Here is a 57,671-nt window from a genome sequence, read left to right as displayed (position 1 = left end):
ATACACTTCTTTACGTTGTTTACTATCGTTTGTCGAATTCACCAAATTTTTATTATCCTTCATTTCGGTATTTGGCTTGAATTCTCCCTTCTTTAACTGCTCTTCACTAAGTTTTTGATTAATTGGTACAAGTTTCGTATCTTGTTTTACAGTAGGATTCATGTTTGGAATTTCTGGTGTTGAAAAAATACTTTGAAAGAAAAAATAAAATACAACACCTACACTAACTATTGAGATACATAGAAACCAAATAAAGGCTATGTTTCTCCTTCCTTTCGGATCATAAAAAACAGGTTTTTCTTTATCTTTCTCTTGTTGAATGTTTTTCTCCATTATATTTTTCACATACTCCTTCTTAATAGAACTATAGAATAATAAAGTGAAACTTTAATTAGCCTCACCAATCTAACATTTATAAGCAGCCCAACTCCCATCTAACTTCTTTGCCTTAGCTGAATTTTGAGATGGGAGTTTTACTGCCCACAATAGCGAGATAAATCCTTTTAGCTTTAAATTGAATCTCTCACTTCCAAATTCTATTGATTCTTTTTTTCATTGCCTTGTTGGTGGCCCCTATTCTCTTGTTGAGATCCCCTTCCATTGTTCCCTTGCTCATTCTCATTATTTCCTTGTTGAGGTCCTCTTCCGTTGTACCCTTGCTCATTCCCATTATTTCCTTGTTGAGGTCCTCTTCCGTTGTTTCCTTGCTCATTCCCATTATTCCCTTGTTGAGGTCCTCTTCCGTTGTTTCCTTGCCCATTCCCATTATTCCCTTGTTGAGGACCTCTTCCGTTGTTTCCTTGCTCATTCCCATTATTCCCTTGTTGAGGACCTCTTCCGTTGTTTCCTTGCTCATTCCCATTATTTCCTTGTTGAGGTCCTCTTCCGTTGTATCCTTGCTCATTCCCATTATTTCCTTGTTGAGGTCCTCTTCCGTTGTTTCCTTGCTCATTCCCATTATTTCCTTGTTGAGCTTCTCTACTGTTATTCTCCTGTTGATTCCTTCTATTTTCTTGCTGAGATCCTCTTCCATTGTTTTCTTTTATTTGCTTCGATGGCTGTTCCTCTGTTTTCTTTTGTTCTTTATGCTCTTGCTTCTCATACTTTTTTTCTTGTACGGGAGACAAATCCATTGTTGCATCAGGAGATGACTCCGGTTGCGATTGCACCTCTTCTTCGTTTTCCACCGGATTAGACGGCGTGGCAGGAGGCGTAAGCGATTTGTTCTTCTCATTCTCTTGCTTTATATAGACACCTGTGCCAATTCCAGCTTTTCTAGCATTCTCTCGTACTTGCATTGTGCTACTTTGATATTCAACTGTAATATGTTTTAGCTCATATTCTTTCTTTAATTCTTTCATTGCCTTTTCCAAAAGTGGTTCTAGTGCCTTGTCCTTTGCAACAGCTGTTAGCATAACTTGCTTATCATTCGTTAAATACTTATCCTCTTGACTTTGCTTTATAATAGTACGTATTACTTCTTGCAATTGTTTATTTTCCCATTGCTTCAATTCTTTTAAAATACGCCTTCCATCATCATTACAAGCCTGCAAATCTATAACACGAAAATCCTTTGTTACGCTCACCTCTAAACTTGGATTTATATCAACTGAGACGTAAGCAAATACTTTTTCTTCTGGTTGGTTGTAGAAAAACAGCACTGCAAATAGAAAACAAGCAACAAGTATTGATGCAGGCTTTAAAAAGGAAGGGATTGAAAAATACGATGCTTTTTGTTCTTGCTCATCAAATGAGATTTCTTCCCCGATTATGCAAGAATCCCCTTTTCTTTTACACGTAATAAACTCTCCATTTGGTGTTAAAACAACTACGCTATGCTTTTTTATATCCATCACAATTCCTTTATTCATCATGCTTCCCTCCCTTTATATAATCAAGAATGTATGTATAGTTGTTTGCAAAGATAATACACATTGCAATGATATATTTTCTATGACGCTCCAATGTTTTGCGACTTACCCTAACACGTGGTTCAATATGTTTAAGCGGTAACTTTTTCTTTCGGAACAGCTCTTCCATCATTTCCTCTTCTTTTATAATAATTTTCACAATTTCTATTAAGTGCTCACGTGTATCACGATGCTTAGGAGATTCTTTAGCAAGCTCTGAGAATGTGATTTTAAACTCAGCTAGCACACTTTGAAAATGAAGAATTTCCTCCTTACGGTTACTATTTTCCATCTCTTTCATATACTCCGTAAGCGACACTTGCATTTCTAACATTTCCTCTTGCTCATCTTCTTTTAAAAAGACAAAGTTATGTTTAGACTCCTTACGTATATAGTCAATTACATCTCTTTTTATAAGAAGATCAGCAAACGCTAAAAAGGATTTTCCTTTTGTATATGAATACTGTTCAATTGCTTCGTTAAACGCAAACAATCCAATGCTATATTCATCATCCTGTTCTGTAATATATCGGCGGCAGACAGATGAAATTGATTTTCTAATAAAAGGCTGATACTGTACGATAAACGCTTCTTTATCTTCTTCGTTGTTTTGTATGTTACATACGATATCTTCTATTTTCGGTTTTCTTAAGATCTTCATTACTAAACTCAACACTTGTAATCTCCCAGCCTCCTTCAAATAGCAAAATGGCCACTGCACAAGTGACCATTTAACCAGATTTTCTTGGTACTTTTCTTCGGTCTTGTTTTCTTGCTGTTAATTATATTTTTCGAGTCTAACTTTTCCCAACGTTTTCTTAATGATTTTCCTTTTCTCTCAGCACTAAAGTTAAGTTTGTATTTTTATCTACTTTCTTATTTTCTACCGTTCGTTTTGCTTATTCTTTTTCTATTTTATCTGCAATTCTTGAATAACTCTCCTCTATATCATTGGTAATTTCATCCTTTTACTTTGGATGCCCACTTAATCTAGTAATTTTATTAATACTTCTATATTCTTTCATAGTCATTTTTCTTCTATTTATTTTCTTCACTATACATATTCGGAGGAATACATAGTTTTATGGGGGTCAAAAAATATTTTTATAAAAAATACATATTTATTTCAAAAATAAAAACCATCAATTTGAAAAAGGAGAATCAAATTGATGGTTTTCTTATAATATCTATTAAATTAAGTTGGATTCTCATCATATCTAAAAAAAGTACTAGCTATCATCTGCCGCTTTTCTCCACTTTTATCTTTCTTGGTTATCATAATATGTCTTATCTGCGTATTTTCTATCATTTCCTTTTAGATAAGCTAAAATTACTTTTGGATTTTTAAGTAAAGTCCAGTCTCCATATGTATCAAATCTTCTGCATGAAGTTATCATTCCATTTTTAATAGTACCGAATTTCTTATTATTTTTCTTTCCCCACTCTTTTAAACGTTTTGCGAAATCTGCATCTTCTGCCATAAGCATGTTTTCATTAAATCCATTGATTGCCATAAAGTCTTTTCTATAGCACCAAAAAATCCCTACAGATATAGCTCCGTACTTAAAAAGTAAAGGGATTATGATTAACATTGCGGAGAGAAATATTCCTAAAGATATTCTTTCAAACTTCCCATTCACCCCACCACCAATGTATTTACCTGAAGCTAAATATTTATCTACATTAGACAACATAGACTCTGTCATTATCGTATCAGCGTCTATAGTAACGATTATTTCTCCACTGGCTATTTTAGCCCCTGCATTTCGAATTTTAGATAAGTTTTTATCGTTATTTTTCAATGTAATACAATTATAAGATTTTGCTATTTCCTCTGTTTTATCTGTACAACGATTTAAAACAACTATAACTTCCGTTTGCTCTTTATATGCCTCTGATGCCTTTGCAATTGAATCTAAACATTTTCTAATGTACTTTTCTTCATTGTGTGCAGGAATTATAATAGAAAACTTCATATCTTTTTTCAAATTGACTCCTGAAGATTCATTTGTCTCAGTCATAATATTCCCCCCTTATTTTATAAGGTTAATATCTACTATACATAAATTATATTAATATTTATTAGGTTATATTATAGAAACTGAAGGTAAAGAGGCTCTTACTGTCGACGTTCAAAAGCAAGACGTACAGCAAGCACCGTTAAAACACTTGCCATAAGCCAACGCTGTACTCGTAGCCACGTCGGGCGTGTGCCAAACCATTTTGCAATTTTACTTGCTGTACATACAATTACAAGGTTAACTATAAAGCTAACAGTGATTTGCGTAAGCCCCAAAACTTCACCTTGAAAAAGCAGCAATCCCTTCTCTGGATCTTAAAATTGAGGTAGAAGTGATACACACAAAATGGAAATATTTGAATTCGAAAGTAACCTATCCGTAGAGCTACTAAAACTACTACGAATAAAGCAAAGCAACATGTAATATTTCGAATCCACTTTTGTATATCACCAAAATACCTTTCTATAAATATAGCGTTGATAGTAAGCATAAGAAATAAAACAAAGAAAGGCAGCGAGGTATAGGTCCATTTTTATCTTCATGGCTGGAATTATACTCCTTACCAAATTTCTAAATGAAATGTATAGCTGAGTAGTTACCTTATTTTTCAAAAAGACATTCTGATTATTTCTTTTTCACTTCTTCTACAAATTCCCATGTCTCTCCGTTATCTTTTGATTGATAAAGTGCACTACTATCGCCATTGTAGTCTCCATCTGCCCCTTGTCCAACTAACATATTAAAAACCCCATCTTTCTCATATGGCATACTAGGAGAATCAAAAGGACTTATTGTGGACTGTGTATGATCTAATTTCACTTCATGCGGCGGATATTCTACCTTTTTGAAAGATACTCCCCCATCATCTGTACGATATAACTCTCCTTCATTACCAGAAGGCCTGATTGCTCCTAAAAACCCAAGTTTATCATTTATAAAAGTGATTCCTGATACACTACCAATCCCCCCATTAAATGGGTCTGGATTGATAACCTCCCATGTTTTCCCTTCATCACTAGTCTTGCTTAATGAATAAAAGGCGCTCCCTAATGCTTTATCTGTCATATTTAGTTTATAACCAACTTCTTTCGATAGGAAAAACTGTTCTTTTTCATTCTTTAAATCTTGTTGTTCCTTCTCTTTAAGCCTATCTTCTTTTGGAGGCGTCTTTGATTTACTCCAACTTGCGTCACTTATTAAATTATATCTAGCAGGGACTAGCTCTTTCTCTTTTCCAGGGACAAATATAGATACAGTATATCCAATGATATCAGAAGCTGCTTCTTTAAGACTCTGCTCCTTACCATCCTCAGTAATATTAATAATTCCCTCTGTATTGGATCCCCAATTTCTTTTTCCATAATAAATCAACCCATACTTACTTTCATTCCATTTTTTGACCGTTTGCTTAACTGGGATCGCCTTAACCGTTTTAATTAAAGGTTCTACTAATTTATCATCATTATAATCAGGCTTTGCGTATCCATCTCGTATTATAGTAATATCTTCTGATTTCTTCTTATTATAAGAGATTAAATAAGTTTCTTCTTTCCCATCAACATTTTTCCCATAAACAAATGTATCAAACGCTGTGATTGTTCCATCTGAATGAAACGTAAGATCAAAATCAGTTGCCATATACAATTTCTTTGGCAAAGGATATTTTTTATTTATATCTTCAAAAATACCTTCTACTCCAGATTTATATATATTATTATGTTTAAGTTTAACTGACCTTTCATGTTTTAACTTTTCTATAAACCATGCCAATTTGCCATTGTAATTTATTGCACTTTTATAAATCTGCATCCCATAAAATGATGTAATTGCAACAATAACGATAATAGAAATGGATCTCCATGCTATTGAATTTGTTAATTTTTTAGATTTATATTCTCTATTTTTTATCACCCGCATTGTAGTAAATGTAGTTATGGATATAAAAAGTACTATACATAATAACAAAATGTAAATATTATAATTCATTCTTCCGTACTTACAGTATAAGGCCAACTCATAACAAAAAATCCCGTATACAATTATTAGTATTGGATTTGTTACTAATGACAGAAGTATCCTTTTTGTATTTTCTCTAAATATAGAAACCACTCCTAATTATATGAATTACTGATATTAAGTATACTTTATTGTAAAGTAACAAAAAAGCTATTTAATCTTGTCGCAAAAAATACAATAAACATATGAATATTATATTCATGTTAAAAAGGCCAACAATCCAAGATTGTTAGCCTCTACTTCCCATATTCGTATCTTTTATCACTTTACTTCCTTACAACTGGAATCCACATTTCACCAAACACTAAGCCGTTTCTTTTCCCCATCTCAACCGTCGTATTTGGTCCACCAACATAAGCAAACTCATTTGCATCTGGTAAAGCTTGACCGAAGGCGATGCCAGTCAACTTATTACTTAACTCTTCAGCTGTTTTGTCTTCCCCTTTTACTACTAAGTATTCTCCCCTCGGAAACTGAATCACTCTAGATTCTTCTTCTATTTGTGCTTCTGTCATGACACCCGCATAATACATCATTTTGTTATTCACCGCTTCGCTCACAGAAAAAATGTATTCATTTGTCGCTAAAGCTTTTAAAGTGTCCAGCCTTCCATCTTCTTTAACAGCCGACCAAAAGTCTTCCTTTTCTTTATTTATTCCAGCAAAGTCTGTGTACTCACTCTTAATTTCAGTTCCAATACCTAACACAATAAAGCTATCTTTTTCTTCTATAGTATAATTTTTCATATACAAAACCTGCCTCTTTTTTTATTAATCAAACGATTTATCTTTTCATCTGATACGTTTATAATATCTTTAAACCATGTCAAAAAATGATACTGTTTAGGAGACCAAAATGAAAAAAGTTGAACGGATTAATACAATTATGCGGTATATCAACAACCGCTCCCACTTTACAATTTCTGAAATCATACGAGAATTTAACATATCACGATCGACAGCTATTAGAGACATTAGAGAAATTGAAGCTATGGGAATGCCACTTGTCGCTGAAGTTGGGAGAACGGGTGGATATTTTGTTATGCATAATTCTATCCTGCCCGTTGTTCGCTTTACTGATAATGAAGTGAAAGCTCTTTTTATTGCCTTTATGGCTACGAGGAATCAACAACTTCCCTATCTAAAAAGTCGTCAATCTTTAGCTGAAAAACTACTAGGACTCATCTCAGAAACCCAGCAAGATGACCTCGTTCTTTTAAATCAACTCTTGCTGTTCCAAGGAACTAATCCTCATAATCCCGATCTACTTGAGCTTTCTGATCTCCCCCATCCTATGTTAGAAAAACTCATTCAAATCCTTCTTTTGGATAACCATTTATTGATTACCATTAAAGAAGATGAAGAAATTAAGTCTTATCCAATTTATCTATTACACCTTTATCAAGAAAAAAGCCATTGGATCATTGAAGGATTTGACTTAAAAGAAGAAAAGAAGTTAATGTTTCCTGTCGATGCTCTCATCAATATCGAACCGTACACGACGAATAAAAGGCTCAATAAGAAAAAGATTTTAGAAAAACTAAGTAAGAAGGCTGAAGCAATTAACCTTGTACTTGAACTTGGTCCAACAGCAATTGCCCAGTTCAAAAAATACCATCCTTTAAAAATTGCAATATCTTATACTAATCCTTACCAATCCACAGCCATTTTAAAAACTTTTATCAATGTTAACAATCCCGATGAAGTGACGGAAATAATAAATTGGCTGCTTTTTCTAGGGAAGGATATTAAAATCAAAGAAATACCCGATGAAGTATTAGCAGATTTACAAAAACGAGTGTGCTTATACATTCCATAAGCAGTGAGCCTCAAATATTAAGCTTTATCACTGGATAATTATCCTATTTTTAAATACCATTTCATTTACTACAATGAGAGCATGATAAATAATAAAAGCACGGAAAATCTCCCGTGCTTTTCTAAATATATATTATTCCTGAAGGTTTCGTTTATCTCGTTTCTTACCCTAACTGACGTTTAAATGCTTTACTGGCGAAAAAGTAAGAGATGACCATTATACCTACGCACCAAGCGAGTGCAATCCAAATATCGTTACCCACAGTTCCTTCATATAAAAGAGCACGAATCGCATTCACGATTGAAGTTACAGGCTGATTCTCTGCAAACGCACGAACAATTTTTGGCATCGTTTCGGTAGGCACAAAGGCCGAACTAATAAATGGAAGAAAAACTAGCGGGTACGAGTAAGCAGTCGCCCCTTCCATAGACTTCGCTTTCAATCCTGGAATGATAGCTAGCCATGTTAGCGCCAGCGTAAACATCCCAAGTATTCCAGCTACCGCGAGCCACTCTAGAATATTAGCACTGGAACGGAAACCCATTAATAATGCAACAAGAATAACCACCACGATAGTAAGTACATTAGCAACAAGAGAGGTTAAAACATGAGCCCACAATATCGATGAACGCTTAATAGGCATCGTAATGAAACGTGCCATCAGCCCACTCTTTACATCCGTAAAGAGTCGCACAGAAGTGTAAGCTACACCGGATGCGATAGCCATTAGCAAAATTCCTGGCAATAAATAATTGACGTAGTTATCTGTTCCTGTCTTTATAGCCCCGCCAAATACGTAAACAAATAATAGCATCATCATAATCGGCGTAATCGCTACTGTAATAATTGTATCCGGGCTGCGCATAATGTTACGCATTAAACGACCTAATAATACACCTGTTTTACTTTTCATTTACATCTCCTCCTTTTTGCCAATGATCGCAAGGAATATTTCTTCCAATGTCGGTTGCTTCTCGATATACTCCACTTTTGCCGGTGGGAACATCTCTTTCAGTTCAGTAAGAGTACCTGTCGTAATAATTTTTCCGCCATGCAAAATAGCGATACGGTCTGCTAGTTGTTCGGCTTCTTCCAAGTACTGGGTCGTAAGCAAGATCGTTGTGCCGCTACCGGCAAGTTCCTTGACTGTATCCCACACTTCAATTCGCGCTTCAGGATCAAGTCCAGTCGTTGGTTCGTCAAGAAAAATAACTGCTGGCGCCCCGATCAAACTCATCGCGATATCAAGCCGGCGCTTCATCCCGCCTGAATACTGATCTGCCCTTTGGTTTGCCGCATCAGTCAGGCTAAATCTTTCAAGCAAATTGTCAGCGACTTGAACGGGATTGGAAACACCACGTAACTTAGCGATCATTATCAAGTTTTCTTTCCCCGTCAACATGCCGTCTAAAGCTGCAAACTGTCCTGTCAAACTGATACTTTGACGAACTTGATCTGGTTGGCGCTGTACATCAAATCCACAAATGCTTACCTCACCGCCATCTTGCTTCATTAGCGTCGAAAGGATGTTGACCGTTGTTGTCTTTCCCGCTCCATTTGAGCCTAGCAGCGCGAAAATTTCGCCACGCTGTACATCAAAATCCACTCCCTTTAACACTTCTTTGTCTTTAAAAAATTTTTTTAATCCTTTTACAGAAATCGCTGCATTGCTCATGCTTTTTCCCCCTTACAAAAATAAATTACCTATACCCTCTATTTAGTACCACTGATATTCTGTAACACTTAGTACTGAGTTAAAAATATAACTGAATAGCGATGGCGGTGGTTCACATTTATGACCAGCTAATCAGTCGGTATTACGTATTGCATTTATTTTTTTCTCAATTTCTTCATAATACTTTCATTCAAATCTTCACGATATTTGGAGACATACGTTTTAGCGTTTGCCACTAGTTCGTCAGCAAAAGATGCCACATCTTCCCCAGTAATATCTAGCACTTGTCTACCTTCCGCTGCACCGGCTTCAAACAAATCGATTAATTCGTACTGAATGTGCAGCATATCCATCCCGTTTCCGGTCGAAAAATTCCACATATAGTTTTGAATTTTCTTAAACACAAACTGATAGTCCTCTGGCAGTGCTGCAACACGTGCCATCATCATTCTGTACTCTTTTTTATCACCGATTAATTTTTTGAATATTTCCAACATGTTATTTTCCTCCTTTTTATAAAGCAGAACAAGAAACTCTCCAAATATGAGCCGAAACATTTTATATTATGAGGCTAGTTTGACTTCAAGACGTTAATTTTTGACGATACAAAATCCCATTTTCTCCAAAATAGTTCAAGCTCCTGACGACCAGCTTCATTTAATGAATAAAACTTACGAGGCGGCCCCATATCTGATGGTTTCTTTTCAATATTCACAAGCTTTTTCTTCTCTAGTCGTACGAGAATGGTATACACCGTTCCTTCCACGACTTCGGTAAACCCAAGATCATTCAAGTGGCGAGTAATCTCATAACCATACGTTTCACGGCGGCTAATGATTTCCAACACACACCCTTCCAGTGAACCTTTCAACATTTCAGTTAAATTTTCCATGTTCTGATCCTCCTTTACCCCCTATTCTGTCTGACTTATATTCAGTATTACAGAGTACTAAGGCGAATTTTTCACTGAACAGTTTTTGTGAATTCGAACTATTCAGTATCACTTATTACATCTACATTGTATGACTAAGTAGCGATAGATGTCAACTGATTTTCAAATTTTTTCTAAAATCCGCTATTACCTATTGTCTGCTGAAAATATTTTGAGAAACAACACTACTCAGTATTGCTTATTACAAGTACATTGTATGACTGAGTAGCGATGAATGTTAACTCGATTTTTATATTTTTTTCTAAAATCAACTATTACCTATTCGATACAGTCTGTTTTCTTTTTTTAAATTTCCCCATACCTATCCCACTAAGAAAAGAAAATACCCCAAAATAAAAATTCTACATTTTTGTTTTGGGGCGCTATACTATACCAAAGTTAATGAATATGGCTAGCTCTTCTTATTTAATAAGACAGATCATTTTTTGTTACGATAACATCATAGCCATATCTTCTGCTGCATTTGTAATTAGTTTTAAACCAAATGTTTCTTGTAATACATCAAGCACGCCAGCTGAAATAAATTCAGGAGCCTTTGGACCGATGCGAATATCTTGAATCCCAAGACTAAATAGCCCTAGTAAAATGGCAACCGCTTTTTGTTCAAACCATGATAGGACAATACTTACTGGCAATTCATTCACTTCACATTGAAAAGCATCAGCTAAAGCAGCCGCTATTTTCACTGTAGAAATTGAATTATTGCACTGTCCTAAATCAATGTAACGCGGAATTTCCGTACCAGGTACAACACCGTAATCCACATCATTAAAGCGGAATTTCCCGCAAGAAGTTGTTAAAATAACCGTTTCTGGCGGAAGTGACGTTGCTAATTCACGATAATATTCTCCGCCTTTTCCCGGTGCATCACAACCGGCGATAACAAAGAAACGCTTTATTTTCCCTTTTTTTACTGCGTCAATAATTTCTGGAGCTAATGATAATACTGTATTATGATGAAACCCTGTCACTAACTGTTCATCCGACTCCATATGTACTTCTGGAAGTTCTAGCGTTTTTTGAATTAACGTTGTAAAATCATCATTTTCAATTTTTTGTACACCTTCTAAACCTGCAATGTCATATGAAAAGAATCGATCAGAGTACGAGCCTTTAATTGGCATAACACAGTTCGTTGTAGCTAATATGGCACCAGTAAATTTTTCAAAAAGGCGTCTTTGATCATACCATGCCTTACCGATGTTTCCTTTTAAATGTTTATATTTTTTCAGCTGCGGGTATCCGTGTGCTGGTAGCATTTCAGAATGCGTATAAATATTAATGTCTTTTCCTTCTGTTTGCTTTAATAGTTCTTCTAATGCAAATAAATTATGGCCCGTAACTACAATTGCTTTACCTTCTACACGATTTTGTGTAATTTGTACAGGTTCTGGCACACCAAAATGATTCGTATGTGCCTCATCCAATAACTCCATCACCCGTAAAGCTGATTTCCCAACTTTCATAGCCATATCAATATGCTCTTGTTCGTTAAAATTAGAATTTGTTAATGTCATATATAAAGCTTCTTGTGTTGTAGCATCTACAAATGCATCCGTATACCCTAGCTGAGCAGCATGTGTGCGATAAGCTGCAATTCCTTTTAGCCCAAACACAATCGTATCTTGTAAACTCGCAATCGTTTCATTCTTACCACAAACACCCATCACTTTACATCCGCCTGTTGGCGTTTGTTCACATTGATAACAAAACATATCATCCCACCCTCTCCCAATCATTCATTACACCTTAAGCATAATACCCATTGAAAAAAAGTGATGTGATATCAATCACAATAATATATAAAGATTTGTGACAGTTCATATTGTTGACATAATATTTTTATTGACACTAAAAAATGTACATTAGTGTGCACACATCTTTCGATACTTTTAAATAGCTAAATAATTAATTTGGAGAAATATATACAACGAAAATTTTTTGAACCCTTATACAAATAGTTGCAATTCATCACATATGAAAATAGACATACAAAAACGCCATCCTTTTCTATCATTCAATAGAAAGAATAGCGTATTTTTTATTTTAAGAAACTATCATTTTTTATTAAAGCCTTTATTGTAAAGCTTTTTATTTACAATACATTTACACTATCTTAACATTACTTACATTATTTATATGATATATTTATATAGAAACTACTTAAGAAATTTCATATACATTTTATCTTTATGATCTCTTATCTAATCAATAAAAAGATCATGTTATATTTTTATAACAGGGGTGAATTAGAATGACTGAAACTTTAAAAACACTTATAATGCTTGATGCTACTTACGTTGTTATAGCAATTATGACAGTTCTAGTATTTGTATACTTGGAATTAAAATCTCAGTAATACATGCTGGCGTAATCGACAGATTCAGCATTTAAATATAGTTAGAAGAAAGAGAGGAGAAAATTATTTCTCCTCTCTTTTGTATTTCTACAATTTCTTATTTTAATAAATCCAATGTATGTAAAAGTAATCCTCTGTCTCCTACTTCTCCATGACCAGGTACTACCGAATTTATATTTCCATATCGCTTCAGCACATTCTCAATCGATGTAGACCATTCATTTACGTATGCATCCGCAACATTTCCTAAATCTTTTGCTTCCGCAGATTTCACTAAACAGCCTCCAGCTAAAATTTTATATTGTGGCAACCAAACAACAATATTATCTTCTGTACGTCCTTTCCCTGGATGGAACGTTTCTACTTTTGTATTGCCAAACTTCAAACTCGTAATTGTTTGTAAATCTCCAAGCGGCTCTTCATATCCATTTTTCTTTGCTAATTCTGCAGTTAATGCTGTACTATGCGCTTTAATACCTCTTTCTTTCAACGTTTTTATTCCGCCAATTCGATCAGCGTGCGCATGTGTAATAATGAAATCCGTTACGCGCTTCTGAAATTTCTTTTCTACCATTTCTATTAGTTCCTTCGTTAATTTGTCGTCTCAATCTGAAACTCCACAATATTCATACTTAATCTCCCCTCATTACAAATACTCCATTTTTCTATTACATTTAAAATCAAAATTGTATTTTGTTAAATTATAACATTCATACTATAATTTATTTATAACCCTTTAACGGAGGTGTTTTCAATGACTCTCTTTGCTTCCCCCTCATTATTCATACTAGCAATTATTTCATTTGCACTAGCCTATTTCATCGGAGTTAAACAATACACTTGGCTCTTATCAGGATTCAATGAACGCCGTGTGCCAGATAAAGTTAGGTTATCAAAAATAGTTGGTCTTTATAATTTAACTGCTGGTATTATCGCCACAATTGGTAGTGTCTTCACTACTCCTAATGTCAAAATCTTATTTCCTATCATTATAATTGGCCACGTTATAATCGCTGCTTATGTAAATACACGCATGGTGCATTGAAAAAAGATCACCCAAATGGATGATCTTTTTTATAATTTATCAACATATTGCTTCGCTTCTAATAAGGAAAAACCAAAAGCCTCTCTTACTCTCTTAACTGCTGTAACTGTTTTTCCTTCTTCCATAAGCTGACGTAACTCTTTATTAATTTCAGGTTCTCTATCTACAATTCCCATTTCTTTCGAAATTAGCTGTAATCTATCTTCCATCCTCTTTAAACGTGCATCCGTTTTCTTTTCGATTCTATTTAATTTTTCAATGATATAAATAAACCCAAGGACCGCTATCGGTATGATCATCCAAAATTCCATGACTATCCCTCCTTATTAGCTTTCATTTGTTTTATTTCACTAACTTGTGTAAATTTCACCACTAAACACATTTAATGTATAATAGTAATATACAACACTGTTAATAAAACCTTTTATTTTAGGGGGACACATTATGAAAAGATTTTTTAAGACGTTACTACAATTTATAGTTCTTTCATTTGCACTACATTTATTATTTGATATCGTTGGCTGGCTTGTTTTCAATGCGCCAATTAAAAATAAACAAATGATTATTTCCTTACTAACAACCTCATGGCTTATGTACATGTACCGAGACAAATTTTTTAAAACATTCACTTCGAATTAACTAAAAAAACTTCATCGATAAAAGATAAAGTTTTTTCTTTTTCTCTCTATTTACTAATGTATAATAGAACTAACATTCTGTCTTTTTAAGAAAGGAGTCACTATGAACTTAAAAAGTAACAATATATACGAAAAAATGAACCAATATTCCGTTGCAGGTTTAAGCCTTGCTATTATACGTGATGGCAAACTAGACGAAACGATTGCCTTTGGAACGCTTGAATCTGGAACAACTAGAACTGTCACTACGAATTCTATATTCAACTCTTGTTCAATTAGTAAATTCATCACTACAATGCTCGTACTAACGTTATCAGATCAAGAAATCATACATTTAGATGAAGACATAAATGATAGACTCACATCTTGGAACATACCTACCAACCTATTTACCTCACAGAAAAAAGTCACCCTGCGAAATTTATTAAGTCACCAATCTGGAATTATTGATCCTCCTAATAGTTTTGGACATTATACATTTGCACAAGGGCGACCAAACATGTCTGAACTCCTTGCCGGTAAAACATCCTATTGCCCAGTACCGATAGAAATAACTTATAAACCAGAAAACGAATTTCACTACTCCGATGCAAACTTTTGTATTATTGAACTACTACTTGAAGATATTACAGGAAGATCATTTAGTCAGTTATTAGAAGAACACATCTTCCAGCCACTACAAATGAAAAATAGTACACTTTTCTCTCCAAAAGACATAGATAAAAGCGATGTTTTTGCTTGCGGACATAATAAAGATAGAACTGTAACAAATGAGAAGTATCCATTTTATCCATTCGCAGCTGCTTCAGGTATTTGGACAACACCAACTGACTTATCAGCTTTAGTTATTGAAATCATTCATTCCTTACAAGGAAAGGGTAAACTAAAACTTTCTCAAAAATTAGTAATAGACATGATTTCTCCTCAAGGTTGCTCAAAATGGACTGGATTAGGTGTTTTTCTAGATGATTCTAATGAAGAATTACAGGTTTATTCACTCGGATGGGGCGTTGGATTTCAATGTATGATGGTTTGTTATCCATACTGCTGGAATGGTGCTGTTATTATGACCAATTCCGATTTAGGTGTTCATCAAATGGAAGGGATCATTGGTGAAGTTGTAAAAACGTTACCCTTATAATGAAAATAAAGAAGCTGTTCCTTCCAGCTTCTTTATCTATATAACATTTTTCGCAACAATTTTTATATGTTCTGGTGCGATAATTTCCGTTATGCTTTCTTGGAAATCTTCCCGCAACATTTCTTCCAAATGTTCTAACTGCACTTCAACATGAGTGCATTCTAAATTATGTATATTTAACAGTGCATAATGATCTTTTTTCTTAATTACTAAATATTGATTTTCCTCTGTCACAAGTACAGAACCTAATCGGACTCCTAATAAGCGTTGATCATCAAACTTCATAATTACTTCTCCTTCCCTCATATAAACGAAACTACAATGAAAATAATTACATTTATGGAAAAACACGCTTATTTAGACTATATCATAATTTACTAAAATAGAAATATCTTTTTCTGTTTCAATAAAAATCCCTATTTTTTCATATATTTCGATACAAAAAACTTTCTCAACATGAAATTAGAATTTTCAGTTTTTAATTCTATGAAAATCTATTATAATAAATTTAATAAATGTTTGACCTCTCCTAATTCATGTACATATGGATGATCAGTAGTTATCACTACTGATCTATTTTTTTGATTTCAGAAAGCAAATATGCTGCATCCTTTCCTACACCACAAATAAGTGCGGAACCCCTTTGAGATTGCCACGGTAATCCGATATAATACAATCCTTTTACTGGACTGATTCCCCTTATATGATTAGGAAATCCTTTCTCATTCACTGCCTGTTCAATTTTAATCCAATTATAATTTTGAACAAAACCAGTTGACCATATAACGCTTTCTGCACTATAAATATCACCATTCTGAAACATAATGTTATTTCCTGATGCACTTACTGCTTTTTCTTGCAGTTTAATTGCTCCATTACGAATAAGTTTCTTACCTTCAAAACCGAAAATAGGGTCCTTTCTCTTCTGAAACCATCTTCCCCTCTTTGTATTTATTTCAGCGTACAATAAACCCACTTTTTCTAGCAGATTAAAAATACTTTTTCCGAAAAGTTGTAACGGTAAAAACGTTAAAGGATGACTAATAGACACCGTAACTTCATGCGTTTTTGCAAGTTCTACTGCTATTTGCATTCCTGAATTTCCGCCACCTACTACAAGTGCCTTCCCCTGTGGAATTTGCGATGATGATCTATATTGTGATGAATGTATTTGAAAAATATGTGATGATAGATTTGCTGAAACTGAGGGAATAAATGGATGCTGAAAACCACCTGATGCGATAATAACTTTTTTCGTTTGTAAAATTTCTGTAGGAGTATATAATTCAAATATTTCTTTTTCTTTCTTTATTTTTAGAACTTCCGTTTGTAATTGTACCGGTAATTGAAAATGTCTTGCATATTCTTCTAAATAAGTTGCAATTTCATCTTTATGTGGAAATTCATTCCTTGCTCCTTTTAATATCCTACCTGGTAAACTACTATATTCACTCGGTGTAAAGAGCCGCAAAGAATCATATCTATTTCTCCATGAATCACCAATTCGGTTTCCTGCCTCGAGTAATAAAAAATTATATCCTGCCTGCTTCAAGTAGTATCCTATTGTCAATCCCGCTTGACCAGCTCCAACAATGATTGCATCTAACATCTTTTCCCTCCTCCTTACAACAAATGAATATATGCTCATTTGTTCATGTATTTTATCATACGATTTATTTTTCAATAATTCAATCTGTTTAACAACATGAAAAAGAGCAGTTCACTACTTTATGAACTACTCTTCATTACATTTACCACGTAACTACACTACTAAACCCATGAATATTTGTATATGAATCCTTTCTACTCCGACAATTTTTCCTCATAAAATATAATTCTATTTAAAAACGGATCAATTACAGTTAATTCAATTGTACCCCAAGGTGTTTTTTCTATATTCGGCTTCGAATAAACATATTCTTTACTTAATAATACAGAATGATAATCCTTTACATCATCTATTTTGATCCGAATCGCACCACCTGGTGAGGCATCACCATGATGTTCTGATAAATGTATCACAGTATCATCTAACGAAATTTGTATATATAATGGCATATTTTCCTCATACCGATGTTCCCAATCCAGTTTAAATCCTAAAAAACCTATGTAAAATAGTTTTGCTTTTTCAATATCAAAAATTCTAAATATAGGTGTAATCATTTATAACTTCATCTCCTATTTATAAACATCCGCAGCCAATTCCCTCAAAACATCCACGTTTACTACTTCATAGCATCCATCGTTCTTCTTTATTATCTCTTTATCACAAAAAATATTTAATGTTCGCAACAAATGCCGATAACTCGTTCCTAACAATTCCGCTATTTCCGTTAAATTCCCACTAAACACAATTCTATTTTCATGCTGAACTGCTCGTTCTCCTGCTGCTAACATGTAACTCGCAAGTCTATTTTCAAGTGGATATAGTAAATTAATAGTACTATTTTTTGAAAGTCGGTTTAATTTATGTGCTAACGATCCGCAAATACATCGTAAAAATTTCGCATCATGAAATAGTTGATTTCTCACTTTTCCTAAAGGTAAACCAACACAATATGAATCTGCCATTACTTGTACGTTTGAAGCAGTCTTTTGAGAATGAATTAACTCCACATCTCCTAACAACTGCAAACTATCATAAAAGCATAATAATACAGATTTCCCATTACTTAATGTATTAAACGCTTTCGCTTTTCCTTCAACGAAAAAATATAAATAATCTATCTCTTCATTTTCTCTACAAATAAACTCATTCTTTTTAAAAAATATAAGTTCCATATACGGTTTCATATCATTACTAAAAAATGAATCAATATTATTTTGTTTCATATACTTTGCTAATTTAATTGAATTACATACTTTCTTCATAGTTCCCCCGCCTTTACCACTCATCCCCATTGTAATCAAAATTTTCTTCTTCCACTATGACATATGTCATAGTAATACACAATTTCAGCATGATACAGTCATTACAAATATGAAAATTAAAGGGGATATTACATTGTATAACTTTCTTTCTGTCTTTATTGGTGTGCTCATCGCCGTTATGCTTCCACTGAATGGGATTTTATCTGAGTTAATTGGGAAGTATACAGCAAGCGTTGTCATTCACCTTGTCGGTTTAATTGCAGTTATCTTCATTTTAATCATAAACAAAAATAAAATTCATTTTGATAAAGGTATTCCGCTTTTTTTATATAGCGCTGGAGCGATTGGAGTATTCACTGTTCTTTTTAATAATATAAGTTTCTCCGTCCTCGGTGCCTCTATTACGATCGCATTAAGTTTACTCGGTCAATCTATCGCTTCCATCGTTATTGATCATTTCGGCTTATTAGGAATGAAAGTTGCAAAGTTTGAAAAGAAAAAACTAATTGGATTATGTTTCATCTCTTCCGGAATTATAATCATGACAATTTATTAATGGGGGCAAAAAAATGTTATATATTACGATCGCTATTTTAGCTGGTGTTTCTATCGTTGTTGCTAGAATTATAAACGCGAATTTAGCAGCAAAAATTGGAAATTGGGAAGGCACGTTTTTCAATTATATTACTGGATTATTTTTCTCTATGTTATTTTTAATTTTCAGTTCAGATTCATTGTATATCCCTATTCATACGTTGCAATCTATTCCTATCGCCGTGTACTTAGGCGGATTAGTAGGCGTTATCGTTATTTCATTATCCAACTATATTACTCCTAAAATATCAGCATTTTATTTAACATTACTCATCTTTATCGGACAATTATTTGCGGGGACTATCATTGATTTCATTTTGTCGCATGAACTCTCAATGGGCAAAGTTATCGGTGGCATTTTCGTACTAATTGGGCTCACTTACAATTTACTCATAGATCGCCCGATAAAAACTGTGAAGCATAACCAAGTTCAACTATAATACTTTACACTTACCTATCATATATTAATAGAAAAGCTCTTCACACAAAGTAATAGAGAGGAGAAAATCCTATTAAAAAAATTATTTTATTGTTAGGTAGCGTATTAATTATTTCTGGAATTGTATGGTTTATAAACTCGGGAAAATCTATTCAAGATCTGTATACTGCAAATAAGCCGAAAAAGAAAGCTACTATTATTTCAAGCTCGCGAGATCCAAATGAGCCTCCTGTTTTTTTAGGAAAACAGGAAATAAAAGATATACATGTCGAATCAATTAAAACAAAAAAGGATATCTTTCTCACAAAAACAGATGAATTAAAAACGTTTATTAACAGTATGAATACCGCAAAAAAAGGCAAATTAACATTAGATGAAGAAGGATCAGACTTAATAGATTGTGATATGTGGATTACTTTCGAAGATGGAACTTATAAAAAATATTTCATATGGGTAGTTGATCATCACAGCAGCGAAGTGATGATTGCTCAGCAAGATACTCCTGATGATGTAAACCTTACGTACTATCAGTTAAACGAAGATAGTTCAAAAAAAGTTTATAATTTATTTAAAAAAATTATTTAAACGAAAAAGTCATGAGCACGCGAACTCATGACTTTTTGCACTATATATACTCCGGGAACACTCTACAACCCTTTTCCTGCTCTATATCATGACCAAAGAAAACAATTGGTTTCTCTTTCGCCACAACTCCTTTTAAACGTTTAATTGAAGATAAAGCTAATTCTGGATCAAATCCTGCGAACGGCACTTCATCTTCAAAATTCTCTTTCGTGTACGATGCATCAATCGTTAATAAAACTGAACCGGATTGCTCCGTCTCAATGAATAGCGACTGATGGCCTGGAGAATGACCTGGCGTATACAATAATTGAACACCTGGTACCACTTCATAATCCCCTTCAATAATTTTGTAGTTCAAATGCGGTAATATACATTCTTTCATATATTCTTCTCTATGAAGTGCTGCCTCATATTCCGTTCGCTGCACAATAATCGGTGTATTTGTAAAAGCACCGTTTCCTCCTGCATGATCAAAATGTAAGTGAGAGCTAATAATATATAAAAGGTCGTTTGGCTCATACCCTAAACGCTTTAATATATTCACGATTCTATCTTCTTCAGTCATTTTCGGTAAAATCTGTCCTTCAACAAATGTACCGTTAAAAAGCCCTTCATTATTAACTGCACTTTCTGGCATACCTGTGTCTACTAAAATAGGACCTTCTTCCGTCTCCAGAAGATAACACCACACCGGCAAGTTTAATAGTTTCCCCGGTGTTAACGCACTGTTAACAGACGAATGATCCAACATGCAACGACCTGCTGAGATGAAATAAAGTTTCTTTACTGTCATTATGTATCCACCTTTACATTTAGTTTTGGATAAAGTAATACAGTAAAAAATTCTTCTTTTTAGAAATAAACTCCTTCTAGACTATCAGTACAGCTTACATAAAAAAGAGGGTATTTTTTTACATAGCAGTATTTCACCATCTATAATATAGAGGTAAATGATTCTTACTTTAATGGAGGGATTACAAATGAAAGCAATTGGTTTACATGAATACTTACCTATTGAAGAAGAAAACAGTTTAATTAATCTGGAAATTGAAAAACCTGTTGCCACAGGAAGAGATATACTCGTGAAAATTAACGCCATTTCCGTTAACCCAGTTGATACAAAGGTCCGCTCTCCGAAAGATAAAAAAGAAGATGCACCAAAAATACTTGGCTGGGATGCTAGTGGTGTTGTTGTACAAACTGGCGAAAGTTGTACATTATTTAAAGAAGGAGACGAAGTATTTTACGCTGGAAGCATTACGAGACAAGGTACATATAGTGAATATCATTTAGTTGATGAAAGAATTGTCGGTAAGAAACCAAAAACGTTACATGATGCTGAATCCGCCGCAATTCCTTTAACAGCGATTACAGCATGGGAAGGTTTATTTGAACGTTTAGGCATTGATCATACTAAAAAAGATACGAACTCATTTAAAAATATTTTAATTATCGGCGGAGCTGGTGGTGTCGGTTCAATCGCAATTCAACTTGCGAAATGGGCTGGACTAAATGTAATCGCAACTGCTTCCCGCGGCGAAACGATAGACTGGGTTAAAAAGCTTGGAGCTGACCATACAATTGACCATCATACCCCTTTAAAAGAGCAATTACAAAGCCTTGGATTCAGCGATGTAGATTATATTTTCTGCTTAAACAATACAGATCAACATTGGCAAGCAATATGTGACCTTATTAAACCACAAGGCAAAATTTGCTCTATCGTAGAAAATGAACACCCTCTTGAAATGGGTATTTTAAAAAGTAAAAGTGCTACACTCGTTTGGGAGTTTATGTTTACAAAAGCGATGTATGAAACTGGCGATATGATTACGCAGCACGAACTATTAAATAAAGTAAGCGAACTACTAGATGAAGGCATTTTAAAGACTACTTTAAATGAAACATTAACACCGATTAACGCTGAAAACTTAAAGAAAGCACATGCACTACTTGAAAGCGGGCACACCATAGGGAAAATCGTATTAGAGAAATTTTAATCATGATAGTGACAGATAGTATGTGAAATTATATTAACGATTTTTCGAATATATCTATCATAACGTACAATATATCAACGATTTTTCAAATATATCTATCATAACGTACAATATATCAACGATTTTTTAAATATATCTATCATAACGTACAATATATCAACGATTTTTCAAATATATCTATCATAACGTACAATATACCAACGATTTTTCAAATATATCTATCACAAATCAAATTATATCAACAATAAGAAAAGGCTGTTCCAGATGAACAGCCTTTTCTTTATTTACTTGAAATCTCTTTATTGTTTTGAACGTCTAACGGAGCTCGCTTCCCTATTCCAAAAGCATAGAAACTAATTGTAACGATAGCTAAGAAAATAATACCTACAACTAGTGAAATACGAGTATCATCGTTAAACCACATTCCGATTAATACCATAATTAAAAAGGCAATTGTTAAATAGTTTGTAACAGGAGCAAACGGCATTTTGAACGGATGATCTTTCATCTCTGCTCCCTTTTCTTTCCTAAAACGAATTTGACTAATTAAAATGACGAACCATGGTACCATACCAGGAAGTACACTTGCGCTGTATACATATACGAATAAATTTTTCGGCGCGATATAACTTAATACAACACCAACCGCCAAACCAATAATTACACCAACTGTACCGAATAAAGGTACACCATTTCCAGAAAGTTTCGTGAAGTATTTCGGTGCTTGTCCATTTACCCCTAACGTATAAAGCATACGTCCAGCACTATAAATACCACTATTACAACCAGACATTGCCGCTGTAATTACAACGAAGTTAATAAGTCCAGCTGCTGCCGTAATACCAACTTTCGCAAAAGTTGCTACGAACGGACTACCAATTGTACTTAATTGATCCCACGGATACACAGTTACAATAACGAAAATAGCACCGATGTAGAAAATTAAAATACGCCAAATTGTACTTTGAATTGCTTTTGTAAGTGTCTTCTTCGGATTTTTCGCTTCACCAGCAGTAATCCCGATTAATTCCACACCTTGATATGCTCCAACTACAAGTGATAATGCAAAGAAGAATCCTGAAAAACCACCTGTAAAGAAACCGCCATTTGACCAAAGATTAGATATGCCAATGGCTTCTCCGCCGTTACCAATCCCGAAGAAAATAAGGCCAAATCCCGCAATAATCATTAACAGAATCGTAACGATTTTAATCATCGCAAACCAAAATTCGAATTCACCAAATGACTTAACTGAAATTAAGTTGGCTGCACCAAGAATAACCATTGCAATTATACCTGGTATCCAAGCTGGTAAATCTGGGAACCAATATTGCATATACGCTCCAACCGCGATAATTTCTGACATCCCAACGATAACCCACTGGAACCAGTTACTCCACGCTGTCATATAACCAGCTAGTGGATGAATATACTTATGACCGAATGTCGCAAATGAGCCTGTACTTGGCTCCATATATAACATTTCTCCCATGGCACGCATGATGAAGAAGATGAAAATACCTGCAATTGCATAAGCAAGCATTACTGACGGACCTGTCCATTTAATCGTGCTGGCTGAACCCATAAACAAACCAACACCAATTGTTCCGCCTAAAGCAATCATTTGAATATGACGTGCTTCTAAACCTCTTTTCAATTCTTTGTTTGCCACTTCACTTCCCCCTCTTAGATGATTCATAGTCGTCGCATTTTAAAACAAGATGCTTTCCCCTAATTCCCTTTGGCCCTGAAAATGATGAAGCAAACGTCATTTTACACTAGCTTTAAAGCTATCCTAAAATCGTTTTGCGCTCCTAATAAAATTCTCAAAACCTTTCATCTTCCAATATTCTATAAATCTTAAAATTACTTACCTTATATTAATTCATTAATCTGAAAAATTCAATTATTTTTTCAATAAATTATTATACATAAGTCTGATTAATTTTTAACTAAATTAACAATAAAATACATCTATTCAATATGATTCCGGCATGTATATTATTACAATATAAATAACCGAGGAGAACATTTTTTCCTTAGTTTCATATCTTAAATACTTCAGCCTTTATTGTTAATAACGTAATTTCCCACACATTCAATTTATATACCAATGAGAAATTTAATATATTAATAAACTACTAACTTCTTTACCCCAGCCAAATTTTGAGGCAGAAACCTTTCTGCCTCAAAACAACGGAATAAAATATAAAAGAATCTCATTAAAAAATGAGACTCTTTTATGATTTCATATTTAAATCGATTTCGAAGTTTGCTTACCAAAGATAAACACCCTAGTAAACACTGCCATTATAACTACAATAACCAGAAAATAAAGTGGCATCACCATTAATGAGCCTGTATGCAGCTGACTCATTCCCCAAATTGTCATCGTTACAATTACATAGTACCCTAAGCTAAACAATGCACCTGCTGTACCAATGACATCTTGAAAATCTACTAACGCTAAACTTAAACAGTTAGGTAACGCTATGCCAATTCCTAATAGCAATATAAACATCGCTATTAAAAATACAACCATATATATTACATTCAGATTTGATCCAACAAACGTAATAACAGATAAAAGGATAGCTCCCCCTGTCATTACAAGACAACCGATATATATAATTTTCTCTGGTTTATAAGTAGCAAGTAAACGCTTTGAAACTTTCGCTCCAACAATAGAAGCAGACGCAACAACAATTCCTAAAAACCCATACGTACTAGGTAATAACTGAAAGTATTCAATAAAGATAAACGGTGCTTCTGCATAATAGCTAAATAAAACACCATTTGCTCCTCCAATTAACAGCCCATATGTTATCACTTTCGGATTTGTAATTAACCTCTTCAAGACTGAAAATACATTTATTTTATTCGTTACTGAGCCCGTTTTTGTTTCAGGAAGAGAAACAAACGTATACAGAAAAATACCGATACTCATAACTACTAAACTTAAAAATACTATTTTAAATCCAAACATTTGATCAAGAAAGCCACCAATTAACGGTCCTATCGCTGGTGTAAAAGCAATGACTGCCGAGATTTGAGCAAACATAACATGCCTCTTATGCCCTTCTACACTTTCACGAAGAATCGTTTGCGTCACAACTGATCCTGCACTTGCTCCAAACGCTTGAATAAAACGACTTACCAATAAAACTTCAATGGAATTTGCAATAAAGCATAAGAAACTCCCAGCGCCATATACGACAATTCCAAATAACATTGCCCGGCGACGGCCAATTATATCTGATAGCCATCCAATAAAAAATACACCTAAAGCAAATCCAGCAAAATACACACTAAGCGTTAACTGCACCTCATTATTACTTACATGTAACGCCTTTGAAATGTCCGGTAAAGACGGTGTGTAAATCGTTTCACTAATTTGCGGAAATGCGACAAGAATAATCATTAACAAAAGTGATGGTACTGAGACTTTTTTCATTTTTCATACCCTCCTATAACTTTGAAAATCTCAGAAATAAAAAGACTTTCCTTAGCTACGGAACAGGAGGGGCCATTATAGAAATCCGGTCATAAAACAACAAAGAAAACACCTCAATTACGTATGTTAATACTTATAGGAGGGTAATATTAACATCGATTTTTAAATATACTTTTTCAATTATATTACATATTACTTTTATTTTTCTAGTATTAACGTTCAAATGTTCTTTTTATATTAGTGAACAACTAATACACGCCATAGAAGATAACTACTTGATATAACCACCTTATTATGGAATAATTAGAAATAGTTTGAATCTATAAACCTAATTATAAAATGATATACTCATATATTCCTAATGTCATAAAGCTGAACAAGTAGGAGGACTTTCGTAATGATTGAAATTTTAAGGACAGTAGTAAACTTTCTAATTTCTCTATTCTCAGGAGAATTACCATTTGTACATTATGTATGGATTATTACCCTATTCCTAATTCAAATAACCCAATCTACTCTAAACTATAAACTCTTTAACAAGAAAGACAATTTCAGCACTTATATATTGGAAGGATTACTTGCTTTTATTATTTTATTGTTTGGAGGAATATTAGTATCTAAGTTACTTGCTTACATAATAGACGATCCTACTATTAATATGACGAATTTAACACATTATTTTGTTTCTCTTATCATATTAACTATATTTGTCGTAATAACCTGTGTTAAAGACTTTATAGAGACATCTATAAAGAATAAAAATATATCTCTTTTTAGCTTTTTAGTAATTTCCTTCATAACAAGTATACTTTCATTCAAGTTTTTATCACCTTTAATTGAAGGTTCTTTTTCTCTTTCTAAATCTTTTATCACCACTTTAATCATTCTTGTAACTATATCAATCCCTCTATTAATTTCCTTAGAGGATAAGTATGCAGACGAAAAGGAAACGGAAAATTTATAGTTTCTCATTTACATAAAAGAAAGAGGGAGCTCCCCTCTTTCTTTTAAATCATCCCTTTTAATATCAATCCTAAAACTGACATTATTATCGCGCTAATAATAATTCGCAAAATCCAAGTAGTGTTTGTACTTATTTTTTCTAATTGCTTATTGATTGTTGCTATGTCTTTCTCATTAATAGTGGTACGCGTTTCTAAATTTCGAATGTCTCTCATAATTTCTTTTTGCTCCGCCTTGAGACTGTCAATTTTAGCGTAAACATCTTCCATATATTCACACCCTCTGTTCATCTTTATAGAAAAATCTATATATATTATGAGACAACCCTCTTACCTGTGAATACATTCCGTATATCAGCGTACCAAATTATTTGTACAATCTAATTGAATCACTCACATGTTTCCATTCTTCTATTTATGAATTAGCGTTAAGATACATTAAAATTAGAAAATGAATCCCCAGTTTATTTAACAACAAACAAGGTGCAATCCAACATTCGGGAGCACCTACGATAATTTCTATTGTTTTCATATTTACAACTTAATATAATCAGTATGATTTTCTGAAGAATCCACTTTTTGAACTGCTTAAAATATACTAATATGAATACGAAATAGCTGTATTGATAAACTCTCTAGAACAATAAATATACTGGCTGAAACGGATCTATATCCAATATTTTTTCCAGTAACATGAATGGTTATTTCTGATAAATGCGTTTGTACATCATTGTTTTCAAAAATTTCATTCTCAACCTTTACAATATCTGCTTCACAATCTACTTCTTTAAAAGTTTTCAATAATTTTGTTTCCAATAAACTACAATCAAAGCTCTCATCTTTTATTACGGCAAATTTAACCTTCATATCGATTTCCCCATTTTTAACAAACTAAAATCATTAAATCAATATAAATATATATTATTCTATTAAATAATTCAAAATATACGCTTCTTACATACATTATTAACAATCAGTTCTAAAGAATTAAATACAAAAAGAAATTAAATAGTAGGCGTTCACTAATCTTTAGTATAATTCGTCTCTTAATTATTTTGCTCATTGCGCTTTTTTTATGTTCCTCCCTATTTCAACTGAACTTTGTGTAATAATGCATATCCCAAATACCTTATTTCCTTTCACTCATACTTTTATCATTGAGTTTTTATTCACAAATTCGTAACACATATATATGAGTTATCATGCTAAAATTAGTTTATTCACAAGAAGAAGTTATTCTTAATAAATCTATAATTTTTAATACCCTGTTTAAAGCCTTGCCCCCCTGCAAGGCTTTCTCCTATTTAACTAGCGTAGTAGTTATCTCTCCCCTTTGTTCCTTACCCTACAAATAATACTGAATATTTATTTTAATTTTTCAGCATCCACACTCACTCTGTTCGAAGGCTCTTTACCAAATATTCAATCTAATGATAAAATTGACCAAATTAATAATTTCATGCATCACTGTATCAATAAGTACAATAAAGTGAAACTTTAATCAATCGTGCTTTTACAGGTAGCCTGCCCCCACCTAACGTCTTTGCTTCCGCTAAATTTTGAGGTGCGGGTCTTACTGCCCGGCAAATAGCGGGATAAAGACACAAATAGTACTCTCACGATTAAGTAAACGCGAGCTTTTTCTTCTATAAACTTACTATTTAAGGTTAATAGTTTAGTAACAAGATTTAAAAATTCGACTTAAATTCATTGATGAATGGAGAGGTTTATATGAAATTAAAAGACAAAGTAGCAATCATAACTGGTGGTGCAAGTGGAATTGGCAAATCTACTGTTCGTCTTTTTATCGAAGAAGGTGCAAAAGTAGTTATTGCTGACTTTTCTGAACGTGGAAAAGAACTATCAGATGAATTGAATGCACATGGATATACTACGTTATTTATTAAAACTGATGTAACAAAAGAGGCAGATATTAAACAGCTAATTCATGAGACAGTAAGTACATACGGTAAATTAGATATTATGTATGCCAATGCCGGCGTTGCTGATGATGCACCGGCAAACGAATTATCCTATGAAAAATGGAAAAGAACTATTGATATTAATTTGTCTGGGGTATTCCTTTCTGATAAATATTCGATTGAACAATTTCTTAAACAAGGTACAGGTGGTGTCATCGTTAACGCTGGTTCGATTCATAGTTTTGTTTCATTACCTACCCCAACAGCATACTCCTCTGCAAAAGGTGGTGTGAAACTATTAACTCAAAATTTATGTACTGCCTACGCTAAATATGGAATACGTATTAATGCGGTGTGCCCTGGTTATATTGACACCCCTTTACTAGGTAGTGTTAATCCTCAACAGAAAGAATATTTAGCTTCACTTCATCCGCAAGGCAGACTTGGAACACCAGAAGAAGTCGCTAAAGCTGTCTTATTTTTAGCAAGTGATGATGCTAGTTTTGTTAACGGTACAACACTTCTTGTTGATGGAGGCTATACTGCACGTTAATTTAAAAATTTTGAAGCACCCTAAAAAATATATAGTCTTCAACAAGAAAAAGCGCCATCACAAGTGACGGCGCTTTTTCTATGTAAGAGCAACTAGAAGGTATCCTTCTAGCCTACTCCCATTTATAAGTCCAAAACTGTTCAAGTTGCAGCCATTTTAATGTTGCTGCATCTTTGTTTTTTATTTTTGCATGCGTATCTTCCAGCATTGCTTCTGTTTGTGAACGGTGCGCACCTAATGCAGTTAATTTATGATCAAATACTTCACTAATGTTATTTACAACATCCGGTTCTCCTAATACTGCTTCACGATTTTTCGTAATCGCAACAGCATGGATAACTGGGCGCTCTTCTTTTGGCATACGTGATACAGCGCGAACGACAGCGCGGCCAAATGCATTATGATCTGGATGTACACCGTGCTCTGGATAAAATGTAATAATTCGAGATGGATTTACTTCTTGAATGATTGCTTCAATTTTGTCAGCAACGAAATCAACATCTTCAAATTCTAACGTTTTATCATGGAAGCCAAGCATTCTTAAATCTTTAATGCCCATCGCTTCACAAGCATCTTTCAATTCTTTCTCACGGATATTTGGAATCGTTTCACGGTTAGCGAATACGTTCTTACCCATGTTACGTCCCATTTGTCCTAGAGTACCACATGCATATGTTACAGGTACTCCTTGATCTGTTAATAAGCGAATTGTTCCTCCCGCAGCATATGCTTCATCATCTGGATGCGGAAATACAACAAGTACATGTCTCTCCATAAGTTTCCCTCCTTCTTACTTAAATGGTGTTAAGCTTAACTCAAGTGCAACTGCTAGACGACCTAAATTATCATGTCCAGCTAGTAATAAACGCTCTTGACCATCTACTTCCCAGTGCGTAATACCTTCAGCATATACCCAACCGTGATCCATTTTTAGACCAACTCGGTATGGATTTGTTCCAGTTATCTTCCCGCGTTCAAAACGGATAATTGCATTTCGAATGAAAGCACCAACTGTCATCATCTTTTCATTTATGTGTGATGCATACGCTCCGTTTGTCGTTTCTAAATGAATATATACATCTTTATTTACAAAACGTTCAATTTCATTTTGAATAAGAGAACTATCTTTTACTATTTCCATCGGAATTCACCTCTTTAAACCATTTTACGCAAAAATAATGTAAATTGCTATCTCTATATTAGAGGACAACGCTCACTTTTCCTAATAATTTGCACTGTGTTTTTTATATTTTTTATATTTTTTATATGATATGTAAAAAATACATTTTTTCCTTCACTTTGTTAAATAGTTTTCTTTCTTTTTTGAATTTGCTACAATATATTTTATCCCGCATTATTGCAGCGAGATACATTTCGACAATTGAATACATAATTTAAAGAAGGTGACATGGTTGGAACAATCAGCACATGAAGTAGCAAATTGGCAATATTATTTTGCAATTGCCGTATTTTTAATCACGTACGGATTTATTATTTCTGAGAAATTGAATCGTGCTGTAATCGCACTATTCGGTGCTGCTATTATGATTATTTTTGGAGTTGTAGATTTACATACTGCTTTCACATCACATATTCAATGGGAAACGATTACCCTTTTAATTGGGATGATGATTCTCGTACATATTACGAGTCAATCAGGCGTCTTTGAATTTGTGGCCATTAAAGCGGCAAAAGCAGCTGGCGGAAAACCGATTCGCATTTTATTATTACTATCCCTATTAACTGCTGTCGGATCAGCATTTTTGGACAATGTAACGACTGTTTTATTAATCGTTCCTGTTACATTATCCATTACACGTATTTTAAAAGTAAATCCTGTGCCTTATTTGATTTCAGAAGTGCTGTTTTCAAATATAGGCGGAACAGCAACATTAATCGGTGATCCACCTAATATTATGATTGGATCAGCAAACAAGCATTTAGACTTTAACGCCTTTTTACTTAACTTAGCTCCAATCGTAATTATTATTTCTATCGTGACACTTGGCATTATTTACTTCATGTATCGTAACAAACTAAAAACAACACCTGAACAAATCGAAAAACTAATGGCATTAAACGAAAAAGATTACATTAAAGATCAAAGCCTCCTTTTAAAATCTATTTCGATTTTAGGACTAACTATTTTAGGCTTCGGACTTCATTCGATTATTCATGTAGACGCTGCTGTTATCGCGATGACAGGCGCTACACTTCTTATGTTAATCGGCGTGAAAGAACATGATATTGAAGATGTATTTGCCCACGTTGAATGGGTAACCATTTTCTTCTTCGCCGGACTATTTGTTCTCGTTGGCGGGTTAATTGATATCGGACTTATCTCTTCACTTGCAAAAGAAGTAATCGGCGTAACAAACGGTGACATCGGATTCGCAGCTATACTTATTTTATGGGTATCTGGCATCGCATCTGCGACAATCGACAACATCCCATTTGTCGCTACGATGATTCCTCTTATTCAAGACTTAGCTACAGGACTCGGACTATCTGTCGATTCTCCGCAAATCGAAGTACTATGGTGGGCGTTATCTCTTGGAGCTTGCTTAGGAGGAAATGGAACGCTAATCGGAGCATCTGCAAACGTAGTCGTTGCTGGTATTGCAAAACGTGAAGGACATGCTTTCTCTTATATGGACTTCTTAAAAATTGGTTTACCATTAACCATTGTTGCACTCTTGTTATCACATGGTTATATATATTTACGTTATTTAATGTAAAAGTTGTATTGCATGAAATTATATCGTCAAATACAAAAGGTTTGCGGCATCGTGCTGCAAACCTTTTTTCATCACCAAAATATACCGATAATTGCTAACCCACCTAAAATCATACCACCAATTTGTCCGACAATTGTTGGTGATAATTGAACACCTTTTCTCACTTCAACAACTGGTCTTTCGTGCCTTAGTTGCTGCACTTCGCTTTGCAGTTGATGTACACTTCCGTGTAACTCTTTAATTAGTTCCTTTAATTCAGCGACCTCTTCATTTACTGGTTTTGCTTTTTCTAAATTCATTTTACATAACTCCTTATAAATCCAATCAGTTCACTGTAAATTTTCGCCAATTATCATTATATCTCCTGCATACTACATATATAATATTGAATGTATTCGCTAATCTTGCAACCCTATCCATTCATCCCGCAATATCCCCATAATGATACGATCAAAACACTTCCCATCTCTTTGAACCGCTTCTCTCATACACCCTTCCATCTGAAAACCTATCTTTTTATACAACGCAATGGCTGCTTTATTATAAGAAATCACATCCAGACCGACGCGGTGTAAATTCAATTCATAGAAAGCATATTTTAAGATAAGATGGATTGCTTCTCTTCCATATCCCTTTCCTCTATCATTTGCATCTCCTATACCAATGGCTAATAAACCCGTTCTGTTATTCCACTCTATGCCATGAATTGCAACAAAACCAATTAAGCAATCATCTTGAACTGTCCTTAACATAAAAGAAACACTATTCGATCTCCGTCCCTTTAATAGCCCATCACTTGCTATTTCTTGTATCGATTGCGGGAATGCTACATCTGTATCTACATTCCTTAAATACTCACTATCTTCTTGCCACATAGCCATTACTTCAGCATCTGCTTCTCTAATAGCTGATAATTTAATCGTTTTATTTTGAAAAAGATTCATTGTCATTTCAAACTCCCCCTTTTTTAATAACAGGGATAATTATTAGCCTATTTATCCCCTTATTCTATAAACTGCTTTATACACGGGATACTTACAATAAGCGCTGACATTGGCACATCTCCTCTACACGAAATTAACTTCATTGTATAATTTTTCGTTTATTCTAACAATAATAAAAAGCCCTCCAAATTTAGAGGGCCTTTCCTAATAGCGAAACTATATTATTTCGTAAACATTTTCTCCGCTTCATCCATTGCCATTTTGTTACCTAAAGCAGAATAGTCAAGCCATGGTTGGTCATTAATAATGTATACGTGCTTACCTTTAACAGCTTTTAAGTCTTTCCAAATTGGTGTTTCTTGAAGTTGTTTAAATGCAGCTTTCGCTTTATCATCTCTGTTAACGACAACGAAAATAGCATCTGCATCAAAGTCAGGTAATACTTCTTGTGAAATGACTTCGAAAGGACGGTTTCCATCAATTTTCTCTACACCATTTGCAGGTTGTAATCCTAAGTCTTGGAATAAAATTGGTCCCATCGGTCTTTTCGTACTAAATACTCGTAATTCTTTTGCAGTAACGCGAATTGCCATTACTTTTTCGTTATTACCTAATTCTTTATCTATTAAACTTTTTACTCGTTTTGATTGCTCTTCGTAATCTTGAATATATTTATCCGCTTCTTTCTCACGGTTTACAAGTTTACCAACTTGTTTTAACTGATCTCTCCACGTGCCTTCATCTAAGTTGAAAGAATGTGTTTTTGCAATTTTTTCGTATTTCGCTAAATCTTTGCCCGCGTATTTTTCATCCACATAAATGTCAGTTGGCTTCAATTGAAGTAACGCTTCCATATTCGGATCTGTTACAACACCAAGTTTCTTCGTATCTTTCAACTGCTCTTTTGCGTGTGGTAAGAAATCTTTTAAATCTCCGCCAATAACAGAACCTACTGGTGTAATTCCTAATGCAAGTAAATTATTTGTTAAATGAATGGACATAGAGGCGATTTTTGGATCATTACTTTTTTCCGTTTTTTTCGTTGCCTCTTCATTAGCTTTAGTTTGACCACATGCTGATAATACTAAAATACACATCATGCTAAATAAAATAGTAAGTTTCTTTTTCATATGTTCTCCTCTTTGAAGTATTTATTTTGTTTTTGTAAGTAAATAAAGAAAATACGGTGCTCCTAATGCCGCCACTACTACACCAGCTGGAATAGAGTTTGGCTCAAATATAGAACGACCTATCGTATCTGCTAGCACTAAAATAATCATTCCGATAATGCTAGCTAAAGGAAGAAAGTGTTGATATGTAGTACCTACTAACTTCCTTGCGATATGCGGAGCAACTAAACCGATAAAACCAATCCCTCCTGCCATCGATACACTTGCGCAAGATAATCCAACCGCTGTAGCTAAAAGTAATAACCGTTCTTTTTGAACAGAAACACCAAGTCCTGCCGCTACACTATCACCTAGTGACAATGCATTTAACGTTTTAGATTTTAGCCACGCATAAGGGGTTAGTATGAAAATCCAAGGTAATAATGCAAGGACATGAATCCAATCCCTTCCCCACACGTTACCAACTAGCCATCTAGAAGCGAATGTATACGTCTCATCATTTAACTTGAGAGAGAAAAATAACGAAATTGCACTAAAACCAGCTGAAACTGCAATACCAACGAGAATAAGTCTAATGGGAAGTAAACCATTTGACCGATCACTCGCAAGTAAAATAATAAGAAATGCAGCTAATACTCCTCCGCCAAATGTAAATAACGGTATTAAAATAGATGCACTTTCATTAATAGAATGAAAGAATGTAACGAATATAATTAGCCCGAAAGATGCACCTGAATGCAGTCCAAGAATACCAGGGTCTGCAAGTGCATTACGGGATAATCCTTGCAAAATCGCACCGGAAATCCCAAGGCCAATACCGGCTAACATTGTGATTATAATTCTTGGCATACGATAATCGTATAGCACGGTTGCACTTTCAAAATCACCATAACCGAAAAGCGTTTGAATTACTTTGAGCGGTGCAATGCTAAGTGTCCCTGTATTTAAGCTAAGTAAAATGACAGCGATACTAATACAACCAAAAATTGTAGTTACAGTAATGGCTCTTTTTTTATCTGTGTTAATAAGACCCTTCACTTATAGCTCCCTCCCAACTTTACGTGCTATATAGAGGAAGAACGGAACTCCAACAAGAGCTACCATAATTCCTATCGCAAGTTCTTTAGGAGGGTTTACTGTTCTTGCCCCTAAATCAGCTAAAACTAATAACATAGCTCCTAATAACGCTGACATAGGAATAATGAGTCTATAATTCACACCAACTAATTTTCTAGCAATGTGGGGGATAACTAGTCCTACAAATCCAATAGAACCAACAGCTGAAACAGAAACACCTGCTAGAATAACTACTATAATCATCCCTAGTATTCTCGTTCGGTTCGTTTTCACTCCTAAATTTGTAGCAACATCATCCCCCATTGATATGAGTGAAATAGATCTCCCTAACACTATTGCAAAAATAATCGTTATAAGAATAATAGGGACTAAAAATTTCAAGTGTTCCCACTTAACCCCTGCAACACCACCAGCATACCAAAACGCTAAATCTTGGCTTAAATCATAATAAATCGCAACACCTGAACTTAATGAATGTAAAAGCGCTGCCATAACAGCTCCAGCAATCGTTAACCTCATTGGTGTTAACCCACCTGATGTTGCTGATCCAATAACAAAAATAAGTACTGTACTTAAGACTGCTCCAATAAAGGAAGCAATCATTAAATAGGAATACGGCATATGCGGAAAAAAAGCAAAACTAAGTGCTACTACAAACATCGCTCCTGCATTTATGCCAAGTACACCTGCATCAGCTAAAGGATTTCGTGTTACTCCTTGCATAACCGCTCCAGCGACCGCAAAAGCTGCCCCTACAACTGCTGCGCCAATTACCCTTGGGAGCCTTAATTCGTAAATGATTTGATGCTGCGTTAATTTCGGATTGTAATCAAAAACCGCTGTCCACACCGTTTGCAAATGAATATCCTTTGCACCAAATGCGACGGCCAAAAATATAGATCCAATTAAACATATAATTGTTAAGCTCATAAAACATATGAACTTAATATGTATCCAGCGGTTATTGCCAGCACGTATAGTAGACTTATGTAACATGTTTCATTTCATCCTTTATATTCAGTTGTTTTTTATAATTATTTTTTATTTATAATTAATATCGATAATAATTATCATTTTCATTTAGATATTATATCCCCACTTTTTTTAAATAGCAAACTATTTTTTACTTTGTTATATATTAAAATACTTATTACAATTCCCCTCTAAAACTTACAAATACATGCAAAATAGACTACTGGTTTATTTTTTAAATTGTAGTATACTTAGTCATTATTTTGAGTTTTCTAACAAAAATAAAGGAGACACAATGTTCTATATAAAACAACTATTACATTTCACTTACGAGCAAGCATTATCTTGTTTATTCCCAGTCGTTATTTTCTTAACACTAGCCCTATCAAAAATCATTTCTATCCCAGGGTTATACCGCTATGATTTTATACTCATCGTATGTCTTCTTATGCAGTGGATTATGTACAAAACTGGACTTGAAACAAAAGACGAGCTAAAAGTAATTACTGTCTTCCACCTCATTGGCCTTCTACTAGAAATATATAAGGTACATTTCGGTTCGTGGATTTATCCTGAAGAGGCGTATTCAAAGATTTTTGGAGTTCCGCTTTACAGTGGTTTTATGTATGCAAGTGTCGCCAGTTACATATGCCAAGCGTGGAGGAGGTTGCATTTACAAATGCATTATTGGCCGAAAGCTATTTTTATCGTGCCATTAGGAGCAATGATTTACTTCAATTTTTTCACGCATCATTTTCTATACGATTTTAGATGGTTCTTAACTTTACTTCTATTCATCGTTTTCTCTCGCACATTTGTACAATTTTCATTACAAGGCGTTACATATAAAATGCCACTCGTTCTCTCCTTTTTCCTTATCGGATTTTTCATTTGGATTGCAGAGAACATCGCAACATTTTTCGGAGCATGGCAATATCCAAATCAACGGGAAGCATGGAGTCTCGTTCACTTAAGCAAAATTAGTTCATGGTTTTTACTCGTTGTTATTAGCATTATGATTGTCACGCAGCTCAAACATTTGAAGGAATCAAAAAGATAATACTGATTATGTAAAAACAGTTAGCCCATCACTCATTAGAGAGTGATGAGCTAATTGTTTTTAGTAATATTTTTTAAACCGTCCTTATCAAGGGAGTTATAATTTACAAGAGTATAAGCAATTACACATTATGAACTGCTACTAGCAGAAGATGTTGCTACAGATGAAGCGGCAATCGTTGCCATCATGGCTGCCTGTTGTGCTTGTATGAGGACTTCTATCATTGTTTGTAAACCTGTGTTAGTAGCTTTACTTTCCTCACCTTTCTGACTTACGAACAGTTGAATAGCAATAAGAATATTTGTATCTGTATGCCAACGGAACAATTTATCCCCCTGCAATTTTTCAATAAATGCTCGAATAGAATGAATCTCTTTTTCTCCGTCCTCGAGTAACGCTAGTAGCCCGATAGCTGGGTAATGCATCTGTTTTACTTTTACCTTTTCTTGCTTTAACAAATTCCATATATTTGTGCATTTTGCAACTAATAGTTCTTCCCTGACATCCTTCTTTAATGAAAGAATATGACTCAAAAATTGAAGATCATTCCCTTTACGTAAACCAGCTGTCGCTAGTTTCTGATAAAGACGTTCCACTCGGTCCATAAGTGTTTCTACATTCTCTGATTGTCCTGCTAATAAAACCGCGAGCGGATAATCATTTGTACTTGTAAGAAAGAGGTGATCCTTTTTCATGCGTTTATATACTTGCATCGAACGCTGAATGTGCGCGCCATGCTGTTCATTTTCTTCTGTTAAAAGCACAGCTGCTGCGAGATAAGTAAATATACTCCGGCTAAAGCCACCAGTGACCAATTGTTCATATAAATCTAAAAACGTGCGAAAAGCTTCCTTGTAATCTGTAAAGTGAATATCTAATGTTGCGGCCACTACAAAACGATGATAAGACTTTAAGTATGAAAACATCCCTACCTCATTCTTAATATAACTACTAATTTCTAAAAAACGTCCGAGATCAAACAATTTATCACTACCTGCATACATAGCAGCAATCATCATTCCTGTTCGAGAATCACTCGTTTTCCATTTTAGTTCTCCCTTTAACTGTACATATGTATGTTTATATTGCTCCAACTTTTGTTCTAATGTAATCATAGTATTCACCCCTATTTCTAGTTCTTCTCTATTATTATACGTATATTCCATATTTAGGAATACTATAATTAATAATCACAACATAAAAAATTATAAAATTCTCTAATCCTTCAAGAAGTTATACAAAAAAGGTAGATAATAATTTATCTACCTTTTTTGTATATATTATTTAACATTACACCTGTATTGCTTGTTATATGCAATTAAGAACTAAAGAACTTTAATAATACGTTCCATCGCCTTCATTTGCCCAATATGATCAGCTTCATGATAAAGCATCATACCGTAAAGCTCACCAACTGTTTCTAGTCCTAAGAACGGCTCTGGCAGTTTATTTTCAAATGCTTCTGCTGGAATTTCGTTAATACGTTTTGCTTGTTCTTTTAATTGAGCCATTAACACGTCTAATGATGGTCCTTCTGTTTTCCATTTAGACGGTCTTGATCCATACCCAAACATACCTGGATATTCAGTTGGTAATTGTTTAAATTCTTTTCCAAACATGAAAACTTCTGCTGCCGTTAATACATGACCGATATGCCAGCGAATTGTATTGTTAAAACCCTCTGGCTGTGTATCTACAGTTTTATCGTCTAACGTCTCCATAAATTTAAGCAATTCTCCACGCGTTATTTCAAATTGTTTTAAGCCAACTAGTCTATTCATTTGATTGTTCTCCTTCTTCATGTACCATTTATTATGAACTAAGAATGTTCAATTTATTAAAGTTTCACCTTGTTTAATCTATCAGAAACAAATAAGAAATACATCTAATATGCTTATTAAAAATAATAAAAAGGTTCACTCCTCGTAAATATAGAATTACTTACTATGTAAATAAAAGAGGAGTGTACTTGCATGTTACATATTTTAAAACAGCAATATAATCTTATTAGCTCTACAAGAGAAACTCTATTTTCATTTTTGGAAGAAATCCCAGTAGAAAAATTACATAGCACAGTTCCTAATTTCGGAAGCGGTAGCATTATAAAGACTCATATTCATGTAGCCGATTGCTATCGATACTGGCTTGGATCATTCGCATTCAAACAAAAACGAGCATGTTTTGAAATCCAATCAAAACATGCTCTTAAAATATTCTATCTTACAATCTCCATATCCCCATCAATACCAAATAGTCTCAGCATAATTATATGCATCACTATTCGGAATGGCATGTTTCCCCTGCGCTTGTGCCTTTCTTGGATCTAAATCATATACCATTGGCGTATAGCATGATGTTTGCCCTTTATTCACAACACCATTTCCTCCAGCACTCCCGCAAGTGTATGCCTTTCCATCTGTTTTTCTAACAATCCTTGCATCAGCTTCGTTATTATATACTGCTGCACGAGTTACAGTAACTTTTGCCCATGCTGTCTTACACGTTGTGCTAAATTTTAATTCTACATAAGAATTTGAATCAATCCACTTCTTTTCTTTCGTTACTGCGGATTGATCACAGCTATTATAATAAGGACTTTTCCCATCATATGAATGGTCTTCTGCATACGCTTTATCATTACCAGTCGTACTAAACATACTAGTTAAAACGAGCAAGGACAGACAAAAACATGCACTTAGCTTTTTTAAAAGTTTCAAAGCATTCCACTCCTTCTTAATAGCGTCCAGTTTTTCCATAACCGTTATTAAAAGTAACCGCTTCAGCATCTGCTGTGTATCCGAAATCAGCAGTTAAATCAAATACCATTCCTGTATACGTGCTCGTTTGACCTGTTTTTATTGTCCCGTTCCCCTGATTGGAAGTGACTGATTTTTGGAATACACCATTTTTGTATTTATTCACAACAGCGTACGCATACACTCCTCCCGCAACAGCTGGTGCTGGTTGATCTAAAACAAACTTAGCCCAAGCTGCATGACATTTATTGCTGTAACGTAAATACACTGTCCCTACTTTTTTACTCCCTTCGTACACAGCTGTAGACTTTGCATTAAATCCATCTGCATCACACGTTGTACTACCTCCGTATACTTTCGTTGTTGCTGGATTTTTCCCGTCATAATAACTACTTAAATCAGTAGCTGCAAATGTACTTCCTTGGAAACTAAATAATACCCCTACACTCGCTACACTTAATACACATACTTTCATTAACTTTTTAAACATTTTCAATTTCCTCCCTCAAAAGAAGTACGTATAATAATGACAATCTATCCCCTATGTACGCCCCTCCTTTCATGCTTCCTAGAGGCATCTTACAAAAACGAATAAACGTTGTAAATTTCCTTATGATTATTGGAATATACGAAGAAATTTACGTAACCGTCTAAGAAAAAAAGTTGAGAAATACACATGTTATAGCATCCTTTATTTAAAACATAAAAGAACCGATACTTGTTACATGCAAGCATCGGTTCTTTATACAAAATTGCCATTTTTTCTTTTATATAAAATAAATATTTCTCCACTTAATCTGTTGTAAAAAACTCCCTAGTCACATCAATAAATTGCTGCAGTGGCGCTGTCATCCATTTATCTTTATGCCAAGCAATTTGTGTATAAATCGGTGAGATTTCATTTTCTAAATGTAACTCTTTTATCGTCCCCTCTCGTATATCTTTTTCTACTACTATTGCTGGTAACACAGCTATTCCTAAATCTGCAATAACACATTGTTTAATTGCTTCGACACTAACGAACTCAATTTTATTTGCTGGATACACACCTTCTGTACGAAATAGCTCTTCAAATAAAGTCCGGTACGAGCATCCTAGCTCTGTTAGCAATAACGTCTCACTTTCTAAATCTTTTGTAAAAACGGAAGCTTTCTCGAGTAAATGATGCCCTGAAGCAGCTACTATTTTTAATTCTTCTTTCATAAGCGGCTCCACATGTAAAGCATCTTCTGTTTTACATTCGTCCAAAATAAAGGCAAGATCGACTTTTCCCTCCATCAATTGTTCCTTCGCATCTTTATTGGAATGCGCTGGTTTAAATATAAGCTTTATTTGAGGAAATTGTGCTTTAAACCTCTTTAATATAGAAAGAAGTCTATATGTACATTGGCTTTCTTGCGCACCAATTATTAACGTACCTGCTATTTCTTCATCATCTTTCACAGCCATTTTTGCTTCGTTGCTGAGCGCAATCATCTTGTCGGCATATAGTTGAAACTTCCTACCTGCTTCAGTTAAGAAAAGACGTTTTCCTAATCTTTCAAATAACGGCGTACCTAGCTCAGCTTCTAACGTTTTAATTTGCGCTGTCACACTCGATTGAGCAAAGTTTAATTTCTTCGCAGTTTGTGTAAAGTTCAAAGTATCCGCCGCTACTTTAAATGTAATTAATTGTTTTATCTCCATTTATCGTCCCTCTTTTCAATCGATATTCCCGATTGATTTCATCGAAATAATCCTCTTTGTCTATTGATATTTGTATTGTATGATAAAGAGCATCGACAAACAATAAAAATGGAGGTATTCCATATGAAAGCACTTTGTTTCGAACAGTTCGGAAATCCGGATGTACTACAATATAAAGAACTAAATGATCCAATCATAAATCCAAATGAAATTCTTGTCCGCACGAAAGCAATCGGTTTAAATTTCGCCGACATTTATAGACGTCGCGGTGATTATCATCTCGCTGGCAACCCACCGTATATATTAGGTTATGAAGGGGCTGGCATTGTAGAAAAAGTAGGAGCTGACGTTACGAATATTAATCCTGGAGATCGTATTGCATTTGCTGACGTTCCATTTGCAAATGCAGAACTAGTTGCCGTTCCATCGAAGAAAGCAATTAAGCTTCCAGATTCTATCTCTTTTAAAACAGCCGCTTCTGTCTTATTACAAGGATTAACAGCACATTATTTAACGAAAGATAGCTATCAAATAAAACAAGGTGATATAGCTTTAGTACACGCTGCTGCTGGAGGTGTTGGGCAACTTCTTATCCAAATAATTAAACTACTAGGCGGAAAAGTAATCGGCCTCACGTCATCAAAAGAAAAAGCACAAATAGCTACATTAGCTGGTGCTGATCACGTATTTTTATATAAGGTAGCATGGCCTGTGAAAGTACTTGAAATAACAAACGGTGATGGAGTAAATGTTGTATATGAATCAGTAGGTTCTACGCTAGAGGAAAGTTTTAACGCTACTAAAACTGGTGGCACTGTCGTATTTTACGGAATGGCCGGTGGTAATCCTGCGCCCGTTGATCCACGTATGCTTATGGATACTTCAAAAACATTAACTGGCGGAGACCTTTGGAACGTGCTTACATCTTATGAAGAGAGAAAAGAACGCTCCTCTCAATTATTCGAATGGATTACGACCGAAAAATTAAAGATCGCAAGTCCTACTACCTTCTCTTTACAAGATGGTGCCCGTGCTCATGAATTATTAGAGAACAGAAAAAGCACAGGGAAGATTTTATTAATCCCATAATTATTCCAATAAAAAAAGGAAGCTAGAATGTATTTCTTTGCTTCCTTTTTTAACGTTATTTATGTTCAATCTCGCTTCTTTTCAATAACCCTGTTATTTATATTTTTTCTCTACGCTTCTCTTTCTAGGCCCCTCATTTTTAAGTTTATATAATAAACGAATCTAAATATTAAAGGAAAGAACAAACCTCCTGATATCAACGATCCAATAAATACAGTATCAATAAAAGAAAGAATCCCAAATAATAGCATTCCAAAAAAATAAAATACAATTGCACTCCAATAAATAAAACGTGGAAACTTAGTTTGGAACGAATCACCTTTTTCACACGGTTTTCCAAATAACAAATGAACGAATTTAATCAACATAATCACTTCTCCATATAATTGTTAATATTCTTTTCTTCTTAGAATTGAACATAAATCACATACCGTGTACCATCCATCTTCACACATTCCTTACTTTGTTTTATTTCTCGTATACTTACTTTAGATTCCGAGATGAAATGTAAGGCTAATGTCCCTCCAATACACTGCAAACTAATTTGTTGTTCCTACTCTCTAATTATACCATTACAATAATTTTCATAGTTCATTTTTAACGGAATATTCCGATTCAAATTAATAAATGATATATTAAAAAATAAGGAAAGGAAGCTAGATTTCTCTACCTTCCTTTCCTTATTTTTATATTTCCACACTTTCTTTCCCTTTTGCAACATAGCTCATATCTCCAACCGACTCGACTGTGTATGTTCCGTCTTTATATACAATCTTCGTCACACTAGCATTTTCTACTCCAAGTTTTGTTTTGCTACTGTCTAACATTTCTATTAAGGTAGTAATCAAAAGCCCATGAACGACAACTAAAACGTTACCGCCACCATTTGCAGCAGATTCTTCACTAATTTTATCAATCTCTGCTTTTATACGAGTAGAAAATAATTCCCAATCTTCCGCCTGTTTTGTAGAGTCCGCTGCTCTAATAAGATTAATCACTTCTTGAATAGAAAACTTCATAAGTTCTTCTGGTGATGCAACGCCCGCTGCTTTTCCAACCGCATCCCACATGTTTTCAAGTTTTTCACCTTCAAAAATACCAAAATTTAATTCTCGTAAATTTTTTCTTTTCTTAAGTTTTAACTTTGTTTGCTCACTATATTTTAATACTAAATTAGCAGTTTCAATCGCTCGGCCGCTATCACTACTATATGCATTCGCAAAATGAACATCTTTTAATCCCGTTCCTAAATTAGAGGCAACTTCCACACCTTTTTCTACTAACGGAGAGTCTGCCCAACCTTGCGCGCGATGGTTCGTATTTAATATTGTTTTACCGTGCCTTGTAACATATAACGTAACTACATTCTCATTGCTATCTGTTTCTCGATTCTTCATTCAATTCTCTCCCTTTACATTTCTATATCAATTTTACCACCTTAATTATTCATTGAGCAAAATATACGTAAGTAGATTTACTTAATAAAAAAAGCTATCTTTCTGTATATCCCTACAAAAAGATAGCATCTTTTATGATTATATTTTCAACCGATACTCTTACTCAGCAAAAGCACTCGAATATTGCACAACTCCTTCTACACCTTGCAGAGCGTTCTCGCTTAGCTCAATCACCATAAACACTTCATCTGGCACTTCAAATGGTGCTTTTATATTCCACTCACTTGCTTTCTTAAAGCCAAATTTCGGATAGTACCCTGGATGTCCTAACACTACAACTGATCCGTATCCAAGTTCTTTCGCTTTTTCTAAAGCAACCGTAATCAGTTTTCCACCAATTCCTTTCTTCTGATGGTCCCTAACAACTGAAACTGGTGCAAGTGCTAACGATTCTACAGAAGTTCCACCTTGTTCTATTGTAATTTTCGATAACATAATGTGACCAACTATATCTTCATCTACCGCAACAATTGATAACTCCGGAACAAACGCGTCACATTCTCTAATACGTTTTACAAGTGCATGTTCTGTTTTATCACTAAATTCTTCATGTAAAAATGCTTGTTGTACCACTTCTTCTGTTTTTCTATAATCGTTTTTTTGCTCTTGTCTAATCGTTACCATTCTATATTATCCTCTATTCTTTCTTATTTCTTTTTGGATTTTACGAAGCGCTTTTTTCGATCCGCGCTCAATATCGTGCTGCATTTTTCTTTCTTTATAATCGACAAATAGTGTATTTAAATCATATCCCTCTGGGTATAATTCCTTTGCTGCTACCTCTAACGTAATACGTTTTATATTCACTTCAACAAATTCACCGTTATAATATACAACAACGTTATAAAAATTATCTTTTTCCTTATAGATAATACCAAAATCATCATAATCTAATAAATTCACACGATCGCCGATTTTATACTCATAATGAAATTCTCTTTTTTCTTGTACAAATTTCGGTTTTCTAATTTTACTTTCATTCACTTTTTCTAAAGCGTACTCTTTATTTCCCATGTACTCTTTCGCTCTTTTCAGCACATGTTCTTTTACGCTCATTTTATTCGCAATCCAAAGTGCATTACTTTCTCCTGATTTTCCGATAACTAATTTATAAAGGGGCTCTAACGTTTCACTATTAAACTGCATCGCTGCATTCATAAAGTCATCGTGCATTTCTGAGAATCGTTTAATTTCTCCGTAATGCGTACTCGCAACGGTAATACATCCCGTAAGGTAAAACTCTTCTAAAATTGATATTGCAAGTGCTGCACCTTCATTCGGTTCTGTACCGCTTCCTATTTCATCAAATAAAAGTAACGTATTATTATTTGACATGCTCATAATCTCAGAAAGATTTTTCATATGAGATGAAAATGTACTTAGTGCGTTTTCGATACTTTGATTATCACCAATATCTACAAATACATTTTCAAAAATAGCGATTTCTGTACCTTTATCTCCTGCAATATGAAGACCTGACATTGTAGCTAATGTTAACAATCCAATCGTTTTTAACACAATTGTCTTTCCGCCCGCATTCGGCCCTGTAATAATTAAACTACGATACTCTTGACCAATTTTAAAATTTAAGGGTACAACTTGCCCTGTTAAAAGCGGATGCTTACAATTCACTAAATGAATGTAGCCATGATCATTTAACTTCGGCTCTATTCCATTGATTGATTTACTAAACTTCGCTTTCGCAAATACCATATCATACTGACTAATTAGCTCCATGTTAATCTTTATACTATAAATGTTTTCTAACACCATTCCTGATAAAGTCGCTAAAATTTGATATTCTTCAACCGCTTCTTCTGCTTTCAAACCTGCTAGTTCTGCATTCAATTTCGTAACCGTATGTGGTTCTATAAATACAGTAGAACCTTTTGCCGAGGCTTCAATAATACTTCCGGCAACTTGGTTTTTATAGGAAGATTTAATTGGAATCGTATAACGGTCATCCTTTTTACTAATAAAGAATTCCTGAATGAATTTCTTATTTGAACTACTATTTAAAAACTTCGTTAAACGTTCTTTTATTTTCCCATCTACAGAATCGATATTATTTCGAATTCGTTTTAACTCTTTACTTGCAGCTGCATCAATACTATTTCCTTTAATTGAAAAGTTAATTTCCTCTTCAATACTTTTATATTCAGTCATTGAATTTGCATAAGAAGCTAATACTGGTGCAAAAAATTCTTTATCTAACATAAACTTTTTAATCTTTCTACATCCGCGTAAAAAGTCTGAAACACTGACTAATTCTTCTGGATCTAAAATCATCCCTTTTTCTAATTTTTGAATTGTACTAGCAATATTAGAAATGCCGAAGAAAGGAACATGCCCTTCTGCATCTAATATAGCTCGTGCTTCTGTCGTTTCATTCAAGCGATTTCTCACTACTTTTATACTCGTACTAGGCTCTAATTTGTTTAATAATTCCTTACCTAATCCACTTACACAATAAGATTTCACTATATCCTTTAATTCGTTATATTGTAACTTTTCAAAAGTCATCGTATTCATTTTGTTTCTCCTCACTATGATTGATTTTTATCATAAATGAAGATACCTACTCATTAGATTCCAATGAGCCATATATAAAATTCCATAATTATACAATAAAAACATATACAAAAAAGCTGCGGGGATACCGCAGCTTTTACATTTACAAGGCATGTGTAATAACATATGAGGAAATAAGCCATAAAAAATAGATGGCAGTCCCTTATTACACGCTTTATAAAGTATTGTAGGTATCTTCATAGGTTTTGAAATAAATGCATGACAAAATTAGGGGTATGATGTACATAAAAATCCCCTGGTCTTATCCGATTTATTTCATTAAATTTTTCCTATTTAATACCTACCGCACTCACAAAAAGCACCTCTCATTAAGTTATATTATAGTCATTGAAATCTAATTTATTGAAATCATCATACTATATGTTACGTGAGAAGTAAAGGTGCCATACTTCAGTAGTACGCAACTCTACACTTCAATATTTCTTAAATTAGACCTATATTCGCTGAGGAGAAATTATAAGAAGCGCCTCCGCTATTGCGAATGTCATTTCCTTCCCCTAATACATTTAATAATTATGACAAGCAATGATAGGAGGTTACTATATGAATGAAGAATATAATATTTTACATGGACCTGCTCTGGAACCAAATTTAATCGGTCCCACACTACCATCAATTCCACCATTTACTTTCCCTACTGGACCTACTGGAATCACAGGCCCTACCGGTGCGACAGGTTTTACCGGAATTGGAATAACTGGTCCCACTGGGGTTACTGGTCCTACCGGAATCGGAATAACTGGTCCCACCGGAGTTACTGGTCCTACCGGAATTGGAATAACTGGCCCCACTGGGGTTACTGGCCCTACCGGAATTGGAATAACTGGTCCCACTGGGGTTACTGGCCCTACCGGAATTGGAATAACTGGTCCCACTGGGGTTACTGGTTTAGGGATTCTTCCCGTATTTGGAACAATAACTTCTGAAGTAGGAATCGGTTTTTCAGCAGTAGTTAATACAAATGTTAATTTTACAATCCCAGGACCTGCTAATGGAACTACTCTAAATCCATTAAATAATTCTATTACAATTGATACCACTGGCGTGTACTCTGTATCCTTTTCAATTGTATTTGTAATACAAGCTATATCGTCTAGTATATTAAATCTTACAATAAACGATTCCATCCAATTCGCAATTGAAACGCGAGTTAGTGGTGGTTCTGGGGTAAGATCAACATCTGCCAGAACTGATTTACTATCTTTAAATCAAGGGGATGTTCTTCGAGTACGAATAAGAGAAGCCACAGGTGATATTATTTATTCCAACGCATCTCTCGTTGTTTTAAAAGTCGACTAATTCGTTTATGAAAATAAAAATTTAAGAATGATAACAATATAAAAAGAAGAGGAAAACTTATATTTCAGTCTACCTCTTCTTTTTCATCACAAAATTACTGTTGAACATATATGGAAACTGATCCTCCACTTACTTGGAACTGCCCCCACCCATCCTTATTAATTGTTACAGTATTTGTTTGATTACCCGTAATATCGTACCATACTTCCCCTGCGTTATTCTTTCCAACATCCATCCACTTTGCCCCTCCTGGTCCATCAGAGATTAATGTTGCTAAACCAGAATTAGCATGTACACTATCACCTTCTCTTGTCCAGCCAATCACATCTGGATGGTCAAAATAATCACGCTGCGTACCATATGCAAAGTTTTTTCGTGCCGTCAAAATCGGATCAATTTTGTCCTTTAACGCTGGAATTTCATAGTTACTATTTCCTTTTGTACCATAGTAATCACCATAGAAAACAGAAGGATACCCCTCTGCACGCGTTAAAATAAATGCATATGCCAGCGGCTTGAACCAAGGGCTCACTACAGATTCCAATGACTGACCAGGCTGTGAATCATGATTTTCAACTAGAGTAACCGCAAGTGTAGGATGATTCGCAACTACTGTTCCTTTTAAAATATTTCTCATATCATAATTTCCATTTCCTGTTGAAGCATAATGAAAATTATAATGAAGTGGTGCATCGAACACAGATTGATTATAATTAACCTTCGCTAAATAATTATTTAAAGTCTGGATATCATTTTGCCAATATTCAGCTACTGTAAACATTTCTTTCCCTGTTTGCTGTCTAACGTGATTTACCCAATCGCGCAAATATTCATGATCAATATGTTTAACAGCATCTAAACGAAAACCATCTAAATTTAATTCATTCGCATACCACGTTCCCCATTTTTTCATTTCATTCGCAACATCTGGATGATCAAAATCAAGATCCGCATACATCAAATAATCATAATTCCCATTCTCGCTAGACACTTCCCAGTCCCATGCTTTACCTATGCCCCTAAATTTATAAATTCGGCTTAATTTCCTTCCTTCATCCCAATCCGTTCCGTCAAAATGATACCATTTCCATTTGAAATTAGAATAAGAATCTCCACGCCCTGGAAAGTTAAATCCCGTCCACGCACTAATTTCATAATCACCTGATACTTCAATATTCCGATTGCTCGGGTCTACCTCAACTGCTGTGACAGTTTCTGTATAATCAGCCCCACCTTTATGATTCATAACTACATCACCGTATACATCGATGTTTTTCTTATGTAAAGCGTCAATTGCAGATTTCAATTGTGCTTTCGTCCCATATTTCGTCCGCACTGTGCCCTTTTGATTGAATTCCCCCAGATCATATAAATCATATGCTCCATATCCTACGTCATTTTGCGTAGTTCCTTTATATGCAGGTGGTATCCAAACAGATGTAATTCCTTTTTCCGCTAAATTTTCAGCATCAGTACGCAAACGATTCCAATGATTCCCATCATTCGGAGCATACCACTCAAAATACTGCATTAACGTTCCATTGTTAACTGTGTCTGCATATGCTTTACTCCCCTCATATATACTAGGTAAAAACATAAAAACTGACAATCCGACTATTGTTATTCTTTTAAACATCTGTACACCATCCCCTTCCAAGAAAGCGTTTGCATATTTTATCAGAATTATTATAATATTCGTCCCACCGTTAGTAAAGTAGCAATCTCTCACTCTCCCATATTATTTTTAGTCTAATTTCAAATATTCAACGTAGTTTTAATTTCACATCCTATTCAAGATTGTTTACAATTTACCTATAAAAGCATAACGGAGGGATTTCGATGACAGACTTTCAAAAACAATTTTTCGCACGATTACATATAGAAGAAAAAGACACAGTTTCATTTGAAGATTTATCTAACATTATGTACGCAATGGCACAAACTGTTCCTTTTGAAAACTTAAATATTCTCGAAAAGAATTTTAAAGAAATATCAAAAGAAAATTTGAAAGAGAAAATTTTAGTAAATAACCGTGGCGGTCTTTGTTATGAACTCAATCCTACTATGTATTACTTCCTGAAAGATTCTGGATTCGATGTTCATCTCGTTTCAGGAACAGTTTATAACGCTGCAAACTCCATATGGGCTGTTGATTCTGGCCATATCGCAATCGTTTTAACACATCATAATGAACTTTATTTAATTGAAGTAGGATTCGGATCATACTTACCTCTTGCCCCTGTCCCTTTCTCAGGTGAAGTCATTCACTCTGTTACAGGAGATTATCGTATTCGTAAAGAAATGACCGAAAAGGGAAACTACATTTTAGAGATGCGGAAAAACAATGAGTTCTTGGATCAATCTTCTGCTGATGATTGGACGTTAGGCTATGCATTTTATATAGAAGAAGTGGATGAAGAAAAAGCAAATACAGCACAAAAAATTATCGTTGAACATGAAGAATCACCCTTTAATAAAGTACCTCTTATTGTAAAACTAACTGAAGATGGGCATGCCTCTTTAACGAAAGATAGCCTTACAGTAGCGAAAAATGGTAAAAAAACGAAAGAAACCGTTACAAACATGCAATATACAAACCTTTTACATTCAAAATTCGGAATTACACTATAAGTAAGTAAGCCTTGTTATTTTAGCAAGGCTTTTCAATTTTCAGCAGGGATTTTTTGCAATTTGTTGTATTTCATAGTTATATAGAAATATAACTACATGTTTAGAAAGGAAATGATTATGACAGAACTTAAAGATCGATTACAAGTAGCTGATATAGAAAAATGGGATTTAACAGACATTTACCATACAATTGAAGATTGGGAAAGTGATTTTCATAAAATTGAAGTATTAACGAAGGAATTACACGAGTTTAATGAAAATATTCACGACGGCAATAGTTTATTAGCTTATTTAATGAAGAGTGAAGAAATTTCTAGCATAATATCTTTAATGTTCGCTTATGCACGATTACAATCTGACCTTGATACACGCGATACTGACGCGCAATCTCTTGTCGATAAAGTATCACAATTACACGTGAAAGTAAGTGCAGCGAAATCTTTCTTTTCCCCCTTCTTACTTAGCATAGACGAAAACACATTACATTCTTACATAGAAGAAACAGAAGGCTTACAATATTATAAAGAAGACTTATTTGAATTATACCGTTATAAAAAACACGTATTAAATAAGGACCAAGAAGAAATTTTATCACAAATGGGTGAAGCTCTTTCTTCTCCACAGCACACATTTGGTATGTTAAATAATGCAGATATATTATTTGGTGAAGTGACGACTGACGATGGAGAAAAAGTGAACTTAACACGCGGAATGTATGCAAAGTTAATAGAAGATACGAATCGTGAAAAGCGTAAAGAAGCTTATAAAGCATATTACAAACCATATGTTCAGTTAAAGAATTCCATCGCATCTACTTTATCCGCTGCTATTAAAAATAATGTTACTGTTTCGAAATTAAGAAACTATCCATCAGCGCTAGAGAAATCATTATTTGGCGATATGGTTCCAAAAGAAGTATATGAAAACCTAATTGATACAACGAAAAAAAACATTCAAACATTACATACATACAATGAAATTCGAAAAGAAAAATTAAACGTAGATGAACTAAGACAATACGACCTAGGCGTCGATTTAGTAGAGGGTGCAAAACAAGACATTCCATATAGTGAAGCATTTGACATTATGATTGCATCACTAGCTCCTTTAGGAGAAGAATATATTGAGACATTAAAAAGTTTTAAAGATAAACGATATATAGACGTAAGAGAAACACCAGGAAAACGTTCTGGTGCTTATAACTTTGGTGTATACGGTGTTCATCCTTTCATTCTTCTAAATCATCACGATGATTTAAACAGCCTGTTCACTCTTACTCATGAATGCGGGCACGGTATGCATACGCACTATTCACATGGATACCAACCAAGAATTTCTGCACATTATTCTATCTTTGTCGCAGAAGTCGCTTCTACAGTAAATGAAGTGTTATTAATTCACTATTTATTAAAAGAAGCAAAAGAAACGAACGTGCGTAACCATTTAGTTAACCATTTTATTGAGAAATTTAAAGGTACTTTCTTTACACAAATCATGTTTGCAGAATTTGAAAAAATCACACATGAAATGGCTGAGCAAGGTAAACCATTAAATGCCCAAGTCTTCAGTGAAATTTATGAAAAGCTATTTAAAGAATATAACGGTGATTCACTTGTATTTGATGAAGAAGTAAAATACGGATGGGCTAGAATCCCTCATTTCTACCGCCCGTTTTACGTATACAAATATGCAACTGGATTCGCATCTGCCATTCAAATCGCTGATAAACTATTACGTGGTGATCCGAATGCTCAGAAAAATTATATTGAATTCCTTAAAGGCGGAAGTTCAGACTACCCATTAAACTTATTGAAAAAAGCTGGCGTCGATTTAACAACGCGAGAACCGATTGAAAGTGCATTGAAACAATTCACTCAACTTGTTGAGGAGTTTTCAGCTCTATAAAAAAGAGCCTCTCGCTAGAGGCTCTTTTTTATATTCCCTTTCCTTCTATTAAATCATTCGCCATTTTCCTAAATTCTTGATTAAATGCATCATTCATACCATTTTGGACGTTAGAAAATAATATGACGAACGTTCGTTTATCCCAGTTAAAATTATTAAAAGTGTTCCAGCCAGCTAATACACCGTGGTTATGATAATAATCTGGGTAAATATAAAAACTAAATCCATATTTTCTTGCAGGTGATGCAGAAAACATATCTAATATACTTTGTTTAGAAAGTAGTTTACCATCCATAATAGCTTCATCTAACTTTTTCATATCTTCAACAGTCGTATACATTTCACCACAACCATACAGCCAGTTCATTTTTAAGCGAGGCGTGGCTATTAACTTATTATCTTTTTTCGTATACCCTTCTGCTAAGAAAATATCTTCTGGGAGTGTTGCGCCCATTCCAGATTCATGCATTCCAACAGGAGTCAAAATATTTTCTTTCACATATTCAGCAAGTGGTTTATTCGATATTTTTTCTACAATATATGCAAGCACCATATAATTATAATCTGTATATTTCCATCCTGTCCCTGCTGGAAATTGTAACGTTTGTGCCCCAATCCACGTTACTAATTTTAACCGTGATGCTGCGTCAACACTACCTTGTCCCTGTTCTGGTAATCCAGACGTATGTGTTAACAAGTTTCGTAACGTAATGTTTTTATCTGCTGGAAACGATGGGATATATTTATTTACATTGTCTTCAATGTTCAACTTCCCTTTTTCTTTTAATTGCATAATAGATATTGCAACAACTGTTTTCGTAATAGAACCAATGCGATATTTCGTTCTTGGCGTTGTTAATACTTGATCTTTCACATTCGCATAACCGTAGCCTTTTCGTAAAATGACATGATCTTTACTTGCTACAAGAACACTCCCATTAAATCCTTTATCTTTTAAATACTGATCTAATTTTCCAGCTGCAATTTCATAACGCTTTTTCTCATTCGCATCAACTTCCTGCTTAACATCTTTTTGCTTACTATTTACATTAGAAAATGCCTTTGCATCATATTTTTTTCCTTTATTTGCATGTATTAGTGTAACAACACTTCCACAAAAAACAGCAAAAATAAAGAAAATGATTAACCATTTCTTTAACATACTAGGAACCCTCTTTTATCTAGTTTCACTTAACGTATATCCATTCTATCTTTTAATTATCAAGTATATTATAATATTATTTAATATTCACTCTGTTAAAACTAGATTCCTTTTTCTCATTTTCAATTTTGACTACTCTCTATTGTATTTCTTTCTTGCAAAATTTCCAACATACAATCGGATGCATTACACTATAATTTCAAATTCTTTTGTAACATTTGTTACATACTAAAAAGAATGGAGATGTAATATGAAAAACACCGATAAACGCAATCGTTTAGATGATAAGGTGTTTCATTATCGGATAACAAAAAATAACATGGTATTAATTTAATATTACAGAAAACAGATTATGATATTAAAAGGAAATGATGCTGAAAAACTTTTAAATAAAATAAATCATGCAAATAACGATAATGAAAAACAGCTAATTATGGCTAAAATTACAGGTAATTTCAAAAGAGGCAATGAACGAAATTGAAAATGAATCTCATTTACATTTTGATTATACAACAAATAAAAAAAGAAATGTCGGTCATTCAACATTTCTTTAGACTTTCTTCATAAAAAATTTACATTGCTAACATTCCTTCATTTTCTATACTTCCTATATAAGCTGACCGCTGAAATAGTTAGTAATACAACTATGCATAACCACGCATACGTATATCCCTTCTTATCTACAATATAACCAAATAAAGCAGGCGCAGCAATAATGGCAATTTGATTTAATGTAAGTGCAAAACTCACTGTCATCCCTACCGATTCTTCACTTGCTGATTCTGCAACTTCAGTTATAAAAAGACTAAACCATCCAATTGAAAAGAACCCTAACAATGCACTTACACCATACAATACATTCGTTATTGTATGTATGCTCATTACTAATATTAGAATGAAGAAAATAGAAATACAAACAGTTATAAATAAGAGGGTACGCCTATTCCCCTTATAAAATAAATCACTAGTAGCTGCTAATATAACCCTACCAACCATTCCAGAAAAGAACATAACGGAAAATACTTTTCCAGCTAAAATTGACGTGATTGATTGTTCCAATACTAAAAATTTTATAAAGTGTGCAACTAGAACCATTTGCAATGAAATCATACAAATGCCAGTTATATAAATTGCATACAACTCTTTTTTACACATCACTTCTTTTAACTGCATCCAAAAAGAAAGTTTACTACGTTCTTGTTTAACTTTCTCTTGAGTATATGGTTCCTTATAAAATATAAAAAATAAAAGCCCTCCAATTATACAAATACATGCAATACTATTTACCGCATAGGCCATATTATATTTTATTGTAAGAAACGGGATCAATACTCCCGCTAATGTACCACCAATCGGTATACCGGCTTGTCTAATCCCCATCGCTAACCCGCGATTTTCTTTTGAGAACCACTTCATTATCACCTTACTTCCTCCTGGCTGCGAAACACTATAAAACGTTCCTACTAATAAAAGTACAAAAAGTAACCCATTAAATCCATTGACCATATTAGTCAGTAAAAACGAACCTCCTAGTAAAAATGAACTTATCGAAATTAACAACTTTTCATTGTATTGATCAAGTAGCCGCCCGACAAAAAGCATACAAAATAGCGGTCCTATATTTACAACACTTACTAACAATCCAATCTCCGTATTCGTAAGTGCATATTCTTCTTTCCAAAATAAAGCAAACGCTCCAACACCATACGTTATAAGTGTCGCTGTTGTTTGAGCAACCGTCGCAAAAATTAACATAACCCACTTATAAGTACTATTCACCCTTTCTTCCATTAACACAATAATCCCTCCACCCCCTTCCATTGTATGAAAGTTCTGATATCATATAAAATAAAGATTTATCATGTGATCCATCAAAAAAAATGATACCTTTTCTGGAGGGATGATACTTGGATATAAAAGATTTAACTGTATTTTACGAAGTTGCGAAAGAAGAAAACATATCTCACGCAGCTAAAAATTTAAACTATGTACAGTCTGGCGTAACAATGCGTATGAAACAACTAGAAAACGAATTAGGTGTGCCTTTATTTTACCGAAACGGAAAAGGTGTAACTTTAACTTCTAACGGTGAGATTTTATTAACATACGCCAAACAAATTATCCACTTAATGGATCAATCTGTTAAAGCAGTTCAAAGTAATGGGATCGAACCAAGAGGCACTTTAAAAATTGGATGTACAGAATCTACAACCGCTGTAAGACTTCCATCTATATTAACGGCCTATTATGAAAAATATCCAAAAATCGAATTGATTTTAGAATCAAATACGACGGAACAATTGATTAGGCTTGTACTAGAACGAAAACTGGACGGAGCGTTTATAGCTGGCTCTACTCAGCATGCCGAACTTCATACAAATATATTTCGTGAAGAAGAATTAGTTCTCATTAGCAAAAAGCCTTTATCTTCCTTTAAAGACATAGGAGACATGAATTTACTTGCATTTAGTCACGGGTGCTATTATAGAAATTTATTAGAAGATTGGCTTCAAGAAGAAGGAATTTCACCTAAGCGAGTATTAGAGTTTGGAACAATTGAAGCGATACTCGCATGTGTAAAATCAGGTATGGGCATAGCAATTATGATGAAGTCTATTTTAAATGGTCATCAACATGACATATCATTCAACCCTTTACCAAATAGCTTCAAAAAAGTTCCTACTACTTTTATTACTAGAAAAGATATATATCACTCTGCTGCATTACAAAAATTTATGGAGATGACTCACAATGCGTGAAAAGAAAATACGTGGTATGAAACGAAAAACAAACACTGTGATAAAGCAAATTGAGGAACATACAAAAACGTTCCCTTCTACTTTCTATAACGATGAATATTGGAATATGCTATTGCCAGTTTCGCAAGCTTTTATTGACTCTCGTAAAACACCTAGAAAAGTAAAACGGTTATGTATTCAAACCTTATTAAATCAAGCAAATCATTTAATAAATATGAAACCGAGCGATACACATACATATCGAGTTGTTGTTTTGATTTCTATAAATAATTTGTGGGATTCGCAAATCATTATATTTAAAAATGAGGACTACTTTCATAATTTCTTTAATAGAGATAGTGAATTTCAAAAATGGATTCTTCTTTCAAATGAAATTGATTTTTGGGAGACATGGGAAATTTCAGTTTATCATTCCTTCAAAACGCTTCACTTTCAAGAAATTATTTATGATGCAGATGAATGCTATGAAAAAGAGATTACATTTATCGGGGAGTTAGATTAAAAAGGGTATACCTAAAACACTGGTATACCCTTTTCCACTTATTTTCCCTTCAATACACTATGTAATCGATCCGGATAATTTGTAAACATTCCTGTAGCACCCCATTTGATTAACAGTCTCATATCTGGTTTCTCATTAATTGTATAAGGGTGAATTAACAGTCCATTTTTCCTAGCCATTTTCATATATGACTCATCAATAATTAGTTCTCCGTTATCATTACGTAAGTTTGGTCCAATACCAGCTGCATACTTTTTAATTTCTTGAAAATCATCATTCGTTACACTTTTCGGTTCATGTGTAATGCCAGACCATTCAACAATTTCATTGTTTTCATTTGGATAATACCAAAGCAATTGAACTAACGGAATATTTTCATTCATACTATGAATCTTTTTCAAACTATCTTTACTAAATGATTGAATCATAACACGGCTAGATGACATGTTTGGACCTACTAAATTATATTTATTTAACAATGCTAACAATTTCTCTTCCATTCCTGGATACACATCTGGTGATTTTGTTTCAATGTAATACTTCATGCTTCTTCCATACTTTTGGAAGATTTCTTCAAGAGTCGGAACTTTTTGCCCAACATACTCTTGCTTAGCCTTTTCTGGATACGCTTTATTAAACCACGTTCCTGCATCTAAACTCTTTATTTCGCTTAACGTTTTATCACGTACTTCGCCTGTTCCATTTGTAGTGCGATCAACTGCTGTATCATGCATTGCAATTAATTGGCCATCCTTTGTTAATTGAATATCTAACTCTAAATAATCCGCTTTCATTTTTTTCACTAAATCATAAGAAGCAAAAGTATGCTCAGGTGCATGTCCACTTGCTCCGCGATGTGCAATATTTAAAAACTTATTCGTATTCCATTCATGCTTCCCTTCTGCTTTCGCATGAACAGCTCCCCCAGCAAAGATACTTCCCGTCATAAAGAAAATA

60 protein-coding genes and 4 pseudogenes (2 of these 64 running past the window's edge) are annotated in these 57,671 nt (G+C 34.1%); 20 read left to right on the top strand and 44 right to left on the bottom strand.

Going from position 1 to position 57,671, the window contains the following annotated elements; genetic code table 11:
* From F3I02_RS26200 to F3I02_RS26165, 8 genes and pseudogenes are all read right to left on the bottom strand, one after another.
* Positions 1 to 333: the beginning of a trifunctional glycoside hydrolase family 18/polysaccharide deacetylase/glycosyltransferase family 2 protein gene (locus tag F3I02_RS26200; RefSeq protein ID WP_196478600.1), read on the bottom strand. The gene continues 3,015 nt to the left of window position 1, outside the view; 333 of the gene's 3,348 nt are visible here — the first part of the coding sequence; its start codon is at positions 331 to 333; its stop codon lies off the left edge, out of view.
* A gap of 203 nt (positions 334 to 536) precedes the next feature.
* Positions 537 to 1,874, bottom strand: coding sequence for an anti-sigma factor domain-containing protein (locus F3I02_RS26195; RefSeq protein ID WP_196478569.1), 1,338 nt, complete (start codon positions 1,872 to 1,874; stop codon positions 537 to 539).
* On the bottom strand, positions 1,864 to 2,586 hold the full coding sequence (sigI, locus tag F3I02_RS26190; protein ID WP_002181307.1) for an RNA polymerase sigma factor SigI: 723 nt from the start codon (positions 2,584 to 2,586) through the stop codon (positions 1,864 to 1,866). The genes F3I02_RS26195 and sigI overlap by 11 nt, the downstream gene beginning before the upstream one ends.
* A gap of 583 nt (positions 2,587 to 3,169) precedes the next feature.
* Positions 3,170 to 3,931, bottom strand: coding sequence for a glycosyltransferase family 2 protein (locus F3I02_RS26185; RefSeq protein WP_196478568.1), 762 nt, complete (start codon positions 3,929 to 3,931; stop codon positions 3,170 to 3,172).
* Positions 3,932 to 4,029: 98 nt separating this feature from the next.
* Positions 4,030 to 4,299: pseudogene (locus tag F3I02_RS26180) on the bottom strand (LysE family translocator); the annotation flags it as partial.
* A pseudogene (locus F3I02_RS26175) lies at positions 4,296 to 4,448 on the bottom strand (DUF3963 domain-containing protein); the annotation flags it as partial. The pseudogenes F3I02_RS26175 and F3I02_RS26180, both read right to left, overlap by 4 nt.
* 107 nt (positions 4,449 to 4,555) lie before the next feature.
* Entirely contained in the window at positions 4,556 to 6,040 is a 1,485-nt protein-coding gene (locus F3I02_RS26170; RefSeq protein ID WP_074593070.1) for a WD40/YVTN/BNR-like repeat-containing protein, read from the bottom strand.
* Positions 6,041 to 6,213: 173 nt separating this feature from the next.
* Positions 6,214 to 6,693 (bottom strand): GyrI-like domain-containing protein, encoded by a 480-nt coding sequence (locus tag F3I02_RS26165; protein ID WP_000801038.1) that lies wholly within the window; start codon positions 6,691 to 6,693, stop codon positions 6,214 to 6,216.
* Between the two features lie 109 nt (positions 6,694 to 6,802).
* Here F3I02_RS26165 and F3I02_RS26160 point away from each other — a divergent pair, with 109 nt between their 5' ends.
* A complete protein-coding gene (locus tag F3I02_RS26160; protein WP_000755056.1) occupies positions 6,803 to 7,765 on the top strand; it encodes a helix-turn-helix transcriptional regulator in 963 nt (320 codons plus the stop codon).
* A 163-nt stretch (positions 7,766 to 7,928) separates the two neighbouring features.
* Here F3I02_RS26160 and F3I02_RS26155 read toward each other — a convergent pair whose 3' ends face one another.
* The 6 genes and pseudogenes from F3I02_RS26155 to bla all read right to left on the bottom strand — a co-directional run.
* Positions 7,929 to 8,678: an ABC transporter permease gene (locus F3I02_RS26155; protein WP_000837801.1), complete on the bottom strand. Its 750-nt coding sequence runs from the start codon at positions 8,676 to 8,678 to the stop codon at positions 7,929 to 7,931.
* Positions 8,679 to 9,440: an ABC transporter ATP-binding protein gene (locus F3I02_RS26150; RefSeq protein ID WP_000063324.1), complete on the bottom strand. Its 762-nt coding sequence runs from the start codon at positions 9,438 to 9,440 to the stop codon at positions 8,679 to 8,681. It lies immediately after the preceding gene.
* A 155-nt stretch (positions 9,441 to 9,595) separates the two neighbouring features.
* Positions 9,596 to 9,937: a DUF1048 domain-containing protein gene (locus tag F3I02_RS26145; protein ID WP_000889650.1), complete on the bottom strand. Its 342-nt coding sequence runs from the start codon at positions 9,935 to 9,937 to the stop codon at positions 9,596 to 9,598.
* Positions 9,938 to 10,011: 74 nt separating this feature from the next.
* The gene (locus tag F3I02_RS26140) at positions 10,012 to 10,332 is read right to left on the bottom strand and encodes a PadR family transcriptional regulator (RefSeq protein ID WP_000429484.1); all 321 of its coding nucleotides are present in this window, start codon (positions 10,330 to 10,332) and stop codon (positions 10,012 to 10,014) included.
* Between the two features lie 488 nt (positions 10,333 to 10,820).
* A complete protein-coding gene (hcp, locus tag F3I02_RS26135) occupies positions 10,821 to 12,107 on the bottom strand; it encodes a hydroxylamine reductase (RefSeq protein ID WP_002082429.1) in 1,287 nt (428 codons plus the stop codon).
* 741 nt (positions 12,108 to 12,848) lie between these two features.
* A pseudogene (gene bla / locus F3I02_RS26130) lies at positions 12,849 to 13,355 on the bottom strand (subclass B1 metallo-beta-lactamase); the annotation flags it as partial.
* A gap of 150 nt (positions 13,356 to 13,505) precedes the next feature.
* Here bla and F3I02_RS26125 point away from each other — a divergent pair.
* Positions 13,506 to 13,796, top strand: coding sequence for a DUF3784 domain-containing protein (locus F3I02_RS26125; protein ID WP_048525556.1), 291 nt, complete (start codon positions 13,506 to 13,508; stop codon positions 13,794 to 13,796).
* A gap of 29 nt (positions 13,797 to 13,825) precedes the next feature.
* On the opposite strand, the gene F3I02_RS26120 is transcribed toward F3I02_RS26125, so the two are convergent.
* On the bottom strand, positions 13,826 to 14,107 hold the full coding sequence (locus F3I02_RS26120) for a hypothetical protein (protein ID WP_086409462.1): 282 nt from the start codon (positions 14,105 to 14,107) through the stop codon (positions 13,826 to 13,828).
* A 133-nt stretch (positions 14,108 to 14,240) separates the two neighbouring features.
* On the opposite strand from F3I02_RS26120, the gene F3I02_RS26115 reads away from it, so the two are divergent.
* Positions 14,241 to 14,435, top strand: a complete 195-nt coding sequence (locus tag F3I02_RS26115) for a hypothetical protein (protein WP_196478567.1) — start codon at positions 14,241 to 14,243, stop codon at positions 14,433 to 14,435.
* Between the two features lie 102 nt (positions 14,436 to 14,537).
* Positions 14,538 to 15,575 (top strand): serine hydrolase domain-containing protein, encoded by a 1,038-nt coding sequence (locus F3I02_RS26110; RefSeq protein ID WP_086409460.1) that lies wholly within the window; start codon positions 14,538 to 14,540, stop codon positions 15,573 to 15,575.
* A 36-nt stretch (positions 15,576 to 15,611) separates the two neighbouring features.
* Here the strand turns inward: F3I02_RS26110 and F3I02_RS26105 are convergent, their stop codons facing one another.
* The 4 genes from F3I02_RS26105 to yeiL all read right to left on the bottom strand — a co-directional run bounded on the left by F3I02_RS26105 (position 15,612) and on the right by yeiL (position 18,446).
* Entirely contained in the window at positions 15,612 to 15,860 is a 249-nt protein-coding gene (locus F3I02_RS26105) for a hypothetical protein (protein WP_000666948.1), read from the bottom strand.
* A gap of 280 nt (positions 15,861 to 16,140) precedes the next feature.
* Positions 16,141 to 17,184, bottom strand: a complete 1,044-nt coding sequence (locus F3I02_RS26100; protein ID WP_196478566.1) for a flavin-containing monooxygenase — start codon at positions 17,182 to 17,184, stop codon at positions 16,141 to 16,143.
* Positions 17,185 to 17,378: 194 nt separating this feature from the next.
* On the bottom strand, positions 17,379 to 17,738 hold the full coding sequence (locus F3I02_RS26095) for a glyoxalase superfamily protein (RefSeq protein WP_000632389.1): 360 nt from the start codon (positions 17,736 to 17,738) through the stop codon (positions 17,379 to 17,381).
* 15 nt (positions 17,739 to 17,753) lie between these two features.
* The gene (gene yeiL, locus F3I02_RS26090; RefSeq protein ID WP_033703578.1) at positions 17,754 to 18,446 is read right to left on the bottom strand and encodes a transcriptional regulator YeiL; all 693 of its coding nucleotides are present in this window, start codon (positions 18,444 to 18,446) and stop codon (positions 17,754 to 17,756) included.
* Positions 18,447 to 18,555: 109 nt separating this feature from the next.
* On the opposite strand from yeiL, the gene F3I02_RS26085 reads away from it, so the two are divergent.
* The 3 genes from F3I02_RS26085 (at position 18,556) to F3I02_RS26075 (ending at position 20,064) form a co-directional block, all read left to right on the top strand.
* Positions 18,556 to 19,002 carry a DMT family transporter gene (locus tag F3I02_RS26085; RefSeq protein ID WP_046945728.1) on the top strand — a complete coding sequence of 149 codons (447 nt, stop codon included), beginning with the start codon at positions 18,556 to 18,558 and terminating at the stop codon, positions 19,000 to 19,002.
* A gap of 13 nt (positions 19,003 to 19,015) precedes the next feature.
* Positions 19,016 to 19,480: a DMT family transporter gene (locus F3I02_RS26080; protein WP_196478565.1), complete on the top strand. Its 465-nt coding sequence runs from the start codon at positions 19,016 to 19,018 to the stop codon at positions 19,478 to 19,480.
* 89 nt (positions 19,481 to 19,569) lie between these two features.
* Positions 19,570 to 20,064, top strand: coding sequence for a YhfM domain-containing protein (locus F3I02_RS26075; protein WP_046945726.1), 495 nt, complete (start codon positions 19,570 to 19,572; stop codon positions 20,062 to 20,064).
* Positions 20,065 to 20,104: 40 nt separating this feature from the next.
* On the opposite strand, the gene aiiA is transcribed toward F3I02_RS26075, so the two are convergent.
* Positions 20,105 to 20,857 carry a quorum-quenching N-acyl homoserine lactonase AiiA gene (aiiA, locus tag F3I02_RS26070; protein WP_000216601.1) on the bottom strand — a complete coding sequence of 251 codons (753 nt, stop codon included), beginning with the start codon at positions 20,855 to 20,857 and terminating at the stop codon, positions 20,105 to 20,107.
* Positions 20,858 to 21,044: 187 nt separating this feature from the next.
* On the opposite strand from aiiA, the gene F3I02_RS26065 reads away from it, so the two are divergent.
* On the top strand, positions 21,045 to 22,064 hold the full coding sequence (locus tag F3I02_RS26065) for a zinc-binding alcohol dehydrogenase family protein (RefSeq protein ID WP_000643785.1): 1,020 nt from the start codon (positions 21,045 to 21,047) through the stop codon (positions 22,062 to 22,064).
* A 280-nt stretch (positions 22,065 to 22,344) separates the two neighbouring features.
* On the opposite strand, the gene F3I02_RS26060 is transcribed toward F3I02_RS26065, so the two are convergent.
* The gene (locus tag F3I02_RS26060; protein ID WP_001284406.1) at positions 22,345 to 23,736 is read right to left on the bottom strand and encodes an amino acid permease; all 1,392 of its coding nucleotides are present in this window, start codon (positions 23,734 to 23,736) and stop codon (positions 22,345 to 22,347) included.
* 582 nt (positions 23,737 to 24,318) lie between these two features.
* Positions 24,319 to 25,518 carry a multidrug effflux MFS transporter gene (locus F3I02_RS26055; protein ID WP_089148895.1) on the bottom strand — a complete coding sequence of 400 codons (1,200 nt, stop codon included), beginning with the start codon at positions 25,516 to 25,518 and terminating at the stop codon, positions 24,319 to 24,321.
* Between the two features lie 397 nt (positions 25,519 to 25,915).
* Between F3I02_RS26055 and F3I02_RS26050 the strand changes: the two genes are divergently transcribed.
* A complete protein-coding gene (locus tag F3I02_RS26050; protein WP_089148894.1) occupies positions 25,916 to 26,482 on the top strand; it encodes a DUF5823 family protein in 567 nt (188 codons plus the stop codon).
* A gap of 43 nt (positions 26,483 to 26,525) precedes the next feature.
* On the opposite strand, the gene F3I02_RS26045 is transcribed toward F3I02_RS26050, so the two are convergent.
* Complete coding sequence (locus tag F3I02_RS26045; protein ID WP_000390462.1) at positions 26,526 to 26,750, bottom strand: hemolysin XhlA family protein; 225 nt, start codon at positions 26,748 to 26,750, stop codon at positions 26,526 to 26,528.
* Between the two features lie 318 nt (positions 26,751 to 27,068).
* Positions 27,069 to 27,347: a hypothetical protein gene (locus F3I02_RS26040; protein ID WP_000865020.1), complete on the bottom strand. Its 279-nt coding sequence runs from the start codon at positions 27,345 to 27,347 to the stop codon at positions 27,069 to 27,071.
* An 864-nt stretch (positions 27,348 to 28,211) separates the two neighbouring features.
* On the opposite strand from F3I02_RS26040, the gene F3I02_RS26035 reads away from it, so the two are divergent.
* Entirely contained in the window at positions 28,212 to 28,955 is a 744-nt protein-coding gene (locus F3I02_RS26035) for an SDR family NAD(P)-dependent oxidoreductase (RefSeq protein ID WP_000768028.1), read from the top strand.
* A 112-nt stretch (positions 28,956 to 29,067) separates the two neighbouring features.
* Here the strand turns inward: F3I02_RS26035 and bshB2 are convergent, their stop codons facing one another.
* Together bshB2 and F3I02_RS26025 are read right to left on the bottom strand one after the other, a co-directional pair.
* Positions 29,068 to 29,730: a bacillithiol biosynthesis deacetylase BshB2 gene (gene bshB2, locus F3I02_RS26030; RefSeq protein WP_000439487.1), complete on the bottom strand. Its 663-nt coding sequence runs from the start codon at positions 29,728 to 29,730 to the stop codon at positions 29,068 to 29,070.
* Positions 29,731 to 29,745: 15 nt separating this feature from the next.
* Positions 29,746 to 30,096 carry a YojF family protein gene (locus tag F3I02_RS26025; RefSeq protein WP_000407046.1) on the bottom strand — a complete coding sequence of 117 codons (351 nt, stop codon included), beginning with the start codon at positions 30,094 to 30,096 and terminating at the stop codon, positions 29,746 to 29,748.
* 271 nt (positions 30,097 to 30,367) lie between these two features.
* On the opposite strand from F3I02_RS26025, the gene F3I02_RS26020 reads away from it, so the two are divergent.
* Complete coding sequence (locus tag F3I02_RS26020) at positions 30,368 to 31,693, top strand: ArsB/NhaD family transporter (RefSeq protein ID WP_196478564.1); 1,326 nt, start codon at positions 30,368 to 30,370, stop codon at positions 31,691 to 31,693.
* 71 nt (positions 31,694 to 31,764) lie between these two features.
* Here the strand turns inward: F3I02_RS26020 and F3I02_RS26015 are convergent, their stop codons facing one another.
* The 5 genes from F3I02_RS26015 to F3I02_RS25995 all read right to left on the bottom strand — a co-directional run bounded on the left by F3I02_RS26015 (position 31,765) and on the right by F3I02_RS25995 (position 35,840).
* The gene (locus tag F3I02_RS26015) at positions 31,765 to 31,992 is read right to left on the bottom strand and encodes a coiled-coil domain-containing protein (RefSeq protein ID WP_001047304.1); all 228 of its coding nucleotides are present in this window, start codon (positions 31,990 to 31,992) and stop codon (positions 31,765 to 31,767) included.
* Between the two features lie 99 nt (positions 31,993 to 32,091).
* Positions 32,092 to 32,643, bottom strand: a complete 552-nt coding sequence (locus F3I02_RS26010) for a GNAT family N-acetyltransferase (protein WP_000178470.1) — start codon at positions 32,641 to 32,643, stop codon at positions 32,092 to 32,094.
* Positions 32,644 to 32,858: 215 nt separating this feature from the next.
* Positions 32,859 to 33,767, bottom strand: a complete 909-nt coding sequence (locus F3I02_RS26005) for an iron-hydroxamate ABC transporter substrate-binding protein (protein ID WP_000728233.1) — start codon at positions 33,765 to 33,767, stop codon at positions 32,859 to 32,861.
* 21 nt (positions 33,768 to 33,788) lie between these two features.
* Positions 33,789 to 34,805 carry a FecCD family ABC transporter permease gene (locus F3I02_RS26000; protein ID WP_000677271.1) on the bottom strand — a complete coding sequence of 339 codons (1,017 nt, stop codon included), beginning with the start codon at positions 34,803 to 34,805 and terminating at the stop codon, positions 33,789 to 33,791.
* Complete coding sequence (locus tag F3I02_RS25995) at positions 34,806 to 35,840, bottom strand: FecCD family ABC transporter permease (RefSeq protein ID WP_196478563.1); 1,035 nt, start codon at positions 35,838 to 35,840, stop codon at positions 34,806 to 34,808. It lies immediately after the preceding gene.
* A 271-nt stretch (positions 35,841 to 36,111) separates the two neighbouring features.
* On the opposite strand from F3I02_RS25995, the gene F3I02_RS25990 reads away from it, so the two are divergent.
* Positions 36,112 to 36,876, top strand: a complete 765-nt coding sequence (locus tag F3I02_RS25990; RefSeq protein WP_000499381.1) for a DUF817 domain-containing protein — start codon at positions 36,112 to 36,114, stop codon at positions 36,874 to 36,876.
* Positions 36,877 to 37,004: 128 nt separating this feature from the next.
* Here the strand turns inward: F3I02_RS25990 and F3I02_RS25985 are convergent, their stop codons facing one another.
* Both F3I02_RS25985 and F3I02_RS25980 read right to left on the bottom strand, forming a co-directional pair.
* A complete protein-coding gene (locus F3I02_RS25985) occupies positions 37,005 to 38,042 on the bottom strand; it encodes a DUF4003 domain-containing protein (RefSeq protein ID WP_002164117.1) in 1,038 nt (345 codons plus the stop codon).
* Positions 38,043 to 38,201: 159 nt separating this feature from the next.
* Positions 38,202 to 38,678 (bottom strand): DinB family protein, encoded by a 477-nt coding sequence (locus F3I02_RS25980; protein WP_196478562.1) that lies wholly within the window; start codon positions 38,676 to 38,678, stop codon positions 38,202 to 38,204.
* Between the two features lie 171 nt (positions 38,679 to 38,849).
* Here F3I02_RS25980 and F3I02_RS35045 point away from each other — a divergent pair.
* Positions 38,850 to 39,071: pseudogene (locus F3I02_RS35045) on the top strand (DinB family protein); the annotation flags it as partial.
* Between the two features lie 45 nt (positions 39,072 to 39,116).
* Here F3I02_RS35045 and F3I02_RS25970 read toward each other — a convergent pair.
* The 3 genes from F3I02_RS25970 to F3I02_RS25960 all read right to left on the bottom strand — a co-directional run bounded on the left by F3I02_RS25970 (position 39,117) and on the right by F3I02_RS25960 (position 41,318).
* Positions 39,117 to 39,593, bottom strand: coding sequence for a DUF2690 domain-containing protein (locus F3I02_RS25970; RefSeq protein WP_000771041.1), 477 nt, complete (start codon positions 39,591 to 39,593; stop codon positions 39,117 to 39,119).
* A 16-nt stretch (positions 39,594 to 39,609) separates the two neighbouring features.
* Positions 39,610 to 40,122 carry a YjfA family protein gene (locus F3I02_RS25965; RefSeq protein WP_196478561.1) on the bottom strand — a complete coding sequence of 171 codons (513 nt, stop codon included), beginning with the start codon at positions 40,120 to 40,122 and terminating at the stop codon, positions 39,610 to 39,612.
* 302 nt (positions 40,123 to 40,424) lie between these two features.
* Positions 40,425 to 41,318 carry a LysR family transcriptional regulator gene (locus F3I02_RS25960; RefSeq protein ID WP_196478560.1) on the bottom strand — a complete coding sequence of 298 codons (894 nt, stop codon included), beginning with the start codon at positions 41,316 to 41,318 and terminating at the stop codon, positions 40,425 to 40,427.
* Between the two features lie 123 nt (positions 41,319 to 41,441).
* Here F3I02_RS25960 and F3I02_RS25955 point away from each other — a divergent pair, with 123 nt between their 5' ends.
* Positions 41,442 to 42,407, top strand: a complete 966-nt coding sequence (locus tag F3I02_RS25955) for a quinone oxidoreductase family protein (protein WP_196478559.1) — start codon at positions 41,442 to 41,444, stop codon at positions 42,405 to 42,407.
* A 110-nt stretch (positions 42,408 to 42,517) separates the two neighbouring features.
* Here F3I02_RS25955 and F3I02_RS34175 read toward each other — a convergent pair whose 3' ends face one another.
* From F3I02_RS34175 to F3I02_RS25940, 4 genes are all read right to left on the bottom strand, one after another.
* A complete protein-coding gene (locus F3I02_RS34175; RefSeq protein WP_000905654.1) occupies positions 42,518 to 42,775 on the bottom strand; it encodes a hypothetical protein in 258 nt (85 codons plus the stop codon).
* Between the two features lie 318 nt (positions 42,776 to 43,093).
* The gene (locus F3I02_RS25950) at positions 43,094 to 43,804 is read right to left on the bottom strand and encodes a histidine phosphatase family protein (RefSeq protein WP_000797114.1); all 711 of its coding nucleotides are present in this window, start codon (positions 43,802 to 43,804) and stop codon (positions 43,094 to 43,096) included.
* A 159-nt stretch (positions 43,805 to 43,963) separates the two neighbouring features.
* Positions 43,964 to 44,488, bottom strand: coding sequence for a GNAT family N-acetyltransferase (locus F3I02_RS25945; RefSeq protein WP_000256483.1), 525 nt, complete (start codon positions 44,486 to 44,488; stop codon positions 43,964 to 43,966).
* A gap of 6 nt (positions 44,489 to 44,494) precedes the next feature.
* Positions 44,495 to 46,396, bottom strand: coding sequence for an endonuclease MutS2 (locus tag F3I02_RS25940; RefSeq protein ID WP_001095192.1), 1,902 nt, complete (start codon positions 46,394 to 46,396; stop codon positions 44,495 to 44,497).
* Positions 46,397 to 46,999: 603 nt separating this feature from the next.
* Between F3I02_RS25940 and F3I02_RS34575 the strand changes: the two genes are divergently transcribed.
* Positions 47,000 to 47,755: an exosporium leader peptide-containing protein gene (locus F3I02_RS34575; RefSeq protein ID WP_089148888.1), complete on the top strand. Its 756-nt coding sequence runs from the start codon at positions 47,000 to 47,002 to the stop codon at positions 47,753 to 47,755.
* 94 nt (positions 47,756 to 47,849) lie between these two features.
* On the opposite strand, the gene amyS is transcribed toward F3I02_RS34575, so the two are convergent.
* Positions 47,850 to 49,391, bottom strand: a complete 1,542-nt coding sequence (gene amyS, locus F3I02_RS25930) for an alpha-amylase (RefSeq protein WP_000476396.1) — start codon at positions 49,389 to 49,391, stop codon at positions 47,850 to 47,852.
* Between the two features lie 203 nt (positions 49,392 to 49,594).
* On the opposite strand from amyS, the gene F3I02_RS25925 reads away from it, so the two are divergent.
* Positions 49,595 to 50,386: an arylamine N-acetyltransferase family protein gene (locus tag F3I02_RS25925; RefSeq protein WP_000129190.1), complete on the top strand. Its 792-nt coding sequence runs from the start codon at positions 49,595 to 49,597 to the stop codon at positions 50,384 to 50,386.
* Between the two features lie 117 nt (positions 50,387 to 50,503).
* A complete protein-coding gene (pepF, locus tag F3I02_RS25920; RefSeq protein ID WP_196478558.1) occupies positions 50,504 to 52,291 on the top strand; it encodes an oligoendopeptidase F in 1,788 nt (595 codons plus the stop codon).
* Between the two features lie 28 nt (positions 52,292 to 52,319).
* Here the strand turns inward: pepF and F3I02_RS25915 are convergent, their stop codons facing one another.
* Entirely contained in the window at positions 52,320 to 53,453 is a 1,134-nt protein-coding gene (locus tag F3I02_RS25915; protein WP_000915170.1) for a serine hydrolase domain-containing protein, read from the bottom strand.
* A gap of 352 nt (positions 53,454 to 53,805) precedes the next feature.
* On the opposite strand from F3I02_RS25915, the gene F3I02_RS34720 reads away from it, so the two are divergent.
* A complete protein-coding gene (locus tag F3I02_RS34720; protein ID WP_000600991.1) occupies positions 53,806 to 53,934 on the top strand; it encodes a hypothetical protein in 129 nt (42 codons plus the stop codon).
* 110 nt (positions 53,935 to 54,044) lie between these two features.
* On the opposite strand, the gene F3I02_RS25905 is transcribed toward F3I02_RS34720, so the two are convergent.
* On the bottom strand, positions 54,045 to 55,274 hold the full coding sequence (locus tag F3I02_RS25905) for an MFS transporter (RefSeq protein ID WP_196478557.1): 1,230 nt from the start codon (positions 55,272 to 55,274) through the stop codon (positions 54,045 to 54,047).
* 86 nt (positions 55,275 to 55,360) lie between these two features.
* Here F3I02_RS25905 and F3I02_RS25900 point away from each other — a divergent pair, with 86 nt between their 5' ends.
* Both F3I02_RS25900 and F3I02_RS25895 read left to right on the top strand, forming a co-directional pair.
* A complete protein-coding gene (locus tag F3I02_RS25900; protein WP_000351674.1) occupies positions 55,361 to 56,212 on the top strand; it encodes a LysR family transcriptional regulator in 852 nt (283 codons plus the stop codon).
* Positions 56,205 to 56,714 (top strand): DUF3916 domain-containing protein, encoded by a 510-nt coding sequence (locus F3I02_RS25895; RefSeq protein ID WP_001208344.1) that lies wholly within the window; start codon positions 56,205 to 56,207, stop codon positions 56,712 to 56,714. Before F3I02_RS25900 ends, F3I02_RS25895 begins: the two co-directional genes overlap by 8 nt.
* Positions 56,715 to 56,752: 38 nt before the next feature.
* On the opposite strand, the gene F3I02_RS25890 is transcribed toward F3I02_RS25895, so the two are convergent.
* A protein-coding gene (locus F3I02_RS25890; RefSeq protein WP_196478556.1) for a glycerophosphodiester phosphodiesterase crosses the window boundary here: on the bottom strand, positions 56,753 to 57,671 show its 3' portion. Its footprint extends 26 nt past the window's final position; only the last 919 of its 945 coding nucleotides appear in the window; the start codon falls outside the window, past its right edge — the gene reads right to left on this strand; it ends in the stop codon at positions 56,753 to 56,755.

It is taken from the genome of Bacillus sp. SRB3LM, from assembly GCF_015712745.1.
Lineage (GTDB): Bacteria > Bacillota > Bacilli > Bacillales > Bacillaceae_G > Bacillus_A > Bacillus_A thuringiensis_K.
The sequence above is the reverse complement of the archived record's forward strand: the minus strand, read 5'-3'. Positions and strand labels throughout refer to the sequence as shown.

Coding starts and splice junctions, on each gene's coding strand:
- F3I02_RS25955 (WP_196478559.1), top strand. CDS start 41,442: ATGAAAGCACTTTGTTTCGAACAGTTCGGAAATCCGGATGTACTACAA.
- F3I02_RS26145 (WP_000889650.1), bottom strand. CDS start 9,937: ATGTTGGAAATATTCAAAAAATTAATCGGTGATAAAAAAGAGTACAGA.
- pepF (WP_196478558.1), top strand. CDS start 50,504: ATGACAGAACTTAAAGATCGATTACAAGTAGCTGATATAGAAAAATGG.
- F3I02_RS25995 (WP_196478563.1), bottom strand. CDS start 35,840: ATGTTACATAAGTCTACTATACGTGCTGGCAATAACCGCTGGATACAT.
- F3I02_RS26045 (WP_000390462.1), bottom strand. CDS start 26,750: ATGGAAGATGTTTACGCTAAAATTGACAGTCTCAAGGCGGAGCAAAAA.
- F3I02_RS26195 (WP_196478569.1), bottom strand. CDS start 1,874: ATGATGAATAAAGGAATTGTGATGGATATAAAAAAGCATAGCGTAGTT.
- F3I02_RS25980 (WP_196478562.1), bottom strand. CDS start 38,678: ATGAAGAAGGAGAACAATCAAATGAATAGACTAGTTGGCTTAAAACAA.
- bshB2 (WP_000439487.1), bottom strand. CDS start 29,730: ATGGAGAGACATGTACTTGTTGTATTTCCGCATCCAGATGATGAAGCA.
- F3I02_RS25915 (WP_000915170.1), bottom strand. CDS start 53,453: ATGTTAAAGAAATGGTTAATCATTTTCTTTATTTTTGCTGTTTTTTGT.
- F3I02_RS26025 (WP_000407046.1), bottom strand. CDS start 30,096: ATGGAAATAGTAAAAGATAGTTCTCTTATTCAAAATGAAATTGAACGT.
- F3I02_RS26150 (WP_000063324.1), bottom strand. CDS start 9,440: ATGAGCAATGCAGCGATTTCTGTAAAAGGATTAAAAAAATTTTTTAAA.
- F3I02_RS26040 (WP_000865020.1), bottom strand. CDS start 27,347: ATGAAGGTTAAATTTGCCGTAATAAAAGATGAGAGCTTTGATTGTAGT.
- F3I02_RS26010 (WP_000178470.1), bottom strand. CDS start 32,643: ATGACAATGAATCTTTTTCAAAATAAAACGATTAAATTATCAGCTATT.
- F3I02_RS26035 (WP_000768028.1), top strand. CDS start 28,212: ATGAAATTAAAAGACAAAGTAGCAATCATAACTGGTGGTGCAAGTGGA.
- F3I02_RS26100 (WP_196478566.1), bottom strand. CDS start 17,184: ATGTTAGATGCAATCATTGTTGGAGCTGGTCAAGCGGGATTGACAATA.
- F3I02_RS26050 (WP_089148894.1), top strand. CDS start 25,916: ATGATTGAAATTTTAAGGACAGTAGTAAACTTTCTAATTTCTCTATTC.
- F3I02_RS25950 (WP_000797114.1), bottom strand. CDS start 43,804: ATGAAGAATCGAGAAACAGATAGCAATGAGAATGTAGTTACGTTATAT.
- F3I02_RS25960 (WP_196478560.1), bottom strand. CDS start 41,318: ATGGAGATAAAACAATTAATTACATTTAAAGTAGCGGCGGATACTTTG.
- amyS (WP_000476396.1), bottom strand. CDS start 49,391: ATGTTTAAAAGAATAACAATAGTCGGATTGTCAGTTTTTATGTTTTTA.
- F3I02_RS26165 (WP_000801038.1), bottom strand. CDS start 6,693: ATGAAAAATTATACTATAGAAGAAAAAGATAGCTTTATTGTGTTAGGT.
- F3I02_RS26110 (WP_086409460.1), top strand. CDS start 14,538: ATGAACTTAAAAAGTAACAATATATACGAAAAAATGAACCAATATTCC.
- F3I02_RS26095 (WP_000632389.1), bottom strand. CDS start 17,738: ATGATTACACCTATATTTAGAATTTTTGATATTGAAAAAGCAAAACTA.
- aiiA (WP_000216601.1), bottom strand. CDS start 20,857: ATGACAGTAAAGAAACTTTATTTCATCTCAGCAGGTCGTTGCATGTTG.
- F3I02_RS26065 (WP_000643785.1), top strand. CDS start 21,045: ATGAAAGCAATTGGTTTACATGAATACTTACCTATTGAAGAAGAAAAC.
- F3I02_RS26085 (WP_046945728.1), top strand. CDS start 18,556: ATGAAAATTAAAGGGGATATTACATTGTATAACTTTCTTTCTGTCTTT.
- F3I02_RS26125 (WP_048525556.1), top strand. CDS start 13,506: ATGACTCTCTTTGCTTCCCCCTCATTATTCATACTAGCAATTATTTCA.
- hcp (WP_002082429.1), bottom strand. CDS start 12,107: ATGTTTTGTTATCAATGTGAACAAACGCCAACAGGCGGATGTAAAGTG.
- yeiL (WP_033703578.1), bottom strand. CDS start 18,446: ATGAAGAAAGTATGTAATTCAATTAAATTAGCAAAGTATATGAAACAA.
- F3I02_RS26005 (WP_000728233.1), bottom strand. CDS start 33,767: ATGAAAAAGAAACTTACTATTTTATTTAGCATGATGTGTATTTTAGTA.
- F3I02_RS25990 (WP_000499381.1), top strand. CDS start 36,112: ATGTTCTATATAAAACAACTATTACATTTCACTTACGAGCAAGCATTA.
- F3I02_RS34720 (WP_000600991.1), top strand. CDS start 53,806: ATGATATTAAAAGGAAATGATGCTGAAAAACTTTTAAATAAAATAAAT.
- F3I02_RS26105 (WP_000666948.1), bottom strand. CDS start 15,860: ATGAAGTTTGATGATCAACGCTTATTAGGAGTCCGATTAGGTTCTGTA.
- F3I02_RS25905 (WP_196478557.1), bottom strand. CDS start 55,274: ATGGAAGGGGGTGGAGGGATTATTGTGTTAATGGAAGAAAGGGTGAAT.
- F3I02_RS26055 (WP_089148895.1), bottom strand. CDS start 25,518: ATGAAAAAAGTCTCAGTACCATCACTTTTGTTAATGATTATTCTTGTC.
- F3I02_RS26115 (WP_196478567.1), top strand. CDS start 14,241: ATGAAAAGATTTTTTAAGACGTTACTACAATTTATAGTTCTTTCATTT.
- F3I02_RS34175 (WP_000905654.1), bottom strand. CDS start 42,775: ATGTTGATTAAATTCGTTCATTTGTTATTTGGAAAACCGTGTGAAAAA.
- F3I02_RS25945 (WP_000256483.1), bottom strand. CDS start 44,488: ATGGTAACGATTAGACAAGAGCAAAAAAACGATTATAGAAAAACAGAA.
- F3I02_RS26140 (WP_000429484.1), bottom strand. CDS start 10,332: ATGGAAAATTTAACTGAAATGTTGAAAGGTTCACTGGAAGGGTGTGTG.
- F3I02_RS25965 (WP_196478561.1), bottom strand. CDS start 40,122: ATGTTTAAAAAGTTAATGAAAGTATGTGTATTAAGTGTAGCGAGTGTA.
- F3I02_RS34575 (WP_089148888.1), top strand. CDS start 47,000: ATGAATGAAGAATATAATATTTTACATGGACCTGCTCTGGAACCAAAT.
- F3I02_RS26160 (WP_000755056.1), top strand. CDS start 6,803: ATGAAAAAAGTTGAACGGATTAATACAATTATGCGGTATATCAACAAC.
- F3I02_RS26155 (WP_000837801.1), bottom strand. CDS start 8,678: ATGAAAAGTAAAACAGGTGTATTATTAGGTCGTTTAATGCGTAACATT.
- F3I02_RS25895 (WP_001208344.1), top strand. CDS start 56,205: ATGCGTGAAAAGAAAATACGTGGTATGAAACGAAAAACAAACACTGTG.
- F3I02_RS26080 (WP_196478565.1), top strand. CDS start 19,016: ATGTTATATATTACGATCGCTATTTTAGCTGGTGTTTCTATCGTTGTT.
- F3I02_RS26015 (WP_001047304.1), bottom strand. CDS start 31,992: ATGAATTTAGAAAAAGCAAAACCAGTAAATGAAGAGGTCGCTGAATTA.
- F3I02_RS25925 (WP_000129190.1), top strand. CDS start 49,595: ATGACAGACTTTCAAAAACAATTTTTCGCACGATTACATATAGAAGAA.
- F3I02_RS25940 (WP_001095192.1), bottom strand. CDS start 46,396: ATGAATACGATGACTTTTGAAAAGTTACAATATAACGAATTAAAGGAT.
- F3I02_RS26185 (WP_196478568.1), bottom strand. CDS start 3,931: ATGACTGAGACAAATGAATCTTCAGGAGTCAATTTGAAAAAAGATATG.
- F3I02_RS26120 (WP_086409462.1), bottom strand. CDS start 14,107: ATGGAATTTTGGATGATCATACCGATAGCGGTCCTTGGGTTTATTTAT.
- F3I02_RS25985 (WP_002164117.1), bottom strand. CDS start 38,042: ATGGAATATACGTATAATAATAGAGAAGAACTAGAAATAGGGGTGAAT.